At 41.0% G+C, this 57,671-nt stretch carries 55 protein-coding genes and 1 riboswitch (1 of these 56 cut by a window edge); of the genes, 36 read left to right on the plus strand and 19 right to left on the minus strand.

Going from position 1 to position 57,671, the window contains the following annotated elements; all coding sequences use genetic code 11:
* Positions 1–209: 209 nt before the first annotated feature.
* Complete coding sequence (locus SY85_RS19645; RefSeq protein ID WP_066406741.1) at positions 210–683, plus strand: hypothetical protein; 474 nt, start codon at positions 210–212, stop codon at positions 681–683.
* 21 nt (positions 684–704) lie between these two features.
* On the opposite strand, the gene SY85_RS19650 is transcribed toward SY85_RS19645, so the two are convergent.
* Entirely contained in the window at positions 705–1,505 is an 801-nt protein-coding gene (locus SY85_RS19650; protein ID WP_066406742.1) for an MBL fold metallo-hydrolase, read from the minus strand.
* Between the two features lie 152 nt (positions 1,506–1,657).
* On the opposite strand from SY85_RS19650, the gene SY85_RS19655 reads away from it, so the two are divergent.
* Complete coding sequence (locus SY85_RS19655) at positions 1,658–2,182, plus strand: DinB family protein (RefSeq protein WP_066406744.1); 525 nt, start codon at positions 1,658–1,660, stop codon at positions 2,180–2,182.
* A gap of 113 nt (positions 2,183–2,295) precedes the next feature.
* Here the strand turns inward: SY85_RS19655 and SY85_RS19660 are convergent, their stop codons facing one another.
* Complete coding sequence (locus SY85_RS19660; protein ID WP_066406745.1) at positions 2,296–3,255, minus strand: lytic transglycosylase domain-containing protein; 960 nt, start codon at positions 3,253–3,255, stop codon at positions 2,296–2,298.
* Positions 3,256–3,921: 666 nt separating this feature from the next.
* Complete coding sequence (locus SY85_RS19665) at positions 3,922–4,353, minus strand: VOC family protein (protein WP_066406747.1); 432 nt, start codon at positions 4,351–4,353, stop codon at positions 3,922–3,924.
* Between the two features lie 192 nt (positions 4,354–4,545).
* On the opposite strand from SY85_RS19665, the gene SY85_RS19670 reads away from it, so the two are divergent.
* Complete coding sequence (locus tag SY85_RS19670; protein WP_066406749.1) at positions 4,546–5,976, plus strand: TlpA family protein disulfide reductase; 1,431 nt, start codon at positions 4,546–4,548, stop codon at positions 5,974–5,976.
* A gap of 112 nt (positions 5,977–6,088) precedes the next feature.
* On the opposite strand, the gene SY85_RS19675 is transcribed toward SY85_RS19670, so the two are convergent.
* Positions 6,089–6,523 carry a hypothetical protein gene (locus tag SY85_RS19675; protein WP_066406750.1) on the minus strand — a complete coding sequence of 145 codons (435 nt, stop codon included), beginning with the start codon at positions 6,521–6,523 and terminating at the stop codon, positions 6,089–6,091.
* Positions 6,524–6,752: 229 nt separating this feature from the next.
* Positions 6,753–7,202, minus strand: a complete 450-nt coding sequence (locus tag SY85_RS19680; RefSeq protein WP_066406751.1) for a response regulator — start codon at positions 7,200–7,202, stop codon at positions 6,753–6,755.
* A gap of 250 nt (positions 7,203–7,452) precedes the next feature.
* Between SY85_RS19680 and SY85_RS19685 the strand changes: the two genes are divergently transcribed.
* From SY85_RS19685 to SY85_RS19695, 3 genes are all read left to right on the plus strand, one after another.
* Positions 7,453–7,890 carry a response regulator gene (locus SY85_RS19685; RefSeq protein WP_082886620.1) on the plus strand — a complete coding sequence of 146 codons (438 nt, stop codon included), beginning with the start codon at positions 7,453–7,455 and terminating at the stop codon, positions 7,888–7,890.
* A 51-nt stretch (positions 7,891–7,941) separates the two neighbouring features.
* A complete protein-coding gene (locus SY85_RS19690) occupies positions 7,942–8,133 on the plus strand; it encodes a hypothetical protein (RefSeq protein ID WP_066406755.1) in 192 nt (63 codons plus the stop codon).
* Positions 8,134–8,216: 83 nt separating this feature from the next.
* Complete coding sequence (locus SY85_RS19695) at positions 8,217–8,975, plus strand: acyl-CoA desaturase (RefSeq protein ID WP_066406756.1); 759 nt, start codon at positions 8,217–8,219, stop codon at positions 8,973–8,975.
* 200 nt (positions 8,976–9,175) lie between these two features.
* On the opposite strand, the gene SY85_RS19700 is transcribed toward SY85_RS19695, so the two are convergent.
* The gene (locus SY85_RS19700) at positions 9,176–9,505 is read right to left on the minus strand and encodes a DMT family transporter (protein ID WP_066406759.1); all 330 of its coding nucleotides are present in this window, start codon (positions 9,503–9,505) and stop codon (positions 9,176–9,178) included.
* 209 nt (positions 9,506–9,714) lie between these two features.
* Here SY85_RS19700 and SY85_RS19705 point away from each other — a divergent pair, with 209 nt between their 5' ends.
* Positions 9,715–9,954: a hypothetical protein gene (locus SY85_RS19705; RefSeq protein WP_066406762.1), complete on the plus strand. Its 240-nt coding sequence runs from the start codon at positions 9,715–9,717 to the stop codon at positions 9,952–9,954.
* 111 nt (positions 9,955–10,065) lie between these two features.
* Here the strand turns inward: SY85_RS19705 and SY85_RS19710 are convergent, their stop codons facing one another.
* Together SY85_RS19710 and SY85_RS19715 are read right to left on the minus strand one after the other, a co-directional pair.
* A complete protein-coding gene (locus tag SY85_RS19710; RefSeq protein WP_148661245.1) occupies positions 10,066–10,332 on the minus strand; it encodes a hypothetical protein in 267 nt (88 codons plus the stop codon).
* Positions 10,333–10,582: 250 nt separating this feature from the next.
* Positions 10,583–11,746, minus strand: a complete 1,164-nt coding sequence (locus tag SY85_RS19715; protein ID WP_066406766.1) for a S1 family peptidase — start codon at positions 11,744–11,746, stop codon at positions 10,583–10,585.
* A gap of 316 nt (positions 11,747–12,062) precedes the next feature.
* Here SY85_RS19715 and SY85_RS19720 point away from each other — a divergent pair, with 316 nt between their 5' ends.
* On the plus strand, positions 12,063–12,470 hold the full coding sequence (locus SY85_RS19720) for a response regulator (protein WP_066406767.1): 408 nt from the start codon (positions 12,063–12,065) through the stop codon (positions 12,468–12,470).
* A 179-nt stretch (positions 12,471–12,649) separates the two neighbouring features.
* Here the strand turns inward: SY85_RS19720 and SY85_RS19725 are convergent, their stop codons facing one another.
* The 3 genes from SY85_RS19725 to SY85_RS19735 form a co-directional block, all read right to left on the minus strand.
* Entirely contained in the window at positions 12,650–13,072 is a 423-nt protein-coding gene (locus SY85_RS19725; RefSeq protein ID WP_066406768.1) for a response regulator, read from the minus strand.
* Between the two features lie 13 nt (positions 13,073–13,085).
* The gene (locus SY85_RS19730; protein WP_082886621.1) at positions 13,086–13,577 is read right to left on the minus strand and encodes a response regulator; all 492 of its coding nucleotides are present in this window, start codon (positions 13,575–13,577) and stop codon (positions 13,086–13,088) included.
* A 571-nt stretch (positions 13,578–14,148) separates the two neighbouring features.
* Positions 14,149–15,027 (minus strand): alpha/beta fold hydrolase, encoded by an 879-nt coding sequence (locus tag SY85_RS19735; protein WP_066406769.1) that lies wholly within the window; start codon positions 15,025–15,027, stop codon positions 14,149–14,151.
* A gap of 920 nt (positions 15,028–15,947) precedes the next feature.
* Between SY85_RS19735 and SY85_RS19740 the strand changes: the two genes are divergently transcribed.
* Positions 15,948–17,426, plus strand: coding sequence for a sensor histidine kinase (locus SY85_RS19740; protein ID WP_066406770.1), 1,479 nt, complete (start codon positions 15,948–15,950; stop codon positions 17,424–17,426).
* A 1-nt stretch (position 17,427) separates the two neighbouring features.
* Complete coding sequence (locus tag SY85_RS19745) at positions 17,428–17,841, plus strand: response regulator (protein ID WP_066406771.1); 414 nt, start codon at positions 17,428–17,430, stop codon at positions 17,839–17,841.
* A gap of 52 nt (positions 17,842–17,893) precedes the next feature.
* On the opposite strand, the gene SY85_RS19750 is transcribed toward SY85_RS19745, so the two are convergent.
* Positions 17,894–18,193, minus strand: a complete 300-nt coding sequence (locus tag SY85_RS19750) for an ArsR/SmtB family transcription factor (protein ID WP_066406772.1) — start codon at positions 18,191–18,193, stop codon at positions 17,894–17,896.
* Positions 18,194–18,470: 277 nt separating this feature from the next.
* Here SY85_RS19750 and SY85_RS19755 point away from each other — a divergent pair, with 277 nt between their 5' ends.
* The 6 genes from SY85_RS19755 to SY85_RS19780 all read left to right on the plus strand — a co-directional run bounded on the left by SY85_RS19755 (position 18,471) and on the right by SY85_RS19780 (position 27,901).
* Positions 18,471–19,802, plus strand: coding sequence for an OmpA family protein (locus SY85_RS19755; RefSeq protein WP_066406774.1), 1,332 nt, complete (start codon positions 18,471–18,473; stop codon positions 19,800–19,802).
* A gap of 18 nt (positions 19,803–19,820) precedes the next feature.
* A complete protein-coding gene (locus SY85_RS19760) occupies positions 19,821–20,819 on the plus strand; it encodes a hypothetical protein (protein ID WP_066406775.1) in 999 nt (332 codons plus the stop codon).
* A 558-nt stretch (positions 20,820–21,377) separates the two neighbouring features.
* Positions 21,378–23,291, plus strand: coding sequence for a sensor histidine kinase (locus tag SY85_RS19765; RefSeq protein ID WP_158513009.1), 1,914 nt, complete (start codon positions 21,378–21,380; stop codon positions 23,289–23,291).
* A 28-nt stretch (positions 23,292–23,319) separates the two neighbouring features.
* Positions 23,320–25,263 carry a tetratricopeptide repeat-containing sensor histidine kinase gene (locus SY85_RS19770; RefSeq protein WP_082886623.1) on the plus strand — a complete coding sequence of 648 codons (1,944 nt, stop codon included), beginning with the start codon at positions 23,320–23,322 and terminating at the stop codon, positions 25,261–25,263.
* A gap of 40 nt (positions 25,264–25,303) precedes the next feature.
* Positions 25,304–27,256: an ATP-binding protein gene (locus tag SY85_RS19775; protein ID WP_066406780.1), complete on the plus strand. Its 1,953-nt coding sequence runs from the start codon at positions 25,304–25,306 to the stop codon at positions 27,254–27,256.
* Positions 27,257–27,259: 3 nt separating this feature from the next.
* Positions 27,260–27,901, plus strand: coding sequence for a response regulator (locus tag SY85_RS19780; RefSeq protein WP_066406782.1), 642 nt, complete (start codon positions 27,260–27,262; stop codon positions 27,899–27,901).
* A 79-nt stretch (positions 27,902–27,980) separates the two neighbouring features.
* Here SY85_RS19780 and SY85_RS19785 read toward each other — a convergent pair whose 3' ends face one another.
* Positions 27,981–29,183, minus strand: coding sequence for a hypothetical protein (locus SY85_RS19785; protein WP_066406788.1), 1,203 nt, complete (start codon positions 29,181–29,183; stop codon positions 27,981–27,983).
* 714 nt (positions 29,184–29,897) lie between these two features.
* Between SY85_RS19785 and SY85_RS19790 the strand changes: the two genes are divergently transcribed.
* Positions 29,898–30,095, plus strand: a complete 198-nt coding sequence (locus SY85_RS19790) for a hypothetical protein (RefSeq protein ID WP_066406790.1) — start codon at positions 29,898–29,900, stop codon at positions 30,093–30,095.
* 25 nt (positions 30,096–30,120) lie between these two features.
* Here the strand turns inward: SY85_RS19790 and SY85_RS19795 are convergent, their stop codons facing one another.
* Entirely contained in the window at positions 30,121–32,130 is a 2,010-nt protein-coding gene (locus SY85_RS19795; protein WP_082886624.1) for a T9SS type B sorting domain-containing protein, read from the minus strand.
* Positions 32,131–32,360: 230 nt separating this feature from the next.
* Here SY85_RS19795 and SY85_RS19800 point away from each other — a divergent pair, with 230 nt between their 5' ends.
* The gene (locus tag SY85_RS19800; protein ID WP_066406795.1) at positions 32,361–33,113 is read left to right on the plus strand and encodes a Bax inhibitor-1/YccA family protein; all 753 of its coding nucleotides are present in this window, start codon (positions 32,361–32,363) and stop codon (positions 33,111–33,113) included.
* 152 nt (positions 33,114–33,265) lie between these two features.
* Positions 33,266–33,550, plus strand: coding sequence for a hypothetical protein (locus SY85_RS19805; RefSeq protein ID WP_066406796.1), 285 nt, complete (start codon positions 33,266–33,268; stop codon positions 33,548–33,550).
* An 11-nt stretch (positions 33,551–33,561) separates the two neighbouring features.
* On the opposite strand, the gene SY85_RS19810 is transcribed toward SY85_RS19805, so the two are convergent.
* Positions 33,562–33,822 carry a hypothetical protein gene (locus tag SY85_RS19810; protein WP_148661246.1) on the minus strand — a complete coding sequence of 87 codons (261 nt, stop codon included), beginning with the start codon at positions 33,820–33,822 and terminating at the stop codon, positions 33,562–33,564.
* Between the two features lie 75 nt (positions 33,823–33,897).
* Complete coding sequence (locus SY85_RS19815; RefSeq protein ID WP_066406798.1) at positions 33,898–34,395, minus strand: DUF4382 domain-containing protein; 498 nt, start codon at positions 34,393–34,395, stop codon at positions 33,898–33,900.
* A gap of 280 nt (positions 34,396–34,675) precedes the next feature.
* Positions 34,676–34,788: riboswitch (SAM riboswitch) on the plus strand.
* A gap of 134 nt (positions 34,789–34,922) precedes the next feature.
* Here SY85_RS19815 and SY85_RS19820 point away from each other — a divergent pair.
* Both SY85_RS19820 and SY85_RS19825 read left to right on the plus strand, forming a co-directional pair.
* A complete protein-coding gene (locus tag SY85_RS19820) occupies positions 34,923–36,086 on the plus strand; it encodes a trans-sulfuration enzyme family protein (protein WP_066406799.1) in 1,164 nt (387 codons plus the stop codon).
* 12 nt (positions 36,087–36,098) lie between these two features.
* The gene (locus SY85_RS19825; protein ID WP_066406801.1) at positions 36,099–37,355 is read left to right on the plus strand and encodes a homoserine dehydrogenase; all 1,257 of its coding nucleotides are present in this window, start codon (positions 36,099–36,101) and stop codon (positions 37,353–37,355) included.
* Between the two features lie 215 nt (positions 37,356–37,570).
* Here the strand turns inward: SY85_RS19825 and SY85_RS19830 are convergent, their stop codons facing one another.
* Positions 37,571–39,013: a sensor histidine kinase gene (locus SY85_RS19830; protein ID WP_066406803.1), complete on the minus strand. Its 1,443-nt coding sequence runs from the start codon at positions 39,011–39,013 to the stop codon at positions 37,571–37,573.
* 288 nt (positions 39,014–39,301) lie between these two features.
* Here SY85_RS19830 and SY85_RS19835 point away from each other — a divergent pair, with 288 nt between their 5' ends.
* The 6 genes from SY85_RS19835 (at position 39,302) to SY85_RS19860 (ending at position 45,176) form a co-directional block, all read left to right on the plus strand.
* Positions 39,302–40,087, plus strand: coding sequence for a hypothetical protein (locus SY85_RS19835; RefSeq protein WP_066406806.1), 786 nt, complete (start codon positions 39,302–39,304; stop codon positions 40,085–40,087).
* A 34-nt stretch (positions 40,088–40,121) separates the two neighbouring features.
* On the plus strand, positions 40,122–40,424 hold the full coding sequence (locus tag SY85_RS19840; RefSeq protein WP_066406807.1) for a hypothetical protein: 303 nt from the start codon (positions 40,122–40,124) through the stop codon (positions 40,422–40,424).
* A gap of 113 nt (positions 40,425–40,537) precedes the next feature.
* Positions 40,538–41,776: a hypothetical protein gene (locus SY85_RS19845; protein ID WP_066406810.1), complete on the plus strand. Its 1,239-nt coding sequence runs from the start codon at positions 40,538–40,540 to the stop codon at positions 41,774–41,776.
* Positions 41,777–42,504: 728 nt separating this feature from the next.
* Positions 42,505–43,584: a homoserine O-acetyltransferase MetX gene (gene metX, locus SY85_RS19850; RefSeq protein ID WP_066406812.1), complete on the plus strand. Its 1,080-nt coding sequence runs from the start codon at positions 42,505–42,507 to the stop codon at positions 43,582–43,584.
* 4 nt (positions 43,585–43,588) lie between these two features.
* Entirely contained in the window at positions 43,589–44,755 is a 1,167-nt protein-coding gene (locus SY85_RS19855; protein WP_066406813.1) for a trans-sulfuration enzyme family protein, read from the plus strand.
* A 25-nt stretch (positions 44,756–44,780) separates the two neighbouring features.
* On the plus strand, positions 44,781–45,176 hold the full coding sequence (locus tag SY85_RS19860; RefSeq protein WP_066406816.1) for an OsmC family protein: 396 nt from the start codon (positions 44,781–44,783) through the stop codon (positions 45,174–45,176).
* 133 nt (positions 45,177–45,309) lie between these two features.
* Here SY85_RS19860 and SY85_RS19865 read toward each other — a convergent pair whose 3' ends face one another.
* Positions 45,310–45,966, minus strand: coding sequence for a methylmalonyl-CoA mutase family protein (locus SY85_RS19865; RefSeq protein ID WP_226998908.1), 657 nt, complete (start codon positions 45,964–45,966; stop codon positions 45,310–45,312).
* A 38-nt stretch (positions 45,967–46,004) separates the two neighbouring features.
* Between SY85_RS19865 and SY85_RS19870 the strand changes: the two genes are divergently transcribed.
* The 3 genes from SY85_RS19870 to SY85_RS19880 all read left to right on the plus strand — a co-directional run bounded on the left by SY85_RS19870 (position 46,005) and on the right by SY85_RS19880 (position 48,701).
* A complete protein-coding gene (locus SY85_RS19870) occupies positions 46,005–47,120 on the plus strand; it encodes a hypothetical protein (RefSeq protein ID WP_066406818.1) in 1,116 nt (371 codons plus the stop codon).
* Positions 47,121–47,310: 190 nt separating this feature from the next.
* The gene (locus tag SY85_RS19875; protein WP_066406820.1) at positions 47,311–47,994 is read left to right on the plus strand and encodes a M24 family metallopeptidase; all 684 of its coding nucleotides are present in this window, start codon (positions 47,311–47,313) and stop codon (positions 47,992–47,994) included.
* 134 nt (positions 47,995–48,128) lie between these two features.
* Positions 48,129–48,701: a cysteine hydrolase family protein gene (locus tag SY85_RS19880; RefSeq protein ID WP_066406821.1), complete on the plus strand. Its 573-nt coding sequence runs from the start codon at positions 48,129–48,131 to the stop codon at positions 48,699–48,701.
* Between the two features lie 408 nt (positions 48,702–49,109).
* Here SY85_RS19880 and SY85_RS19885 read toward each other — a convergent pair whose 3' ends face one another.
* The gene (locus SY85_RS19885; RefSeq protein ID WP_066406822.1) at positions 49,110–52,463 is read right to left on the minus strand and encodes a methylmalonyl-CoA mutase family protein; all 3,354 of its coding nucleotides are present in this window, start codon (positions 52,461–52,463) and stop codon (positions 49,110–49,112) included.
* 202 nt (positions 52,464–52,665) lie between these two features.
* On the opposite strand from SY85_RS19885, the gene SY85_RS19890 reads away from it, so the two are divergent.
* The 6 genes from SY85_RS19890 to SY85_RS19915 all read left to right on the plus strand — a co-directional run.
* The gene (locus SY85_RS19890; protein ID WP_066406823.1) at positions 52,666–53,304 is read left to right on the plus strand and encodes a hypothetical protein; all 639 of its coding nucleotides are present in this window, start codon (positions 52,666–52,668) and stop codon (positions 53,302–53,304) included.
* Positions 53,305–53,324: 20 nt separating this feature from the next.
* Positions 53,325–53,963, plus strand: a complete 639-nt coding sequence (locus SY85_RS19895; protein ID WP_066406825.1) for a hypothetical protein — start codon at positions 53,325–53,327, stop codon at positions 53,961–53,963.
* Positions 53,964–54,119: 156 nt separating this feature from the next.
* Positions 54,120–55,097: a DUF2157 domain-containing protein gene (locus tag SY85_RS19900; RefSeq protein ID WP_066406826.1), complete on the plus strand. Its 978-nt coding sequence runs from the start codon at positions 54,120–54,122 to the stop codon at positions 55,095–55,097.
* Positions 55,094–56,257 carry a hypothetical protein gene (locus SY85_RS19905; protein WP_066406827.1) on the plus strand — a complete coding sequence of 388 codons (1,164 nt, stop codon included), beginning with the start codon at positions 55,094–55,096 and terminating at the stop codon, positions 56,255–56,257. The genes SY85_RS19900 and SY85_RS19905 overlap by 4 nt, the downstream gene beginning before the upstream one ends.
* Positions 56,258–56,584: 327 nt before the next feature.
* The gene (locus SY85_RS19910; RefSeq protein WP_226998911.1) at positions 56,585–57,181 is read left to right on the plus strand and encodes a dihydrofolate reductase family protein; all 597 of its coding nucleotides are present in this window, start codon (positions 56,585–56,587) and stop codon (positions 57,179–57,181) included.
* 169 nt (positions 57,182–57,350) lie between these two features.
* Positions 57,351–57,671 carry the 5' portion of a hypothetical protein gene (locus tag SY85_RS19915; RefSeq protein WP_066406830.1) on the plus strand. 309 nt of this gene lie beyond the right edge of the window, so 321 of the gene's 630 nt are visible here — the first part of the coding sequence; it begins with the start codon at positions 57,351–57,353; the stop codon falls past the right edge of the window.

The following is a 57,671-nucleotide window of genomic DNA, read 5'->3' on the forward strand; positions in this document are numbered from 1 at the left end:
TAGCCTGGGTGAAGTTTTTAATGCCGGCTTGTGCCGGCATTTCCTTTGGACCGCGGATTACCTTGGATTAATAGGATTAACGGGATTGCAGCACTAAACAGTATGCCCTCTTTTCACGTTTCACTTGGGGCTGTTTGGCTTGCAGCTTGTAGCGTGCAGCTTGCAGCTCTCTTTCACCTCTCACATCTCTTTTGGCTTACTTTAGCAGTATGAAAGCTGCTAGTATAGCCGATATTAAAAAAGAGTTGAAAGAAAAGACCGCATCAGAGCTGATAGAGCTTAGCCTGCGCCTGGCCCGGTTTAAGAAAGATAACAAAGAGCTGCTAAGTTACTTACTGTTTGAGCAGCACGATTGGCCAGCCTATGTGCAAAGCATTAAAGAAGAAATGGATGAGGCTTTTGAAGAAATAAATACAGGTAGCTTGTTCTGGATTAAGAAAAGTCTGCGTAAGATACTTCGACTAACGAATAAGCATATACGTTATATGGGCGAAAAGGAAGGTGAAGTAGAACTGTTGCTATACTTCGTTACTCAAATAAAAGAGTTTAAAATTCCTATTAAGAAAAGTACGCAGCTGCAAAACCTGTATCAATCACAGGTAAAGAAGATAGAGGCTGCTATTGCTACGCTACATGAAGATCTGCAACATGATTATTACCGCCAGTTGGAAGCTGTTCAATAAATTATAGTATTGCCCTTTGCTTTAGTCAAAGATTTCTAAATAGCGCTTCACTGATCGTTCCATAGCCGCTTGTGCATTGGTACGTATATATTGACCAAAGGCACCATACATGGCATCATATGTTAACGGTGCTGCTGTAGCTTGTATGCTAAGAATTTCTCGCTTAGGTAGCGGTATCATGTTGGGGTAACTATACATGAACGACACCGTCTTTCGGTTAGGCGCCACTTGTATCGTATCGCCTACAAACAACGCACCTTTACCAGCTGGCCAGTAAAGAATAGAAGCGCCTGGAAAGTGGCCGCCGCAACGTACCAGTTGAATGCCATCCCATAGATCCAAAACTGGCTCACTCCATAGCTGTATACATTTATCCGTTCTACCCAGCCACTCTGCATCCAATGCATTAATATAAACAGGTGCGTTCCCAAAAGCTTCGCTCCATTCTATGATGGTAGAGAAATAGTGTGGGTGCGACAAAGCAATGGCGCTGATACCGCCCAACTCATTGATCCGAGTAATCGTAGCCGCATCCAGGTTAGCAATACAATCCCATAGAATATTACCACCAGGTGTTTGTATCAAATGCGCTCGTTGGCCAATAGCAAATGATGGTGTTGTGTAAATAGCATAAACACGATCTGCTATCTGGTCTATTGTGTTTGTAAAGCTGGCATTTAATTCTTCTAAGGTAGTCCACTGTTGCCCTTCTTCTTTTACATACTGCCTGTCGTCTTCACATATAGGGCAATGTGTAGGTGTATTAACAGAAGCATTGTATTGTACACCACATGTTTTGCAGATGTAATAGGTGGGCTGCATAGTAATACAGGTTTACGTAAATCTAAGTTATTGGAATTTGCTGCCATCGTAAAGAATAGTATCAACTATAGCAAGAATATTTCCAGAAAACGACTACAAAATCTCTTGAAGTAACTGACAAGAAGCTATTACCTTTCCGTATAATTTCAATTATGGACACCATCGCTTCTATTCAGAAAGATTTGCAGGCAGTCACTGAAAAATTGATCCAACTGTTACAGTCTTTTACACCGGATGCTTTTACGAAAAGACCTGCGGAACAAAACTGGTCAGCGGCCGAAGTGGCAGAGCATTTACTCATTGTGAATAAGAACCTATCGTATGTATTGAAGTTGGATGGCGCTACGCCTGATAGAGATCCTGATAAAAAGCTGGCTGTAATAAAAGAGGCATTATCCGATCGAACAATGAAGATCGTTGCGCCTGAGAGCGTAAAGCCAACAGGCACGGTGCAAAATCAACAAGAGTTGGTTGATGGCTTACAATATTGTATGCAGCAGATCAGTCGGGTAGTGGGCGAAAAAGATCTATATGAACTATGTGAGCAATACCCGCATCCTCGACTGGGCCGCTTAACTCGTTTCGAATGGCTCTACTTCATTATTTATCATACGGAGAGACATTGCAGTCAGTTAGCCGATATCTATAGTGAAGTTGAGGCTAGTGCTAGCATATAGAATCAGGAAGAAGTTAAGTTTGATTATCTAACGGTGAGGAGTACTATTTTATATTGCTGTAAAGACTAAAAGAAAACAGGCGCCATGATCATCATGTGCGCCTGTTGTATTACTTACCTCCCAACTGCTTGTTTAGGGGTGTTTGATAGGTCATTTTTTACAATAGGTATCGGAATGGGTTTGCCCTCCATACCCATAAGACGTATTAGTTCTTCATTCTCTTGCTTACGGGCCAGCATAAACGAAGACAACGCTTGCTGGTATTCTTCCCACTCATCGGGCGTATGTGTAGTTACGCCGCCTTGTTGTTCAAAATAGTAGTGAGCTCCAATATAGCGTTTTACATGGGCCCGGCTTTCGCCAGGCAAAAAGTTTTGTAGTTGCCAAAAATTATGGCTGCCGCTTTTCTTAATGGCTTTGTTTACATTGCCAGGACCTCCATTATAGGCTGCTAGTACCAATAACCAGTCGCCATAAATATTGTACAGTGTTTTAAGGTATTTAGCAGCGGCCACAGTGCTTTTATAAAGGTGTCGGCGTTCATCTACTTTGCCTCCTACTTTCAATCCTAGTAAGCGGGCAGTGCTAGGCATAAGCTGCCAGAGTCCTGCCGCACCAGCATGTGAGGTAGCCTTAGGGTTTAATTTAGATTCAATTACAGCCAGGTACTTTAATTCTGTTGGTAAGCCATATTGGCTGAAAATGGCAGCAATAGTACTAAAGCAGCTGCTGCTGCGTCGCTCTGCTAGTTGCAGATCTTCTTGATTGTCTTTTAGAAAGTTTTTAACAAAGCTTGTCGCTTTTGTGTTTAGGTTGGCCTTGGGGGCATTGGACATTTCACTGTTGAAGAGTTCGTCCAATAAGCTGCCCGACTTAGCCGAATCGGGGTTGACTAAAGAGCTGTCAGTTAAGACGGCCGTAACAGCTGCTTTGGTAAGAACCTGGGCAGCAACGGTTGTTTTTTGTTGGGCGTCTGTTGGCAGCTGCTGTTTACCACTTTTAGCATAAGCTACTGAAGAAGCTAATACAAATAGGTGTAACAGGCTCGCTTTAACGCGTTTCCTTTTTGTCATTGTTTTTGTTTAGGTAAAACAATACCGACCTGAAATTGGATTTCAGCTCAACGTTTTCTGGTATATTGGCGTCTATTATTATCAGCACGAAATCCGGTGGTCAGACGACTTGGTTTTTCAATTACCGGTTGCTGTTCAATTGCATATTTAGGTCGAAAGCTCTACAGCAAAGATAACACCAAAAAACGACCGATGCAACCCCTGCAGTAGGTAGGATATATGTAAACTACTGTGTTTCATATAAGTTAGATGCTGAAAAAAAACTTGTTAAAACCTTTTGATAACGTGGAGCCTAATTCGCTTTTTTCTGATTTGCTGTGTAAACTGTTAATGAAGTGTTTAAGAAATCAGTTTTGTGTAAGTGTGATATGCAAGAAATAAAACAGAAAGTATAATAATAAACCCAGCCTACCTCCATCTCAATTAGGAGTCTGGCTGGGCTTGAGTATATTCTTTACTTATGAATATAGTTTGCCAAGTTGGCAGATTATATAACGCTTAAGCTGTATTATAAATTTCGGTTATATAGTACAGATAGTATTTAATTTGAATGCCTGTATATATTAGTAGATGATTTGCTTGCATGGTGTTGCTTTAGCAATTACTAATTCATCGTTTATTGATCTGGTTTTTTTAATAAAAAATGAATGCTAAATGGTACGCTATTTAGGCTTCTTGTAATGTGGCAATGTCAAGCTTATTCATTTTTAGAATCGCTTGCATAACGCGCTCTCCTTTTGCAGGATCCCTCATTAATTGTCCAATAATACTTGGTATGATCTGCCAGGATAAACCATAGCGATCTTTTAGCCAGCCACAGCGACTTTCCTGTCCGCCTTCTGAAAGTTTGTTCCAGTAATAATCAATTTCTTCCTGGGTTTCACATTCCACTACCAATGATACTGCTTCGTTAAAGGTAAACATTGGCCCTCCATTCAAACCCATAAATTTCCTTCCATTCAATTCAAAGGTGACAACCATAGGTGTGTCGGTAGTGATCTTTGCGTTTTTAAATACAGAGCAGTAAAAGGTAGCGGCTTCTTTGGCTTTTCCATCAAACCATAAGCATACTGTAATGGGATTGTTTGTAGTAATCATGATGTAAGTATATGTTGTGTTTGTATCTGCAAGTTCGCATAACAATTAGATATTGTACAGGGGTAAAAGCGACATTTTTGAGAGTGAATGCGGCAAGTAAAGGAAAAGGTTTGTTTAGATAATGCTACACAAATATTTAATTATCTTCCCATGAACTTACTACCAAACTCTAACTGAAATGTTTTCATTACTATGAAACTAACTTGGCTCTTCTTGCTACTGTTTTTATTTGCCTCTTGTCGATCTTCAAAACTTCTGGAAACCCCCTCCTTACCTGTTACTTTTGAAGGAGATAGTTTGTTCTTTGATGGTTTAGATAGAGAGTGGATAGGATATAGTGCACTGTCGAATGTAGTACGTTTGTCAGTTGAATTAAGGCCAAATCAAAAGCTGTCGGTACCAATCAGTCGGCCTACACGTTTCGCTAGATATGCTACCTCGTACACGGTTTATCCGGGAGAAAACATAACTATTACAATTGATGAAAATGGCAACCCTTTTTTTGTAAGTAAGGGAAATGAGGAACGCAGCCGAGAGATGCGCTTCGAGGCAGCATTTCAGCAATTGAATTATAGACTTATACCTAAATTCCCACCCCGTACAAAAGAGTATTCTATCGATAGCATTTTACTCTTTGAACAACAAATAATAGGCGAAGTGCCTGCGTATATCAATCGCTCTAAAGCGTTGCTGGATTCATTAGCTACTGCTTATACAATCAGTGAAAATCTTAAGTCAATAACGAGAATTAAGCTGGAGAATGAGCACCGATCGATGCTGTATGGCTTTTATTTCGATTACCAGCAGGAGTTAAAGGCGCACAGTCTATATGTACAAAAGCTAAGAACATTGTTGTCAACTTTTAATTCCATTAAGGAAAAACAACAAATTTATTATGGAGGCTCACTGTTGATTGAACGGGTTATGCCAGAATTAATGCCGGTAAAAGATAGGGTAAGAGAAGATAGGCAGCTAAGGGACGTTATGGATACGGTCAATAAAAACCTTAAGGCACTTTCCCGTGACTTTTATCTTACCCAGGTAATGTACCATGCGCTTTATAGGCGTGTACCTGTTTCAAAAAGAAGTCTGCGTACTTATTACCGCTCTTGTAAAGATGTATCGTATGAATCTATTGTTAGAAACTTAGTTGCACAACAAAAAATGTATGCAGCACAGTCCAAGCAAAAAAAGGATAATCGCCTCATTGCTTTCGCAGATTCTAAAGTTTATACACTGGGAGAAGTGTTAGCTCAACACAAAGGTAAATTGGTTCTTGTGGATATCTGGGCAAGTTGGTGTGTACCATGTCAAGAGCAACAACCATATATGGAAAAACTGCATAAAAGACTGGCGGAAGAAAACATTAGTTTTCTGTATTTGTCAATGGATAGAGATCTTTTAAAATGGCAGTTGCGTAGTGGTGAGTTGAACTTGGATCCATCTCTTTCTTTTGTCTTTGAAAATTTTGAAAACCAATCTTTTCTTAAAAAATATAAGATTGAAACTATTCCACGCTACTTGCTACTTGATGAAAATGGTAATATAATTAATGCTGACGCCCCAACACCTGACACTGGTGAGCTTGAGAAACTGATTCAAAAACACTTGATAAAAGAATGACAGTACAAAATAGCTATTTCATTTCTCTCAGAAGTGAGATAGTTAAAATGGAGTAGATACTAAAAGACTAAATGTGCAGCAATAGTTAATTGTCCTCGGTGCTAGGTTTCATTTACCGGTTATTCAATCGAATCACCAGGCTGGCTGCCGGGAAGGCTCGTGCATTTCTTATGATATTATCAGGTAGCAGTATTCTTTCTTGATTCAGGCTTATATTCCCTGCTATTCTTCGGTTACGCCCTGATGCTACAAAAAAAGCGATGCTGCTGACTAAAGCTCCGGCACTAATAATCGCACATACCTTTGTTATTTCATGATAACCCTGTTCGTCTCCAGCGCCTGCCGGTGAAGTAATACCCATATTAAAAGTAGCAGCCGAAATAATCGCGGAAGTAACGCCAGCAGTCATTAAAATCCATGCAGTCGTTTTTTGTGATTTGCTTTTTCTCAGTAAATCTTCTTTTGCAGATAATCGAAACGTTGAGTCTTGCGAAATGGTTTTGGTAAATAACAGTAATAATGTGAGTGAAAAAATGACCTTTTTCATAATGATGGTTTATGCCTACTCTTTCAACATGCAGTTTTCGGCATCCCTGAGTCTTATCAGGATATGATAGTAAAAGGTCAAACAGTTAGTGGGGGCTGATAGTTTCCCTTCTAATTTACAAAATGAGTTTTAGGAATGCAATGTTTGCCGCATCTGCGCGAAACTTCTGAAGGCATTTTCCCTTGTCAACTTGTAACCCTTTCAACTTGTCAACCTCCCTTTTCACTTCTCACGTCTGACTAAGCGCTACATGCTTTGAAACCAAGTTTGCCAGGTCTTCAATTTTTACTGGCTTTGTTAGCACATCATCTGCACTGCAACCATCCAGTACAGCACGGGCATTGGAGGTATGGCTTACTAATAACAATACAGGTATGCCAATCGATTTCTTTAAATACTTACAAGTATCATAGGCATTAAAGCCCGGCAACTCGGGATTCACAATTACCACACCTACATGGTGTTGCTCAGCTTTTTCCACCAGCTCATTGGGGCTGTTCAATACTTGCACTTCAAAATCATGTTCTGTCAGGCCTGATTGTATACTAGACAGTACTTTTTCGTCATTATCACACACTAACACGGTTCTATTAGGATCTGCCATAATACCTGGTTTATAGTATTTACCATGTACAATGGTTGTGCCGGCAGGTGCCTGCGACTGGGTATTTTCTGCCACGGAAAGGCGGCGTCAATCATATTTTCTATTGGATTGGCCTCTGCCGGCAAGGTAGGGATAGGGGCTAGCTCTATATTGAAATAAAGCGTCTAATGCTTTCCGGCAGGTGTGCATTTCTTTTATTGTTGGGGCTTGACTGGCTGCAGAAGATTCAATAGTTTTAATGTGCTAATGTCTATGGAATTCGTCACTAGACATCCAAGTATATGAAAGCCCTTGGCATTTAAATTGACAAAAAAAGGGTGTGAACATGAATGATACGACGATGAAACCATCTGTACTTTTGATAGATGATGATCCTGACGACCTGTTCTTTTTAACGGAAGCTTTTCAGCAGGTAGACGACAACTACTCATATGTGGAAGCTTATGATGGCGAGGCTGCCTTGACACTATTAAAGGATATGAAAAGCAGAAATGAGCAGCCGGCCTTAATAGTACTGGACATCAATATGCCCATATTATCGGGTACAGAACTCCTCACAATTTTTAAAGACAACCCCGATTATTATAACATCCCCGTAGTGGTATTCACTACTTCTTCAAGTGCGCTCGACCGGCAATATTGCAGGCAATACCAGGTAGAGCTGATTACGAAACCCCAGAGCCATAAAGGGCTTTATGCGGTAGCTAAATATATGTTGCGTTACTGTCAGCCAGGGGTGGTTCCCTCTAAAGCGGCCAGTTGAAAATGCAGGGGCATAAAAGTTGTAATATTCTGGTTCGATAGTTTATTTCTTATGCAGCACGAATTTGAGCACCTGAATTATTTTGAGCTACATGCCCTACTTATTGATAAGAACAAAGAATTTACTAACGGAATTAAAGCTGGTAAAAACCATAGTGAGCTTCAGACTATCTACAATAGCATTAATGAAGTATATCGGGAACTTCGCGACCGGAAGGCTCAGCCAATAGCTATTAACAGTTAAATAGTTTGTTTTCCCCCGCTTAAGCCGTTTATTGGCGGCTAATACCTACTTTTGGAACTTTTCAGAAATTTAAAACGAGAGCTGTGCTTGCGATCATCCTATTTTTTGTATTGCATTGGTATTTATCGCTATTTGCCCAGTCCTTTTTTCATCACCGGTATGCCGCGCATAAGGCATTTACGATGGGTAAAGGTTGGGAGCGCTTTTTCTTTATCTATTCTTACATCACGCAGGGCTCTTCTTACATGAGTCCCCGCGTGTACGGCATTATGCACCGTATCCATCATGCGTATACGGATACGGAAGACGATCCGCATTCTCCGGCATATGATAAGAATATCATGGCCATGATGTGGCGTACCAGCATTACCTATGTAAATATTATGTATGGACGAATGGAGGTAGAAGAGCGTTTTACGAAAAATGTACCTAATTGGGGTTGGTTTGACCGCTGGGGCAATACCTGGTACTCGCGTATTTTATGGTCGGCTGTGTATATATGGTTTTATGTGGTGTTTGCTCCTTCGGCCTGGTGGTACCTGCTTATTCCTGTCCATATTGTTATGGGGCCTGTTCATGGGGTGATCATCAATTGGTTTGCACACAAGTACGGCCATGTAAACTTTGAAACGGATAATACTTCCAAAAACCTGTTCAAAGTAGATTGGTTAATGTTGGGCGAAGGGTATCACAACAATCATCACAAGTTTCCCTCCCGTACCAACTTTGCTGCTAAGAGGGGAGAGTTTGATCCTATCTATCCAGTTATTGTGTTATTGCTTAAGCTAAAGGTCATACGCGTGACGACAGTACCCGTAAAAGCACAATCGGTACATTCCTAATAAAAAAAGCGGCTCCCGAAACAGGAGCCGCTTTTTTTATTGTCTGAGAAAAGATTCGTGTCAATAGTAGCTTATTAACAAGCGAGCTCTATTATTCACCATTCACTACCGACTCCATACTCATCACTCATTACTCACCACTCACCATTGCCTTTCCTACTGTGGACTGTCGTCTGTCGACTTAACCCATCACTCATCTCCTAATGGTTAGAAACATACTTTAAACCAATGATAGAGCCAATCAATGTCGTTAGGAAGAAGATGCGCCATAATTGCGCTGGTTCCTTGAAGAAAAGGATACCAATAATAGCCGTTCCCGCAGCACCAATGCCTGTCCATACAGCATAGGCTGTTCCCATAGGCAATGTAAGTGTAGCTCTATATAGTAGATACATACTTAAGGTCAGGGAAATAAAAAAGCCTGATAACCATACGATATAAGCCGTGCCGGTTGCTTCTTTTGCTTTACTTAAACAAGTGGTGAATCCTACTTCAAAAAATCCGGCAATAATCAATATAAGCCAAGCCATAACAATGTGTTTGGGTTAAACCGGTAAAGATATCAGCTCTTCCATATGTTGGGCTGTTAATTTTAAAAAGATGTCATACTCATTCGCTTAGGACAGGGGCTTGCTCACACCCTTAAACTTGCTCTAATTATTTGCGCCTAACGTTTAACTGGCATCATTCCTGTGCGATTTTTTAGGTAACCCGATTTGTTGTTTTAAAACATATGCTTATGAAAGATGCTGACAACCATCCTGGCGAACGTGGCGTGGATGCCGGGAGCTCCGGCCGGCAAAAAAAGACAAACGGTAAGCGTGGAAATGCTGCTCCCCATACGCTGGTGAGTAATGAACCAAAAGCAGTCCGTTCTCAAGAAGAAGATTCAAAGAGGCACCAGGTAGTAAAAGAGAATAAGAGAAGTTCGAGACCTTCCACGGGGCCTGAGGATTGGGGCGGATATAATGGATATTAGCGTAATTCGAAAACGTATTGAATGATCTTGGTTTTGAGTAAGTTAACGCCTGATCGTTTGAAATCATAAGGCCCCACATCAGCGGAGCCTTTTTTGTGGGGGATGTGTGTATCAAGTAGCTTTTAGGTGTAAATACTCTGAAATGGCTTTGTTAGTACAGTTTATCAGCTCATCGGTAAGTGGCGATGAAAAATGCTGAGCTGTGGCCAACGGTTTAGCCAGGTTGAAAACAAGTTTCCCATCCGGCAAAAGAGACTGTAAATCCTTATCTGTATAACGTACCTGGCAATATGAGTCTCGACCTTCTTGCCATATACTCACTAATGCCGTATACAGTTGTTGGTGGAATGTGATATTGATCGAAAACAGTCTTGTCACCGGCCTTCCATTTATCAGTTCAGGAAAGTTATAAAACAAGGCAGGGTTTTAGGGAAGAGGTTATTAACATCCAATAATGGACGGTAATAATACAGCGAATAAAAGGGGTGTGAATAAATAGTGGCCATAAAAATAATGATTGAGTTAAGCGAATGCATTATCTGTAGAGAATCATACTACTCATAAAACAATAAACCCCAGCAATTGCTGGGGTTTATTGTTTTATGAGTGTAGCGAGTAGAGCTTCGCCTTATTGATCCTTAAATAACTCAAGTGCGTGTTTAGCCACAATGCCAAAGTTAAATCCTTGTGCTTCGTCAAAACCCGCATAGTTTACGGCAATCAACTGGCCACAATCATTAATGACAGGAGAGCCGCTAGCACCGTGTGTAGAAGTAATGTTGTATTGAAGCGAAGTGCCGTCAGATTCTTTATTGATCTGGCCTTCATAGATCTGTACACGAATACCTTTTTTAGTAGAAGCCAGAGTGGTTCCCATAGGATAGCCTAGCATATATGCTTTTGTGCCTGGTTTAATATTCTGGTCTGCAGTGCTGGCACTGTCTAAATGGATAAAGTCTGTTACCTGCTTAGGTAGCTTTTTGTCCTTGGTTTGTACCAGGGCTACATCAATAGCATTATCGGAAGACAGGTTGATTACTTTACACGGAATGATACTGGAAGGAGATATTTCAGTGCCGTGCATGGCTATGTAAACCCGTACACGCTTTGGCGTGATCTTGATGTCAGATTGTGTGATATAGGCAACGTCATCAGATGGTTCTGCTGGTTCATGGCTTTCCTGCGTAGCTTGGGTCACCATGTCAGAGACTGATTCCCCGTCAGTTGTGCCTTGCGTAGTGTCCGTTACTTCTGTTGAGGCTGCATCCGTAGCTTCCTCTTCGCCATCGCCTTCATAATCCTGGTAACGGCTTTCCCAGTTGTTTATTAAAAACGATTTGATAGCGTTTGGAGCAATTTCAGCTTTTACAAAATAAGTAAGGGAGTTGGCTAAAGAGGTAGATTCTTCATTATAACTCCAAGGTTCTACTACGTGTTTGTTTGTAATTAACTGCCCATTATTTGATACGAAAAAGGAGGTGCCGCTTACTGAAATTGGAGAGTTGTATTCATTGTATAAGGCCCAGTCGCCATTTATGTTCAAGGTGAAAGCAACTGGTGCCGAACCTTTTATGGATGCTTCATAAACATACTCTGTGAAAATAATGGGAACGGCAAACTTGTATTTATCATAAATAGATGTCTGATTAAGATTGCAGGTCATGGCTGGTGCATCTCCTTTGAACCAGTTGCTTTTCGCATACCAACCCATGCTAGCTACTGCTATAGCCAGTACGCTTGCAATGATGATGATTTTGGATCTGTTAGGGTTTGTTTTGGTTTGTGTTTCCATATAAGGATAAATGTTTTGACCTAATAGTTACTACTGCTGAGTTTTCTTTTTCATAACCCAGTAGTGTTACAAAGATTAGATGCGGGTACTACAAATTGACTTGAAAATGGTATGAATTGGAGAATATGCTGTACGTGTTACCAAAATACTTTGATCAGTGACCAGGTATTGCTGGTTTAGCAAATAGTGTGTTCCTGCACCCTGAAAATTGTTGTACCGAAATGTTGGCAATTCTACTTGGTAGCAAGGAATTTAGGGCATAGTCAGCTGTTGTAATGGCTATTGAAAATAGGTAAATTAGCAGTCAACTGCTGTTATGACAACCAATTCTAAAAAAGTGCTTTGTGTGGATGATGATGAGGATGACCAGTTGATCGTTTCAGAAACCATACTGGAAATCGATGACTCGATAGAAGTAGCTACTGCTTTGAATGGTCATGAGGCCTTGGCATTTCTTGATCAGGCTAAAGCCAATGACGACTTACCCTGCCTGATCATCATGGATATTAATATGCCCTTAATGGATGGTAAACAGGCACTTGTTGAAATTAAAAAGGATAAAGAGTTGGACCAGGTTCCAATAGTAATGTTTACCACTTCGTCTAGCCAGTTGGATATGGCCTTTTGCGAAAAGTATGGCGTGGAGTTTATTACTAAGCCAATCAATATGCAAGACTTTCGCAGTACGGTACAAAAACTACTAAGCCTACGCGCTGCGCCATAGAGTCAATAAGTAGTTGACAGCCTCAGAATAGCTAAAGTATAAGTGCGTTTGAACAAATTCGTTATGTAGTAGCCCAACAGTTTTTTGTTTTAAAGATCTACAGCTCATTGGGCTGTTGTACCCACTCGGATTTCCTATTTGGAATTTGTGATTTTGATTTTCTTATTTTGGCTTTATTCCTACTGATTATTTGGGTAAAAGCTGGATAACCAGTAACCCACAACCTGGTTCAGCAGTTGTTGCATTTCGTTAATTGTGCCTGGTTTTTGAAAGAAACCTTGCACGGCCATATGATATGCTTTTTCTACAGCATGCTTTTCGGCGTGAGTAGTATAGTAGATAAAAGGAATGCACTTTTGTGCCAGGGATTCATTTTTATTGATTTCATCCTTCAGTTCCAGACCATTCATCACGGGCATGTTGATGTCGCAAATGATCAAAAAAGGATGGTCAATGGTTTCTGTCAGATAATCAAGAGCTTCTTTGCCATTACTGAAGAATTTCAATTCATTGGTTACACCATTTAGCTGTAATACATCGGCTATTACCTCTTGATCTTCCAGATCATCTTCAACAATAATAATGGGTCCTGTCTTTGCCATAAATAATGAGGTATTATTCTTCGGTTTTATTTACAGTAAAAGGAAGGTAAGTACCATTTACACAGTATTGTTTTGTAATGGCTGCTGGGTTGCTCCAGTCAAAAGATAGAATGGTTTGCATAGCCAGTTTCAAATCGTCATAGCTATTGGGCTTTGATAAGAAAAGGTGTGCGCCCATTTCATAGGCAACGTCAATATTGTACTCGCGATTGGTACTGCTGAATACAACAATGGGAAGCTCTTTGGTAGTAGGGTTGTTACGAATTTCTTTTAAGCATTCAAGCCCATTCTTACGTGGCATCTCCAGGTCAAGAAAAAGAAAGTCAGGGACAAAGTGATTAAATAGAGATAAAAGCTCCTGTCCATCCTTTACAGAGGTCACACTTTTAGATGGTGCCACCTCGTGTAAAACATCTTCCAGAAAGAGACGGTCATCACTGTCATCGTCAGCTACAATGATGGATTGAATGTACATATCATTCTTCACAGCACTGTCAACACTCATGGTTAAGAATTTCGTTAGGGCCTAAGGTTTACAAATATAATAGAAAATGAGTTGGTGTTGCTGGCTAGACTTCCAAGTCTGAAGGTAACGCACCCGTCTGTCGTTTGCAATAGTAAGCAAAAGCTCAGCCACTCTTTTACTGTTAAGACAATAGCTATTTCAGGTGAAAAGGCACTTACATGGGTAAATAGTATAGAATTAGTTACCCATTTCAAAAGTTGAGAAAGAAGATGCAATAGTGTTGTAGTGGATAGTTCAATCCTGATCTGATTGCATGAAAAGAAGCCAGCTAACTGGATATAGCTGCTATACTGGAATAGCGAGTGTTTGATAAACAAGTTATAGAAACTAGCAAAGTGCGCATACACAAAGACGTATTGGTGAGCTCACCTGCCTTAAATATTCTATTCGTACAATAAACTAGGGCATACAACGGCCTGTTCAATAAGTGCTGGGAAACCTATCAAGCCTTCTGGCCAGCCTTAATAGCGACTCTAATTCATACAGCTACTAATAAATTCAATTGCTGTAGAACAAATGGCTATTGGGTTTATTAATGGATAATAACGAATCAATAATGCGACCGTTGCGCTGGCGTAGCTATTTTCTTAGCGCCAGCTGAACAGAAATCGACCAAGTCCTGGTTCAGCCGGGTTCGGTGCGTATAGAACAGGCCGTGCGGGGCGCCGCTATATACAATGAATTGGCTTTCTGGTATCATGCGGGCCGTACGTTCACTACTCACCTCTATGGGTACTGTTTTATCATCGTCGCCATGGATAATTAGTGTCGGTACGCTTATAGCTTCTACATCGCTACGGAAATCAGTTTGTGCAAAGGCCATCGCACACTGTTGGGTAGATCTTGGCGATGCTACAGCTGCCAGCATGTGGTAGTATTGTAATAAAGCGGAACTTACAGGATGGTTTACTAAACTTACGCTAAAGAACTTTTTGCCAAAATCTTCTAAGAAAGCCATCCGGTCATCTTTCATTTTGGTAAGCATGTCAGCAAAAACAGACTCGTCAACACCATCTGGATTATCAGCTGTTTTCAGCAGGTAAGGTGTTACGGCGCTAACCAGAACAAGCCGGGAAACACGGCTGTTGCCATAACGGTTTAAATAACGCACGGCTTCTCCGCCACCCATGGAAAATCCTACAAGTACCGCATCTCTAAGATCCAGTTGTTCTATAACTGCATTCAGGTCTTCAGTCAAAGTATCGTAATCGTAGCCATCCCATGGTTTGCTAGATTTACCAAAGCCTCGTCGGTCGTATTTGATCACACGCAGACCGGCATTCACCAGGTCGTCGAGTTGGTATTCCCACATATCCTTGCTCAGTGGCCAGCCATGTATCAACACCACAGGGCGGCCTTTTCCATAATCCTTATACGAAAGTTGAATTTCCTCGCCTGTGTTAGAATCGTTTCTAGTAATGTACTTCATTATATATGGTTTAAGGGTTAAAAGGAAAACAATACAGGGCAGGAATGGTTGCACTCAACGGCTAATCAAGGAAAAGAAAATGCTTCAAAACGCACACCAGAAATCTTTTATATCAAGCGAAGTGACTGAGTTTGGGATGGCAGATTTCTGATTTAAAGATTTTATAATAAGCGACTTCTAAAAGCTGCTAGCGGTGAGCTGTGAGCTACGAGAAGAGTCCACGGTCGACAGACGACAGTCCACAGGAGGGAAAAGTCAGTCAGAAGTCAATAGTCAGTAAGTCAATAGCGAGTGGTGAGTAATGAGTTGTTAAAGCCTCAGCAGTGAAGGTTTAGTGAAGTAGTATAGGAGGAGTAGAGAAGGAATATACTCTATAACTCCCCGGTAAGTGAGACTCATATAACTGGAATTTGGAATTTGTCCTTTGGGATTTAAAGAAGAGTTCCTGTGCGTAGGTACTCCCCTTTAGGGGCGGCTACTCACCACTCACCATTCACGAGCCAGGCTTCTGCCGCGCTGCCCTGCCTAGTCTCTTGTGCCTCTCCTGTACCTAGTCTGTACCTCTCCTGTACCTCTTCTGTAGGTAAGTCCGTACCAACTGCACAGATAAAGCCCTCTACCTGCCTTCCACATTCACTACTCCTCCCACAACCCTCCTATACTACTCCTATACACATTCACTCCTGACTCATCACTCATCATTCACCACTCACCACTCACCATTGACTTTCCTCCCGCGGACTGTCGTCTGTCGACCGTGGACTCTCCTCACGGCTGTTTGGCTTGCAGCGTGCAGCTTGTAGCGTGCAGCTTTCCCTCTTTCCCTTCTAATCAAATTCTAATCCCATCTTAACGTTTCCGGGACGGGTAGTTTTTAAAAAGTGTTTTCTTTTGTAATTCGACCATTAGACCCTTAACCCATGAAGATATCGCATCTTATCTTCCTTGCTTTCTTTTTCATTATTATACTGTTCTCCGCAACTACTGTCATCAACTTTAAGCAGTGGGAGCGGGTACAGGAGCATACTGAATATGTATCTACCTCTGGTGCTGTGGTTCGTAACGGAACCCGCTTTCAGCGCAATATCCTTAACATGGTGAGTGGTTTGCGGGGCTACTTGCTAACAGGGGAAACTTATTTCTTGCAGGTATACGATTCAGCCACCTTAGAAAACAGTGCAATACTGGATGAGCTTTCTCACTTAATCGCAGCAGACTCACCTCAACAGTTACGGTTAAAGAAAATAGAAGAGCTCCATGAAAAGTGGATCAATGAATTTGCCAATCCTTTAAAAAATGCCCGTGCTGTTGCTGCAAAAACGGATAATGGAGTAGTTGCCTTTAACCGGTTTTACCGCGGCAAACTAGTAGAGGTAGATGAAGAAGGTATTCATAAGCAGTTGCAATCTATGTTTCGGGAGTTTACCAATTATGAGTACGATATACGTGAAGACCGAAAGGTTGAATTGGCCGCATCGGTGAAACGTACGCGTCGTATTTCTTTGATCCTGACCATTGTATCTGTATTGATTGGTTTGGCTATTGTAGGGTTTTTGATCCAGCGGATTCGCAGGCGTATCCATACAATGGTAAACATGTCCAATACCATAGCTGCTGGCAATTACAGTATCCAGATTGAAGACTCCAATAAAGATGAACTCAGTGAGTTGGCGCATTCACTCAACCACATGGCGCAAGTGCTGGCAGAAAACTTCTCCCTGCTAAAGCAGAAAAATAATGAGCTGGACCAGTTTGCCCATATCGTTTCGCATGATCTGAAAGCTCCTCTACGCGGCATTGATAATGTTATATCCTGGATCGATGAAGATCATAGCGAAGAACTGCCGCCTAAGGTAAAAGATTACCTGCAGCTGATCAAGGGACGGGTAACACGATCGGAAAATCTGATTCAAGGTATTCTCTCTTATGCCCGTGTAGATAAAGAAACGGCCACAATGGAAGAAGTTGATATCAGTAAAATGATTGAAGAGATCAAGGGTAACATGGAAGTGAAACCCGGTGTTGAAGTGGTCACCCAAGGTTCGCTACCGGTGCTGCGAACGGAGGCGGTGCCGCTAATGCAAGTTTTCTCTAACCTGATTAGCAATGCTATTAAGTACCACAATCAAGCAACAGGGCAAGTGAAGATCTATTGTCAAGATGAAGGAGCACGCTTTCGCTTTTTTGTAGAAGACGATGGACCTGGTATTGCGCAAAACCATTTCAATAAAATATTTGTCATTTTCCAAACCCTGCACGAGCGCGATAGTTTTGAAAGCACAGGGGTGGGACTGGCGATTGTAAAAAAAATATTGGACGCCAGGAAAGAAACGATACAGGTTTCCTCAGAATTAGGCAAGGGATCGGTATTCTCCTTTACCTGGGCAAAAAATAAATGATATGAAGGTTGTAGACATTTTGATGGTAGAGGATGATTCGCTAGACACAATGGACATTCAGCGAACATTGGATAAAATGAAGATCATGTATAAGCTGCAGGTTGTGAAAAATGGCGAAGAAGCCATTCTCTCCTTGCAGGAGCGTGAGCAGGAATCGGCACTGCCGGACATTGTTTTGATCGATTTAAATATGCCTAAGATGAATGGACTGGAGTTTTTACAGGTGGTGCGTAGTACACCTGCATGGAAGGCGTTGAAATGTTTTGTAATTACCACTTCTGAAGAAAAAGTAGATCGGGAAACGGCTAATCGACTGGGTGTTTCGGGCTACATTGTAAAGCCCTTTAAGCTTAATAATCCGTCCTCTATGGATTCCTTTAACCTGATGATCGATTTAATGAACCTGCAAAACTAGTGAGCGTTGAAGCTGGAAAAGCAAGGTAGTCTTCCAGCTTTTGCGGAAATGATTATAAAAGCAGAGATGCTACATTGTTGTGTACCAGTTCCAGCTTTTCGTAATTAATAGAATAGTGAATTTGTTTTCCATCACGGCGTGTATTTACAAAACCGGCTTTGCGTAAGATGGACAAGTGTTGTGAAACAACAGTTTGTTCTAATTTAAGACGCACGTAAATCTCTGTAACATTGACCTCGCCGTACTCGTGTATCAGGCTAATAATATCTTGGCGTAGCTTGTGATTAAGCGCACGCAGTACTAATTCTCCTTTCTTTAATAAGATTGGTTTTATTTCCAGAGTAGTTACCATGTGTATTCTACGTTTAGGTTTCTCGTAAGATTTTCTAAATAATTAAAAAGACAAAACTACTATTGAATATAAAATAGTGCATACAAAAAACCACTGAATTAACAGATTAGTGAGCACTACGTAGTAAAAAAAGCACAGAGATAGGTGATTAAAGCTGCCTATGTGCGCTTACGTAGTAGTACGTAATTATTAATATACCATTTCTTTCTAATAAATTCCTTCGGCGTATCCAGTTCCTTTGCAATCAGTTAGTACCAAAACTAACACTGGATACACCATGAAAAATATCTTCTTACTACTACTGATTTTAATTCTTGTACCGGCTCTAGGCTCTGCACAGGGTGGCGTGTTGAGAAAATTAAAGGATAAAGTGAAAGAGCGTGTAGATCAACGCACAGAAGAAGGCATGGATAAAGGGCTTGATAAGGCTGAAGATAAGGTCAAAGGCAAGGGTAAAGCGAAGGGTGATGATACTGAAGACGAACCGAAAACAGAACCTGTAGCTAAAACCAGTACCGCTAAAGCTGATACGGCTCCAGCAAGCCAAGGGCTGAAAAGCTATTCCCGTTACGACTTTGTTCCTGGTGATCAGATCGTATACGCTGAAGATTTTGAACAAGATGTTATAGGAGAGTTCCCGCTGAAATGGTTTACGAACAACCGCGGCGAAACCGTTACCATAGAAGGCCAATCCAATAAATGGATGCGTATGTATCACGGTAGTCGCTTTGTGTCTCCGGCATTGAAAAAACTACCCGACAACTTTACCTTGGAGTTTGATGCTATCATTCACTTCAATCTCAAAGAAGAGGAAAAAGGGTATGTGAACCCTACGTTGAACTTTCACTTATTGGACCTGCGGCCCACTGATGCAAATGGGCGATCTTATATGCAAAACCAGGATGCATTAGCAGATGCACAGTTTAAGGTCTATCCGGGTGAAGTGGGTGAATCGCAACTGGAGTTTCAAAGTGAAGAGAAAGGCGCTATTTATCTTAATGGTTCGCAAAAGGCTGTTCCCAAGCTGGATAGCTATAATGGTAAGGTTTTCCATGTTGCCATATGGGTGCAGAAAGAGCGCATTCGCTGCTGGATCAATAGTGAAAAGATTTATGACCTGCCTAAAGGCATACCGGCTAGTGCCAAGTTTAACCGCCTTTCTTTTGATATCAACACTTCTGTCATCAATGAAGAAAAGATTGGTATGTATGTGACCAATATTAAGGTGGCACAGGGCGCTCCGGATATGCGCAGTAAGTTGATCACTGAAGGAAAGTTAGTTACCAGCGGAATTCTGTTTGATGTGAACTCTGATAAGATCAAGCCGGAGAGCTATGGTGTAATTAAAGAGATCGCCTCCGTTTTAACTGAAAATTCTACTGTGAAAGTGAAAGTGGTGGGCCATACTGATAGTGATGGTGATGCCGCTAAGAATCTGGATCTTTCCAAGCGTCGCGCGGCTTCTGTAAAAGCCATGCTGGCAAGTGAGTTCAAGATCGACGCCTCTCGTATGGAAACCGATGGCCTTGGCGAAACCAAGCCGGTAGCAGATAATGCCACCAAAGAAGGCAAGCTTCAAAACCGACGTGTAGAATTCATCAAGCAATAATCGATACGACCAAACTATATGCGAAAAGGGCTATTCTATATTGTAATCCTGTTGACCGCTACAAAAGTTAATTGCGTGCAAGCACAGGATGTTGCTGCTATTCGATTTGCTGATTTTTTGGAACAGTTGCCTAAGCCGTTGGCCACCTATAAGGAAACGATTGAAGCTTATGGAACCTTTGACCAGATGGATAAAGTGATGGGCGCTGCAAGCAAGGAAATGGATGGCTCTTTGACAGTTTTATATACACCCTTGCTGGAGTTATTTAAAAAGCGACTGGATGATAAATCGCAGCTTGCTGGTTTAAGTAAGGAAGAACGTGACATGGTAGAAGCTTTTCGGCACGGTAGTATTGGATTTGACGAAAACAATATCATTTCGGCTTTGCGGTATGTAATGGATCAAAATCGACCGTTGATCAGCAGTGGTAAATTATCATGGACAAAGGTTAGCCCCTCTGCTCCAGCAACAGTGCAGAAGCTTTACCAGCAAATAAAAGAAGTGGAAGGGCAGTTTGACTGGGTTGCATTTACCAAGCAAGCGGAGAACTACCGACCTAAGTTTGGACCAAGCGATGGCCGGTTGAGTGAAATCAGTGACAAGTTTAGCGAAGACTTGAAAAAGCTGCCTAAGAAGAGGATTGAAATCATGGATGGTATATATGATGATGTTGAAGATCCTGAAAAAGCCATTGCACTTTTGGAGAAGTATAAAACTGATTGGCAACAGGCATTTGAGCGAATGTATACTACTCGCTACCAATGGTGGTCGCTGCAATATGCAAAGCTATCTGCCATGAGTAAACGTATTGATGCAATAGCTGCCCAAACAAATGCTACAGAAGGCACAATTCAACCCGTGCTTGCTGATCTGCAGGCGCGTACCTGGGAAGCCTGGCAACGACTTTACCTGGTAACACAAGGAATATTTATTGATGCTACTTTAGCCGCTTCAGCTGACATACAAGTAGAGGGTAGTCTTGCCATTTATAGAAAGTATAAAGAAAACAGCAAGTGATCGTGAATCGGCACCGGTTTACAGCCTGTAGCCTTAACATATTTCCATTTGAAAAACCAATACAAATCCGTCCTAGCGAAAACCATTTGTCCGGAAACAATCAGTTGTAAGGAAACGTGTTTTCCTTTTATACACCCTTTTCGCTTTTGGTTGAAGCTATAAAGTTTGCAATAGTTGATTGGCGGTCAACTACAGTTTGCAGGTACTAAAAGGAGAATAGTTGCGCACGGATCACCAGGCGCAAATACAATTCATAAATGTGTAGTGGCTGCTAAAAGGTATTCCGTAAAGAAGGGAAAAGAGAAGTAGTGCTTCCATTTAAAAAGACTGGCAGATGCTGGTATTAAAGGTAAATGGGGGTGAAGCAATTCACCCCCTAATTTTGACAGTTCGTACGCTATATGGCGATTAAAACATATATAAGATGTTAGCTTCACAATTTTATGTAATTAAGATAATTTGTGGGAACTGCTGGTACCCGTCAATATTATTTTAGTTGCTGCGCACCAATTTCAAGAATTATAAATGAGACTGCTGTTCTGTTTACTGATAATGCTGTTGTTTGTTACCAATGGACAAGCACAAACCAATAATAGTAAATCACAGCTCCCCAGTTCAGTTGACTCATTACGTGTAAATGCAATAATTCAGGATGCAGCAGAAGCATGGGCAAAGGGGCAGAACAAGGAGCATGCATTGACGTTATACACTAAGGCTTATGAACTGAGTTTACAACTGAACTATTATATCGGTTGTATTAACGCACTTAATCGACGTGCTAATTTAAAACGTAGTATTTCACTGGATTTAAGCGCAATTGTAGATTATAAAACTGCATTGGCATATGGTAAAAAGATTAATAGGATCGATCTTATTTCCGAGGATTACTTGGCCTTGATGCATACATATTTTGACTTGAACCATATTGATAGTGCGTTGCAGGTTCATGTACAGCTAATGAAACTTTTAGAGCATGGTGGTTCACGGAAAGTCTTGTTTCATTCTAATTATACACTTGCAAGTTATTTGGATAAACAAGACACTGCACTTGGTGTAAAATACCGTTTTGAAGCATTGGAGATAGCGCGGGAAGAAAATGATCCCATGCTATTAGTTGAAATTTTAACGGTTATAAGCAAATCATTTTATGGTTTAAAACCTAGCAAGGAAGACAATCAATATGCAAATGAGGCGTTATGGATTGCTAATAACTCAGGTGATGAGTATCTTCTTGGCTTGGCCTTTAATACCAAGGCAACTTTGAGTTATTATTCCAATCAGATTGATTCAACATTGTTTTATTGTAAAAAAGCGATTAGTGTTTCGAAAGGATTAAAAAGCATTAATAACCGAATTTTAGCGTTACAGCAAACTGCAGATGCCTTTGAGGCCATGAAAGACTTTAAGAGTCAGCTCTATTATCTCAGGCAAGCTTATGTGTTCGCTAGGAAATACAACAATTTTAAATTCCAGATAGCCATTTGTGAGAAATTGGCTCAAACATATAAAATTCTAAATCAACCAAATAAGGCGTTTGAGTACATGGCCAAATTTGCTGCATTAAAGGATTCGTTTTTTACTGAACAAAATATTAGAGCGAGTGAAGAATTTGGTATAAAATACAAAGTGGCTGAAAGCGAAAAACTTGCAGTTGAGAACAAATTGAAAATTAGTGAGAAAGAAAATCAGTTACAAAAAAGTAAGAAATATACATGGTATAGTATAGGCGTTGCATTAATAGCAATCCTTGTTGCAATCATATTCTTTTTGAATTATTGGCATAAAAATCAGCTGCATAAGCAGCAATTGCAAGGTTTAGAGCAGGAGAAAGAGTTGCAACTGTTGCACGCCTTGATGCAAGGAGAAGAAAAGGAACGCAGCCGCATAGCCAAGGACCTGCACGACGGCGTGGCCGGTATGCTGGCAGCAGCTAAGATGCAATTAAGTAGTTTATCCATCAAGAATCGGGAGATAGCTGAACGCAAAGAGTTTCAACAAGCCTTAAAGCTTTTAGATGATTCCACTCATGAAGTGCGTATGACCTCGCACAACCTGATGCCAGAGGTACTATTACGTCATGGCGTAGATGAAGCTATTAGACGCTTTTGCCAAAATATAAGTAATGATAGCTTGCTGGATGTACGTTATGAGTCTTTAGGTGAGCCTAAACGGTACATCGATACCTTTGAATTATCTGTTTACCGTATTGTACAGGAGTTGTTAAACAATGTTGTCAAACATTCAAAAGCAACAGAAGCAGTTGTGCAGCTAAGCGAAAGCAAGGACGCCATGTTCATATTTATTGAAGATAATGGTATTGGGTTTCAACAGCCTGCTCAGAAAGAGGGTATGGGATTGCAAAGTTTGCAATCACGTATTAAAGCCATGAATGGAAGGTTTGAAGTTGGAACCTCGGGAAAAAGTGGTGTGAATGCTTACTTGGAGTTTAACACCTCAGAATTGGATGCATAAATTAAAATTCTGTAATACGCAGTAAAAAATGAGACAATCAGTAGGTTTTCTATTCATGCTTCTTCTCTCGATTCAGGCATTATCACAGAATACCGAATTAGAAAAGATACTGGCTAAGCCAGATGATACTTTAAAAGTAAGGGAGTTGCTAAACCTTGGCCGGAAGATAAGAAGTAACAGTTATGAGGACGCCGGAAAAGTATTTCAGAGAGCATTAGATCTTAGTAAGAAGATAGATTATGAGTGGGGTAAGGGTGCGTCCTTTTTAAATTTAGGCGGTGTAATGACATACCTTGGCGATATTGATAACGGCATTAGTTATGTGCAAAGGGCATATGATATCTATACCAGACTAAATAATAGTAAGGGTGTTGCAACTTGCCATAGTAGCTTGGGTGGAATGTATGCTACTAAGGGGAAGTTTGATAGTGCGATAATACATTTAATGTCGGCCTTGCAATTAATGGGCGACATTAAGCCGGGGCATGAGCATAAACAGTTATATCATAATATCGGTACACTTTATAATAGTTTAAAGGATTATTCTAATGCAATTACTTATCATGAAAAAGCCTTAGCTGTCTCTACCAGCCTTCAGGATACAACTTATATAGTGATCAGTCTGGGTAGTTTGCAAATGGCATATCGTAATATGGGTAATAATGAAAAATCGTATGATTACGCATTGCGGGCATTGCAATTAGCTAAGCAAAAGAATGATAGTAAGTCGCTTTATAATGCTTATCAGTCTTATGCAGAAATGTGTATTAAGCTGGATAAACATGACGAGGCCATTAATGCAGGCAAAAAGGCTTTGCATTATGCCTTATCCTTAAAAGACGTGGTATATCAAATTTTAGTATCAACAACGCTTGCTGAAGCTTATGAAAAGTTGGGGCAGCTTGAGAAGGCTGCAGATATATTGGAACATGCAAAAGCGATAGGTGAAAAGGCAGGATTAAAGTCGCATTTACGTAATGTTTATGCCGGATTAGCCAATATAAACAATAAGCTGGGTAATTATAAGACAGCGCTTGATGAATATGAGAAGTTTAATGCAACAAAGGATTCATTAGGCAATGAGAAAAATAAAAAGACAATTGCTGAGTTGGAAATTAAATACCAAACAGCACAAAAAGAAAGGATTCTTTCTCTGCAGCATCTTCAGATTAGTCAAAAGGAAGTACAATTACAACGGTCAAGGCAGGTTACTATCTACAGCATTGCAGCTACGCTGGTTGCTATGTTAGGTGCTGCCTTGGTGTATTTGCATTACAGAAACAAGCAACGTTTACATCAGCAGCAACTGCAGGCGATTCAGCGAGAAAAAGAGCTGCAGTTATTGCAGGCAGTTATAGAGGGGGAGGAGAAAGAACGTGGTCGTATTGCCAAAGACCTTCACGACGAGGTGGCCGGAATGTTGGCGGCGGCTAAAATGCACTTCAGCAGTTTAAGCATTCAGAACGCGCACTTGTCGGAAGCCAAAGAATACAACCAGGGTATAGAGCTGCTAAATGAAGTTACGATCCAAGTGCGTAAAACTTCACACAACCTAATGCCTGAAGTGCTGATTAAGTATGGCTTAGAAACTGCTTTGGCCAAGTATTGTGCTAATATCAGCAACGACCAAGTTCTGGTAGTGAGGTATAATTGCTGTGGCGAGGTAAAGCGATATGATTCAAGCTTTGAGTTGGCTCTATACCGTATAGTACAAGAGTTGTTAAATAATGTTATTAAACATTCCCGGGCAAAAGAAGCGTATGTCCAATTGAGCGCTTTTGACGACAGGCTTTGTATTATGATAGAAGACAATGGTGTTGGATTAAAAGGAAATGTAAAGAATGAAGGAATGGGATTGCAGAGTCTAGAAACCCGTGTTAAGGCTATGAATGGACGTTTTGAAATTCAAACGGCTAGTAGTACAGGGCTAAGCGCTTTTCTGGAATTTAATATCGAGGGGTTGGAAAAGTAACCTCATTGGTCATTTGTATTAATATTATAAGACACCTTACATGAAGTTTAAGTTTATCTGTTTTTGGATCTGTTTAAACTTTTTTAGCAGCTCGACTTTTTGCCAGGATACTGCCTGGCAAAGTATTCAAGCGGCAAATGATGATTCCGCCAAAGTAATTCGGTTGGCTGACTATGCTTATTCCTTATCATTAAAAGATGAAGAAAGAGCTTTAAAAATCTATGATGATTTAATGCGATTGAGTAAGAAGTTGAATTATCCTTACTGGATCGGCATGACTTGGTTCAATATTGCTTGTATAGATGCCAATCGGGCAAATGATAAAAAAGCAATCGATCATTTTCAGCTGGCACTTCATTACTTGAACCAAACCAATAGGATAGATCAAATTGCTTCCTGCTATCTGAATATTGGATCAATGGCGGAAAGGTTAGGTAATGTTGATTTAAAACTAAGCAGTCTGAATCAAGCTATACACCTGCTAGAGGGATCTAAGTATAGGAAATTACTGAACCATGCCTATAATAACATGGGTGCAATGTTGTTTAATCAAAATCAGTATACTAAAGGGTTCTCTTATTTCGAGAAGGCAATGTCGGCTGCTAAGGAAATTAAAGACACAAATGCTTTAGTTACAGCTTTTTTTGGAATGAGTAATTGTTCCGGTAGTGCCAAAAAATATGTAGAAGCAGAGAGATACAGTAAGGAATCGCTCCGGATAGCAACATTGTCTGGAAATAACCATCACTTGTGTGTGGCCAATACCAGCTTTTCAGAATTGTATTTGAAATGGAAGAAAGCCCCGCCTGCTATACAGTATTCAAAAGAGATTATACGATATGCAAAGGCTGATAATGATGTACAATATGAATTAATTGGACTAATGAATTTGGGGCAGGCTTATAGTCTGGCTAATGAAACATCAAAGGCGATCTATTATCTAAACAGTGCGTTGGAGTTAGGTAAAGAAAAGGAAGTTGTTATTCAGCTAGATGATGTTTATAAGTCGTTATCTGATGCATATGCTCAACAAGGTGATTATGAAAAGTCCCTAGCCAGTTATAAAAAGTATATACTGTATAGGGATAGTTCAATTAACGAAAGAAATAACAAAAACATTTCTGAACTTGAAATCAAATACCAGACTTCACAAAAAGAGAAAGCCCTTTCCCAGCAACAATTACAAATAAGTAAGAAAGAAGTGCAATTACAGCAATCCAAGCAGGTTACAACCTATAGTATTGCGGCAACACTGATAGCTATGTTAGGCGTTTCTTTGGTGTATTTGCATTACAGAAACAATCGGCGTTTACATAAACAACAACTCCAATCTATTCAACAGGAAAAAGAACTGCAACTTTTGCAAGCCGCTATGGAAGGTGAGGAGAAAGAACGTAGTCGCATAGCTAAAGATCTGCACGACGGAGTAGCAGGTATGCTGGCAGCGGCTAAGATGCAATTAAGTAGCTTGTCTTTAAAGAACAGTACATTGGCAGAAACAAAGGAGTTTTCTCAAGCTGTAAAGCTATTAGATGATTCTTGCCACGAAGTACGTATCACTTCACACAACCTGATGCCGGAAATATTAATGCAATACGGTTTGGATGAAGCCATACGCCGTTTTTGTAACAATATCTCAAATGACCATGTATTGCAAGTGCAATATGCTAGCTATGGCGAGATAGGCCGGTTTGTTATCAGCTTTGAGCTAACAGTGTATCGTATCGTTCAGGAGTTACTGAATAATATTGTTAAGCATTCTAAAGCTACAACAGCATCTGTACAACTAAGTTTGCAGAATGATTTTTTATCAATAACCATAGAAGATAATGGAGTAGGCTTTGATAAAAATGGTACACATCAAAATGGAACAGGCTTGAATAGTCTGAAGCGCCGCTTGCAGGTTATGAATGGCACACTGGAAATTGATGCTCAACAAGAACAAGGTGTTACTGCATTTATTGGAATAGAAATCAATAATTATAAATTATAAGCCATGCAAAAGATACGGATAGGGATTGTGGACGACCATCAGGTTGTGATTAATGGATTGACCACTATGCTTTCCAACTTTGATACGTTAGAAGTTGTTTATACTTCAACACAAAGTACGGATGTATTAAAACAACTCGAAGAGATAGAAATAGATGTATTGTTGCTGGATATACAGATGCCTCAGCTGGATGGAATAGAGCTGACCAAATTGATCACTAAGAATTTCCCTGCTATTAAAACCATGGTGTTTAGCAGCTTTGAGAATTCGCATTATGTAAAGCAAGCTATACGAAATGGAGCTGCAGGTTATTTGCTTAAAAATGCAGATCACCAAACCATTTCAGAAGCTATTGCTCAAGTAATGAAGGGTGAAACCTATATAGATAGAGTGGTAGAGAAAATGATGGTTAAGGAAAGTATTACAGGGCACAAGCAGTCTTCCTTTGAAGCGGTGTTAACCAGTCGCGAGGGTGAGATATTAAAACTGATTGCAGAGGAGTACACGAATCAGCAGATTGCAGATAAGCTATTTGTAAGCTTACGCACTGTAGAAGCGCATCGTTTTAATCTTACGCAAAAGCTGGGAATTAAAAACATTGCAGGCTTAACGAAGGAAGCCCAACGCAGAGGGCTTTTAGAATAGTTTCAATAAAGAAAGAAGCTGTCACATTTACGTGACAGCTTCGTTCTTTATTGAAATCGGTTACTGTTCTACAACTCACTTAGTATCCGCTGGTGCCACTTGAGCTGCTTTTATTCTTCTTGTTCTTTTTGGTTTTCTTGCTTGTGTTCATGTTGTTGTTCATATCTGTGCTAGTAGTCGAGTTAACATTGCCAGATTCATTTTGAATCTGTGTACTATTAGTATTCATATTGTTTGTTGGATTTACACCACTTGAGCTAGATGTAGTATCTACTATTGTTCCAGATGAAGTATCAGGTTTAATAGAAGAAGTAGTATCTACAGTGGCTCTTGATGTCGTATCTGTAATAATAGGAGCAGCTGCACTTGTATCCATTCTGGCTGAACTATCTGTATTCATGTTCATATTAGCTGCGCTATCCTTCGCTGGATAAGCATTGGTGCTAACATTGGTACTAACGCCTGTAGTGCCGGAACCATAATAAGCGCTATAGGTTGGAGGATTTGTCGTCATATTGACATTGGTCGTTGTAAGATTCTGATCCATGTTATTATTCATGTTCATATTGCTTTGCATAGGAGAGGCCATGGTAGTGCCATAACTTAAATCGGGTGTACCATCGGCGTTCATGCGCTGCGCACGCAATAGGCCATTATCAATAATGCGTACCAGGTAAAGATCTATTGTGCGTGGCATAGCTGCTCTACCCGTTGTATCTACACCCCAATAAGTGTGGGTCATAGTCATACTAGAGTCGCCTGTTGTGTTAGCCATAGCTGATGAGTCTGTTCCTGTTACACCAACGTTATTTGGAGGATTTGCAACGGCTGCAGCCATCATGCTATCCATAGCCGCAAGCTGAGGGTTAGGCAGTTTTACTAAAGAAATATCATACACATTGCCACCATATAGATCCATGGCTTTGCTTACTATTTCTGATGGAACGCTGCTTTGTAATACAGGTAGTGATACCATATAGCTTTCGCCCCTGGGTGAATAGTTAACGTTCATCCATTGTCCATTTTGCATGTAAGAGGCGCGCCAAAAGCCGTTGTAGGTAGGTTGCCATTGTGCGTTAGTAGCACCGGGGTATTGAGCTTGGAAGTTTTTTTGAATCGTGGGTGGCATATTAGCATATGCGTTATAATTACCAGTACTGGTTTGGTTTCCAGATACGTTGTGTGCACTGTCCATTCTGTTGTTATTCATATTGGTAGTATCCTGTGCACATATTGCCGCACTACTTCCTGCTAATATCATTGCAAGAATTGTCTTTTTCATAACTCTCTATTTTGGTTTTGATTTTTGATAACATCCTTGTTATATCAAGGATAGTGCCCGGTAAAACTGAACAATGAAAAAAAGACCGCGTATTCTTTTGGATGAATAGGATTGACAGGATTGAAGTTTGGTAGTTGAAGAGTGAAGGTGTATGTCAGCTAACGCAGCTGTGCATTTGCAACTCATTGGATTTTAAATAAAATAGGTTCGTATTTAAAAACTTGAATAGTTGAAACAGAGTGTAAATGTTGAGGTAAAGTGTTTTCTAAGTTATTATTAATTGCATAGCTGCTACACTTACATGCTCTTATATTTTTCTAACTCTACACTTGATCTGTGTCGGTAATAGTACTATAGGCATCGGTACGGTTAAGTACATTTTTTATCCCCAGAGGTTGGGCTTCCTGAGCTTTACACTCATTAAATTCAGATTGTTTACGGCCTTGCACATGACCTTCATTATTCGACAGGAAAAGACAGCTATTTTTTAAAAGGAGTGCGTTAATAGAGTTGTGCAGAGTAAGGCGGTGTGCCTACAGAGAAGGTAATTGTGCAATTTTTTATAAAATTGATTCTTATCTATTGTACGGATGAGATGGAAGTATTAACTTCAATACAACTCCTTTATTCAATGGAATGACCTTGGTCCAATCGTCTTATTGAATAATCCAAGACGTACACGTGAACATTTTACCACCACCACAAGCCACTAAAATGAACACTGCAAAACTTGATCTGCACGCGGACTCCGCTTCCGGCAATTTGAAATTGAAAGAAATTTTAAAGCGCCACAACATGCCCTACGAAGAGCGTAGGGAAGGAAATGCAACTATTATTGGTATAAAGGCCAGGGCCTTTACACAAAAAGCAGCACAACTATTTACCCGCCCTTGTGCTGATACAGCCGGTTAATAGTTTAAGCTGCATAATTTAGTGTTTACCGTATAAGAACAAAGGTTCCTTTATTCTGTACCTTTTGTTTGGTATCGCGGTTGACATAGCTAAGTGTCCATATATAAACCGATGCCGGTTGTAGCTTCCCATTCAGTTTTCCGTCCCACCCGTTTTTCCAATTTTGTGTTTTGTAAACCAACTGGCCCCAACGGTTGTAAACAGCAAATTCTACCTGTTCAGCCTTTATTGCATTTAATGGGCCGATCGTTTCATTTTTTCCATCACCATTAGGTGTAAAGGCATTTGGTACAGCTATATAGCAGCTTGTATAAATCTTTATGGGCTTTTGGACTGACTGTTGACAACCCCAAAGATCGGTGATGGTGTAATTCACATTGTAAACAGTTTCCCGACCCGGTATAGCATAGGTATGTTTGGGGTTTTCGGTAGTTGCCTGATTACCATCGTCAAAGTTCCAGTTATAGGTAAGCTGATGGCCAATAGATTGACTGGTGAACTGAATGGGTTCGTTAGGACAATTCTCATCGATCACAGTGAAGTCGGCTTTTAGTGCATTTAACAGCTGGATCTTTTGTGTGGTTGTGTCATTACAAACTCCGTTACTAACAACTAATTGTACCTGCTTTTCGTTAAAGATGGTATAGTTAGCCTGCGTGTTTTGGCTATTGCTTTCCTGGCCTTCGTCCAATTTCCATTCCCAATAATTCACACCGTCTTTTCCATGGTGAGAGTAAGATACCTTGTCTTCCGTACATCCATAATTAATGATGTAGGTGAAATCAGCATTGACAGTATCCGTTACAGAAAAGGGTAAAGAGCCTGGTAGCGTTTCCACCAAACATTCATTGATAACGGAGTTGCCATCAGAACCTTTACGCAAATTGAGCTGGAAGTTGCCAGCTGCTTGCAGTGGGGTAGCAAGTGTAACAACGATCTCTTTGGTTAAACCATTCGTACAGGTTCCGCCAGTAGCGCCAGTTACCGTGACTGGATAAGGGCCGGTTATAAAAAAGTCGCTTCCATTTGACGCTATGCTGGAGCATAACATTTCTCTTTTAAAGGAGACTTTTATTTGTTTGGGCGCACAGGCCAATGCCCCAAGCTGGTCCATTGGCGTTGGCGTTTTTGGAATAATGGTTACAGGTTGAACGTCTCCTTCTGGTACGGGATTGCCACAGTTGTCTAACAAGGTATTATTGTCTGTACCTTTTTTAGCGCTTACGGTATACACTCCAGGAGCTAGAGGAGCTGATAATTGCAATTGAATGGAATCAGTATCAAACTGCTGGCTGCAACCAATGCCAGTAGCCTTGGTGACAGTAATACCTGGAATGTTTAATATAAAGTCGGAGCCGTCTGCTGCAATACTATTACAACGGATGGGTTTGTTCAGTTTTACCCGGATTACATCTCCGTCGCAGTTGGCGTCAAGAGCTTTCAGTTTTGGGATATTAGGGTCGGTAATAACTGCTGTACCGCCTCCAAAAGAAAGGCTATAGCCGCTTTGGGTATTATCGAAATGGCTAATCAATAACAGGTAAACGTGATCTTTTTTTAGCTGTGGCTTTTTTGTGAAAGTAGGCTTGTTTGCTGCTGGATCAGAACCACATTGGATATAACTAACACCTGCATCTGATGCACCCGTATTACCTGGTGTGCCAGCCCAGTTGGCTATTACCAACAGCGAGGCATCTCTAAAAACATCATTAGGGTCACGGTTGGTAATGTCAAATAGCTGCCAATCGTAGTCGTCGCCCGGATTACTTGGAACAATCAAAAAGCCTAAGTCGCCATCCTGGTAACAGGTAAACTTGTACCAGAAAGGGTTTTTAGCGGGAAGAAAATCACACTCGCCTGGCTTCACCGGCACATTCGCATTTGTACAAAGCGGAACAGTGTTTTGTACAAAAGTGGTAGTTCCACAAACAGGAAAAGCTGTAGATGGATTTTGTCCAATAGTAGTACAGTTCTGAGCTGAAGATGAAAAACAGATCAGAAAGAATATAAAAAATAAAAAGGGCAGTCTGGTCATAATAAAGCAGCCGGAAAGCTATTGGTTATACTGTCAGTGCAAATATCAGAATCGCTGCACGGTAGAGTCCTAATGTAATGCTAAAACGCGTTCTAACCTAAGGCAAGCCGGATAAATAGTGGAAAACAGGGTGCAAACTACTAAAAGCTTCTTCTTAGTTTTTCATTTCTTTTCTTTTCAGGATTTGTTGGAGTAGGAATTCTCTCTATATTCACTTCAAACTATTGACAATGGGATTATTTAAGTCCGGTAATCCGGTTATTTCGGAAAAAGCATTTAATAAAAGTTTTGCTTTGCAAGGCGAAACAATGACGGTACGTGGTGCCATCAATAAGTTTGGTGTAATGTTTCTTATGCTCTTAGGTGCGGCCTCTTTTACCTGGAGCTTGTTCTATAAAGGGGTAGATGTAATGCCTTGGATGATGGGCTCTATGATTGGTGGCTTTGTTTTAGCGCTGGTTATCATCTTTAAGAAAGAATGGGCGCCTTACCTGGCCTTAGGCTATGCGCTTTGTGAAGGCCTGTTTTTGGGAGCTATATCAGCTTTCTTTGATTTTGCTTTTCGTGAAAGCTATCCGGGTATCATCATGCAGGCTGTACTGTTGACATTGGGTACCGCAGGTGCTATGTACGCTTTATATGCTTTTCGCATTATACAAGCTACCAATACGTTTAAGAAGATTGTTATTACAGCTACTATGGGTATTGCCATCTTCTACCTTATTGCTACTGTATTGCGTTTATTTGGTATAGAAATGCCCTACCTGCATGACAATGGTATGATTGGTATAGGCATTAGTGTATTTATTGTAGCTATTGCAGCCTTGAACCTTATTTTGGATTTTGATATGATAGAAAAGGGTGCTGCACATGGTGCCCCTAAGTATTACGAGTGGTATGGTGCCTTTGGCTTGATGGTGACTATCGTATGGCTATACCTGGAAATTTTACGACTATTATCTAAACTGGCCTCCAGAGACTAATACTGTATTGTGTTATTCAAACCTAAAAGCACCTGGCAACAGGTGCTTTTTCTATTAAGGAGGTTTCACTAATCCTTTTTTAATAGGTTTTGGCTATTCCCCACTCCATTTACGGCACCATCTTTGAAAAAAATGGGGGTAAAAGTAGTGTTATGGAAGTAACGGCAGCGGTGTTGTATGATGGTGCATTGGCACACTACGACGTAAACATAGAACGAGAAGGCGTATGCGTGGCACGCCTGGCATCTTATAAAGGCAGAAATGGGCAAAAGCCTCCGGAATTTTTAACTATACGAAAGGAAGGGCGTCATTGGATTAGTGATGAAGGTAGTCGCAACCTGGCGGAGGATATTGGGTATGCTGTAGAGATTAAAGTTCCCAAAGACGTAATGATCGAGACCGATCGCCGGAGAACAGGGGAACACCCTGCCGGTTAATTGCTATCAGACTATAAATATTTGTAGACATTGTTCTTGTAGGTAGTCAGGTCTCCTTCGGTAGAAAAGGAGTCAAACTTTTCGCGTTGGCCATTGGGATTTTGGCGGACCAGTATAACCGTGCCGCCGCCCACTACCACGCGTTGGGCTCTTTCAAAAATATTGTCCAGCGCATCTCTATCGTTTAAAGTTTGCAACTCTTCAATATGACTTACATTGATCACATAATCCTGCATAATACGCTTAATGGCCTTTTGCTTGAAAAGCAGCAAAGGTATTCATTGGCGAGATTGCCGCATAAAAAAACCACTTGTTGCCAAGTGGTTTTCTATGTTTTGGGTTAATCATTATTTCAATTTGATAACAGGGCGTAGCTTATAGCCGTCCGTTTCTTTTTTTATAGACAGCAGTGCATCAAAGTCAATCAGCAGATTCTCAATGGTCGCATTCAGCTTTTTGTTGACTTTGATCTTAAGGCCCGATTCGGAGCCGCTTGGAATAGTGAGTGGATAGGTTTGTCCAGCTTCTGTAATACTGTTGTTTTCTCCTAATACCAGGCGGATTTCTTTTACAACATCAGTAGGATAAGTACCTTGAGCAATTAATGTATCTACACCATTTTGAAGGTCGAGTAGATTGTAAATACCGGGCTTAGTGTCCATTGCTACCCAACTGGCGGTGTCTTTGTCAAACTTGATGTTTACTTGTTTGAGGTCAATATTTACTTCATCCAGTTCCGTAGGGGCATCTGTCATGCGTAATAGAACGGTGGATTCTTTTTCTTTCTTACAAGCAAATAAAGTGATAGCTAGCACTGAGGAAAGAACAATGTGTTTCATTTTCATAGAGTGGTTAGTTTATAAAACAAATAAAGCGGGTATTTTCCTATAGGTTAGCTTTTACTGTAATGGAAATACTCTTACTGCTTAAACATTGCGTATATGTACAACGGTGATTAGAGTGGATTTACGCATCCAGGTTTAAGCGGCCTATTAAAAATTTTTTTCTGCTTGTTAATGCTTGATTTTTAGTCGTTTATGCTACAAGGAAAGAGTCCTTTCAAAAAAATATTTGTTTTATATTTTTTCCTTCTTTTAAATTTGCATCAGTTCTTTTTTACGACATCACTTATCAAGAAAGGCTGAGGGATATGGCCCAATGAAGCCTTGACAACCTGTCTTGCGACAAGCAAGATAAGGTGCCAACTCCATCACGCGGATTAGCGTGACAGATAAATGAGATCAAGCTTTCAACATATTCCACAACATATTTGTAAGCTCTTCCCATTTATCGGAAGAGCTTTTTTTATGCCCTTCCGGTAAGTCTTTTTTGATAGGTGTTTTTTATTTCTAAAACCTTAAAATCAAAAGAGATGAGCAATACAAAAATTATTCACAGCATACCGATAGATGAACTAACAGGCGCTATTTCCGTTCCTATTTATCAAACATCCACATTCGTTCAGGAAGCACCAGGTGTAAACAAAGGATTCGATTATGCCCGTACAAACAATCCTACAAGAGCAACGTTAGAAAAAGTCATTGCGCAATTGGAAGAAGGTGCCGTAGGTGTAGCCTTTGGTAGTGGTCTTGCGGCTATTGATGCTGTGGTAAAACTGCTTCAGTCTGGTGATGAGATCTTGGCAGTCGATGATATCTATGGCGGTGCGTTTCGCTTATTCACCCAGGTGTATGAAAAGTTTGGTGTTACAGTCAACTATGTTGACAGCACAAATGCTGAGAATGTATTTAACGCCATTACGCCTAATACAAAATTGATCTGGATTGAATCGCCTACTAATCCAACATTAAAAGTATCTGACATTGCAGCCATCGCCAAGATCGCTAAGGCGTCAGGATGTTTACTTTGCGTGGATAATACTTTTGCATCCCCCGTATTACAAAAACCTCTTTCGCTGGGAGCTGATATTGTAATTCATTCAGCAACAAAATATTTGGGCGGTCATAGCGATTTAATTGCTGGCCTGGTGGTTACAAAAGAGCAGGCGTTAGGCGCAAAGATCAAGTTCTTGCAAAATGCCAGTGGTGCTATACTTGCTCCATTTGATAGCTGGCTGGTAATTCGAGGTATTGAGACATTAGGTCTTCGCGTAAAACAACATTGCCTTAATGCGCAACAGGTGGCGGAATATTTGCAAACGCTTCCGCAAGTGGACAACGTATTTTACCCTGGCTTACCTACACATCCGAATCATGAAATAGCTAAGCAGCAGGCGAAAGGGTTTGGTGGTATCATCTCCTTCACATTAAAAGACGACACAGAAGAAGCAGCTATTGCTTTTGTAACCAGCACACGCTTGTTCAAGCTGGCGGAAAGTTTGGGTGGTGTAAAAAGCTTGCTTTGCCATCCAGCAACCATGACGCATAAATCTATTCCTGTTGAAAAGCGCCAGGCTGCAGGTGTAGCTGATAGCTTGATCCGCCTATCTGTAGGACTGGAAGAAGCAGAAGACCTGATTGAAGACATCGCTTTTGCTATAAAACAAACTAAGGTGGCCTCTTTTCAAAACGCATAAAAAAAAGGAACGATGAGTAAACAGTTGACTGTAGGATTATTTGGCTTTGGAGTAGTGGGCGAAGGTATTTACCAGGTGTTATTACAAACACCGTCCTTGCAAGCCGCTATCAAAAGAATTTGTATCAAGCATCCGGATAAAGTAAGAAATGCTCCGGCAGATTTATTTACAACAGATTACAACGCCATATTGAATGATGATGCGATCAATGTTGTGGTAGAATTAATTGACGACGCCGACGAAGCGTATAAAATTGTAACAACAGCATTGCGAAAGGGTAAGCATGTGATCAGTGCCAATAAAAAACTGATTGCAGAACATCTGCAGGAGATCCTGGAGCTACAAGAGCAATCGAATGCTTCATTCCTTTATGAAGCGGCTGTATGTGGTAGTGTGCCTATTATCCGCAACCTGGAAGAGTATTATGATAACGACTTGTTGCAAAGTGTTTATGGTATTGTAAATGGATCAACCAATTATATACTAAGTCGCATTGCCTCAGATGGGTTGACGTACCAGGAGGCGCTGCTACAAGCGCAGCAATTGGGTTTTGCTGAAAGCAATCCGTATCTGGATGTTAGCGGCCGCGATGCTGTAAACAAACTTAGTATACTATTGACACATGCTTATGGTGTATTAGCCAAGCCCGATAAACTTCTATATAAAGGCATTGATCATTTGCAAGCTGCCGATATTCATTATGCAAAAGAGAAAGGGTATAAGATAAAGCTGGTAGCGCAAGCAGTGAAAGTAGGTGCGAATAAAATTGCAGCTTTTGTATTGCCGCAATTTGTAACTACCGACAATCAACTCTATAATGTAAATAATGAGTTCAATGGCGTAACACTGGAAAGTAAGTTGGCTGACCGTCAATTCTTATATGGCAAAGGTGCGGGGCGCTTCCCCACATCATCTGCAGTGATCAGCGATCTTTCGGCTTTGCGTTATCAATACCGTTATGAATATAAAAAGCTTAACAGCCCTGTTGAACATACTTTAACAACCGACTACTTTCTGAAAGTATATGTTGGTTTTGAAAGTTGGGCAGATATTAATAAATGGGACTTTGAGTCGATAGAAGCTCTCTATAGCACTGAACATCGACAGCATCTGATTGGTCTTATCCATGCTGAAAAATTAGCAGAGGCTGAATGGGCAAATGCTGAAAATGTATCTGTTATTGCCTGCCCTGAAGCTATCGTACAGAAAGAAGCCCTGGTGAAAAAATCACTGAAAAAGATAAGCCTGCAACTGGCAGGAGTTAATTAGTGATCACTAAAGATCGGGAATCGGCTATCGGGAGTCGGCAAACAGCAATTGAGAATGGGGAGATGCTTTTCGAAGTAAATCCTTTCAAGGGCCTGTTTAGGAAGATTCTCTTCCGATTACCGATTGCCGGTGCACCTTGTTTAATTTTGCACTCTCTATAATTTAAGGTTTAAAAGAAAGCCCCGCTAAGCGGGGCCTCTTTTTCTTAAGTTGAATTAGTTAAGAGACGGCGTATTTATTATACAGTCTTCCTGTGATAAGGGCAAGGTGAAAGAAATGGTACTGCCATTTCCAATTTTACTTTCAATAAAAAGTTGTCCACCATTGCGGTTCAGAAAGTCCTTGCAAAGCATAAGACCTAAACCAGTACCAGTTTCGTTGGCTGTGCCTTTAGTGGTAAAGTAGTTATTGGTATTGATTTTCTTTAAATCTTCTGAACTGATGCCGGTTCCTGTATCTTCCACATATACTTCTATAAAGTCGTCGCAATGATTCACGCCTACTTCAATACGCCCGCTTTCAGGTGTGAATTTGATGGCATTGGAGATCAGGTTGCGAAGTACAAGGCTGATCATTTCTCTGTCAGCAAATGCGTATACGGCTCCTTTGTTATAATGTTCCAGGTGAATATTTTTAGACACGGCCTGTGAGTGCAAAAGTTGGATGACCTCTTTGATAAGTAGTTGCACATCTACTTCTTTACTTTGAATAGAGTAAGAGGTCATTTGTGTTTTAGCCCATTGCAGCAGATTCTCCATTAATCCCACCGTGTAATTCAGGTCTGCCACTACTTGAGGCACAAATGCTTTCACTTCTTCTGCAGGTATATTCTGTTTTTCAATCTGGGTGAATAAACTGCGCAACGCATAAATAGGCGTTTTTAAATCATGTGCGATTACTGAGAAGAGTTTTGTCTTTAACGCATTCAGTTCAGCAAATTCATTTTTCTGTTGCTGTATATCACGATTAATATGGTGTAGGGTTCTGTTGCGGCGCAGTAAGCGAAACTGGTAGCTATTATTTTCACGTTTAATCAAGAATAAGCCATGATAGATAAATATTACAGCTAAAGCTTGATTGAAGCGATACATACCCAGGTTGGCAGTAGCCAGTCCATATTGGCGTTGGTGCCATATTACGGTGAGCATGTAATAGCTGACCATTGAAAAACCGATGGTAAACAGTATATGTCCAATATCCCGTAAGAAGAAAACAGATAATATGCCGTACAGCACAAAGAACAATTCATTGCCAATGTTCATACCATTAAGGTATACTACACAGGTTAGAAAGGGGTAGAGTGCGAAGTACATGATCAAGGCAATTTCATGTAACTGCCGGTGGTTCAGATATAAAACCAACACGCTAGCCATTGCTGGTAAGCACGCAACGATAAGCGCGGAGTAAGGAAGATATTGATTGCCTATCAAGCCTATGGCTGGAACAAGGATACCCGTTACTAATTGGAGGAAGTTAAGCAGGTTGAAAATGCCAAGCTTCCGTTTCTCGTAATCATCCATACCAGCTGTGTACCCAATCAGCTTAACGCGATGGATAAATTGAGACGTAATGGGCATGATACGCTCCAGGTGAAAGGCAATGTCAATCGTTCGAAGCTTTCCCTGCAAGGAATGCAGGCGATGCAAAATAAATTCCATAGGCAAACGCAGTTAGCGTCGCGACAAGATAAGTAAACTTTAATGATTACTTAAATGTATTGTAGGCGGGTTAAGGGTTTGTAGTTAAATCGTGGTAGTTAGGCTTTGTAAAACGGTCTTATATTACCGGGGCCTGCCTGCGGTTATTACTTAGAGGAGCTATTTGGCAGTGGCCACAAAAATGATGGAATAGTACTTGTAACCTATTAATCGACTGGGAAATATTCTAGTTTTGACCGCCGCTTCCTGCTTAGGCGGTTTGTACTTCCACTAAACGCTATATAAATTATGAATCACCAACGCTGCTTACACTATGTTTTAGGTCTTTTACTGTTAGTAATCACCTCTTTTTCGCCAGTATGTGCACAGGATTTCAGAGTCTTAACACCGGTTGAGTCTGCTTATTTTAAAAAAGTAAATGACATCATACGCAAGACCATGCCTACACAGATCGGTACGATGAAACTTGTTCAAATGGACTTGGTGGATGCCAGCACCACTGAAAAAACAATGCTTGCTGAACATCCGAAAAATAAGGGGCCCTATAGATTGGGTTGTTCTATTGAATATGGTAAAACAATTGACCAAGTAAAAACAGACTCCAAGCTGGAAGAAGCCATTAACAAGGCCTTGAACGATGGTAATGAAGCAAAAGAAAGAGAACTGAATGATAAGATGTCACAAGTGGTATCCGAGCAGCGCTGCCGTGTAGACATCATGATAAATTACGATTTACTCAATTTCAATTATGTAAAGGGCAAGGTGATACCTATGCCGATAAAGGATGCTGTAGCCTATCGTAGCCTGTTTACGGAGGATGTAGGGGAAGGCGTTACCTATTTGATAGGCACCTATGTAGGTGTAGGCGAATTTAAAGCAGCTAAAAATCAACCCTTCGAAGGAACTGATGGAGGTGTTTTTGAAGCAGAAGCAAAAAAAGAGGCTACTGAGGAAATGACCATTGAAAACGTTGTATTTCGGATTTATGCCGCTCCAGCTATTGCCGACCAGCTAATTAAACAAATGGATATTGCTGGTTTGAAGGCTATCTTGGGTAAAAAGCTAACTCCCTAATAACTGACAAGAAAGAGATAAAAGGCGCATGATCATGCGCCTTTTATTATTGGGATCATTGCCATTTATAGGATACTCTTTTCCCAGACGAGTCTCACTTCCTGGCTTTTGTGTTGCAGGTGTGGACTTGGCGGCCATGCACCAGCAGTCTGCTACTTCTTATGGGGCAAACCCACATCCTTACGCCGTTCTTGGTGTTGAGGCGAAGGGTATGAGTCTGGCTTACCAACAACTTTTACTGTCAGGCATAGTTTTCCAAAAGAATTGGAGCTTATTAAGTTCAGTTGTTGGTGCAACATCCGAACAAGGGCTAGGAGGAACACCAACAATGGCGTAAAAGGCCTGTGCTTCTGATGAAAAGCGCCTAATCAGTGATGAAAAATATTTGCCCAACAAGGACTCTTTAGAAATCTTTCTTATATTAATGTGATATAACCGAAACCTCCATTTATGCTAATGCTAGCCCGGAAAAATGATAAAGCCAGTTCAGTCCCTCTTTTTAAAAAAAATCATCTCACTGGAAAGTTGATTTTTAATTTGCTCTTCCTCTTCATTTTTTCATTTTTATCTTCAGCACAAACCATAGGTTCTAAAGTTTCGTTTAAGGGTACCGATGGAAGAACTTATACCGGTATCATTAAGGAAATAAAAGGTAACCAGTACAAAATAAAATACGATAGTTACGATTACGAAGCCTGGGCTCAGCAGAGTCAGTTCACCCTTTTAAATAATACCAATGCAAATATCATCAGCATCGGTACGAGGATTTCATTTCCCGGAACAGATGGAAAAACATATACAGGTATTATAAAAGAGATACAGGGCAACCAATATAAAGTAAAATATGATGGTTACGACTTTGAAGCTTGGTTACAGCGAAATCAATTCACGGTGATCGGGGAAAATACTATAGCCACACCTGAAATTAAGCAACCTGCAAAAAATGGTGATTGGAAAGTAGGCGATAAAGTAGAAGCGTATGATATGTATAAGGACAAGTGGTATAATGGAACAATTACTATTGTTTTAACTGATTATAATCCGCAGCAGTGGCGGGTAACGTTTGATAACCCGAAGGAACACACGTTTGAATACTTGTCATTAACAGCTCAGCAAATAAGACCTAGAGGAATAAGGGGCGCCGCTTTTACATTGAATACCCGTGTTGATGCCTATTATGCTTCCGGTACACCCAAAGGAAGAGCCACGATTATTGAGATAAAAGATAACGGAAGGTATAAAGTGCACTACGACGGATGCGGTGCATACCGCGACGAAGAAGTGGACTGGAGCCAGGTTAAACCGGAGTCTACTGTTTCATCAAACCACACTGACATCACAGCCCTGTATGGCAAATGGGCTATGTTTGTGTATGGTTACCCAAACACCGTAATTCATGGAGACAATGTTTACAGGGAGTATAGTATGGGTGCGAAAGCACCTCCGCTGCAAATAAATGCTGACGGTACTTATGTGTGGTATGATGAATACAATAAACCTCCGGTAAAAGGAAATTGGGCAACACATGCAAAGATTGAAGGATTAACAATGGGTACAGAAGCTGAAAATGGAATTGTGCTTAAGGATTCACATGGTGTTCTCTGGAAAATTCATAAAGACAGGCAGGACCACATTGAGGCTAGAACCATGTGCAGTGGAACAACACAAGGAGGAACGAGAATTAGATAAAAATTAATTTAATTAAGAGTAGACAGCTTCTTTTCCCCGACGAGTCTCACTTCCTGGCTTCTGTGTAGCAGGTGTGGACTTGGCGGCCATGCACTAGCAGTCTGCTACTTCTTATGGGGCAAACCCACATCCTTACGCTGTTCTTGGTGTTCCATCGGGCTTTGTGCTGTGGCTGCATCAACAGCAAAACGTACATAAATCTTATGGACAAGATGTAATTAAATATATACCTACGGAAAAGCCCCTTTTTGAAGGGGCTTTCTATTTTAAAGAATAAAGTATTACATACTTCCTTTTTCCGGACATATATCCGCTGCGTTGCTTTGTTCAGTTGCACAGACCCAGCGTAGAAGACGGATACAAGAAAGCTTGCAATCTAGTCCTAATGACCACCGCCGTGTCCCTTGTCAGGCGCAGGGCTGGGAAAAGGAGACACGGCGGGGACCCAAGATGAAAAAGTTAACACTTACTGAGTAATTGAATATTATAAATGCTGTAACTAGCGAACTTATTTATGAGGGTGCGTTGCATCCAAGGGTTAAAATGTGTTTCATATACCTATAGATAATATAAATGTAATGGTCAAGGAAAGCAGGCTCCTTCCAATTTTACGATTTAGACAATCTAAGGATTTCGTAAAAGCTTCACTTGAAAGCATACAGGAGAGAAACAAGTTATTTATGCTATCATTACAAAAGTTCTAATTGGAATTAGAGGAGACGTTATAAATGGATAAGCGTGTTTTAAATTATGATCATAAGTTAGTATTAGAGAATGGTAGCGTTCTGGAAGGTTTAACAATTACCTATCATACTGCTGGTGAACTAAATGAGAAAAGGGATAATGTTATATGGGTATGCCATGCCTTAACTGCCAATAGTGATGTAAGTTCTTGGTGGCCAGGTATGGTAGGAAAGGGATGTGTACTAGATACCGATAATTATTTTATCGTTTGCGTTAACATTTTGGGCTCTCATTATGGTACCACCGGGCCACTTCATACATGTCCGAACACTAAAAGTCCTTATTATCATAGTTTCCCACTTATCACTATTCGTGATATGGTACAAGTGCAGGAAATTGTGCGTCAACATGAACAGATATCAAAGATTCAATTATTAATTGGAGGTAGTATGGGGGGGTATCAAGCACTTGAATGGAGTGTTATGTATCCTCAGGTAATTCAGAAAATGGTACTGTTAGCTACTTCAGCTCATGAGTCATCTTGGGGGATAGCCATTCATACAGCCCAGCGTATGGCTATTGAAACAGATACGACTTGGCTTGAAAAAACGGATACGGCCGGTAGTAAAGGGTTGGCAGTTGCCAGGGCAATTGGGATGCTAACATACAGAACGTATGAAGCCTTTGAGAGTACCCAGCGAGATGAAGATATTCATATGACTGATGGTTTTAAAGCCGCGAGTTATATGAGATATCAAGGCGAAAAATTAGTAAAACGATTTAATGCTTTTAGTTATTACATTTTAACGAAAGCAATGGATACGCATAATTTGGCCAGAAATAGGGCTGAAAGTATTGAAGTTGTTCTGCAAAACATTAGTATACCGACATTAGTTATTAGTATACACGAAGATTTGCTCTGCCCACCACAAGAACAGAAATATTTATATGAAAACTTACAAAGTGCTTCATTAATTAGTATAAAATCTAGCTTTGGTCATGATGGCTTTCTCATTGAGACCCATCAAATAAGTAAGCATATAAAAGATTGGTTAAACAACTATTCCTTACATCAACCACCTATAGAAAAGAATACTGACGAGGTGGTGAAAATAAAAAATTGAATCTATGGAGCTTCATCCGGTTACACAACTTATTCGCACCCAAATCGAGCAAACGGGTGAAAAGGAGCATTCATCACCACTCTTCTTAACGAGTTCTTTTTGCTTTGATAATGCAGAAAGCATGCGTGCTACTTTTGCTGACGAAACAGATGAAAACATTTACAGCCGTTTCTCGAATCCAAACGTCGATGAGTTTGTGCAGAGGATTTGCATTCTAGAGCAAGCTGAAGATGGGTTTGCTACCGCATCTGGCATGAGCGCAGTATTTGCTTCTTTCATGGCATTGCTAAAAAGTGGAGATCATTTGCTTATTTGCCGTTCTGTTTTTGGTAGTACACATACTGTGGTGGCAAAATATCTTCCAAAGTACGGGATTGAATACACCTATGTTGAAGCGGATCGTATTGAAAGTTGGGAGGCTGAAATAAAATCGAATACGAAGATGATTTATCTGGAAACGCCTACCAATCCTGGCCTTGATATTATCGATCTGGAAGCTGTATCGAAATTAAAAGAGAAATACAACTTGATTTTAAATGTAGATAATTGCTTTGCCACACCCGTTTCTCAAAAGCCAATTTGTTTGGGTGCTGATTTGGTAGTGCACTCTGCTACAAAATGGATAGACGGCCAGGGCCGTGTATTAGGTGGAGTAGTAGTAGGGAAGAAGGAACTGATTAACGAGATCTATTTGTTTTGCCGTGCTACGGGACCTTCCTTATCGCCTTTTAATGCATGGTTACTAAGCAGGAGTTTAGAAACATTAGATGTTAGAATGGAACGGCATGCGGCGAATGCATTATTTATTGCTTCAGAACTAGAGGGGCACAAAGAGTTAGCATGGGTAAAATATCCTTTTCTACCAAGCCATCCGCAGTATGAAATAGCGCGCAAACAGATGCGCGATGGTGGCGGGATATTGTGCTTTGAATTAAAGGGAGGTTTAGAGAAGGGGCGTCAATTTCTGAATCGGCTTCGACTCTTATCATTAACGGCTAATCTTGGCGATACGCGCAGTATTGCTTCTCATCCTGCTAGCACAACACATGCGAAACTAACAGAAGAAGAAAGAGCAGCCGTAGGTATTACTCCAGGACTCATACGCATTTCAATTGGTCTGGAACATCGGGATGACATTTTATTTGATATTACTCAAGCACTTGATAATTGAACATGATAAAAAAGGGCCACAATTTATGAAAACAACTACTATTTGGAAAGGTGGGAAATCCTACGAAAGCATACATCCCAATAAGTCAACTATCCATATTGATGCTGCTGGCGGATTTAATCCCAAAGCACTTTTGTTAAGTGGGCTGGCAAGTTGTTCGGGCGTTGATATTGTTGATATTTTAGAAAAGATGCGGGTACCTTTCGCTGATCTAAAGATAGAAGTAGAGGCCGATCAGACAGAAGAGTATCCACGTGTATTTAAAGATATCAATATTGTGTATTCAATCGCAACCGATGAAGAGAACAGGGATAAGGTAATTAAAGCGATAGATCTTTCTTTAGAAAAGTATTGTGGTGTAGCAGCTATGTTGAAAAAGAATTCAAAAATTAATTATACCCTTACGATCCAAGCGGTTTAAGGATATGATGTTCTAACGGCCGCCGCCGTGTCCGTTGCCACGCGCAGGGCTGGGCAAAGGAGACACGGCGGGGACCGAAAAAACAGAAAAGCCCCTTCTTGAAGGGGCTTTTCTTTTATCAAGACTATAGATGTTACATACTTCTTCTGTACTGACCACCCACTTCATACAACGCATTAGTGATCTGACCCAGCGAGCAATACTTCACCGTCTCCATCAATTCAGCAAACAAGTTGCTGTTGTTGATCGCTGCTTCTTTTAATCGCTTTAGACTCATTTCGCTCTTCGCCTCATTACGCTTCCAGAAGGCCTGCAGGTTTTGGATCTGCTGCTCTTTTTCTTCCTTGGTAGAGCGGATCACTTCGGCTGGTAATACCGTTGGTGAGCCATTCTTATTCAGGAAGGTATTTACACCAATCAGCGGCAATTCACCCGTATGTTTTTGGTGCTCGTAATACAAGCTTTCTTCCTGGATCTTGTTACGCTGGTACATGCGCTCCATAGCGCCCAATACACCGCCGCGTTCAGTAATACGATCAAACTCAGCGAGTACTGCTTCTTCTACCAGGTCAGTTAATTCTTCGATGGCAAAAGAACCTTGGATGAAGTTTTCTGTTTTGGCAGAACCCAACTCGCGGTTGATGATCAACTGGATGGCCATGGCTCTACGTACACTCTCTTCTGTAGGTGTAGTAATAGCCTCATCGTATGCATTTGTGTGTAGCGAGTTACAGTTGTCGTAAATCGCATATTTGAAGGCTAACGTGTCCATTTTGCCAACTGATGTCAAAGAATTGACGGTTTATCCATTCTGCTTTAGCGCCCGCAATGAACCTCTGTATTTTTCGGAAAAAGCCTGTGATACTCCGATTCTACATTCTATTAATAGTACTGGTTGGAAGCACTGGCATTCAGGCCCAAAAGGATTATAAATGGGAGCGGGAGCATCCAGGGGCACTACTAAAGCCCAAGGCAGACCCTGTTGCCGGCTTTAGGGCTACATCCATCTTTGATGTTCTTAATCAAATTCCATTGTTGAATAAACCCCGAGGGTTTGAAGTACGGGAAGGCGCTTCAGCGCGCTTGCATGGAAAGATTTATAAAGGTTACTTAATGGTAGGCCTGCCTTTATACTACCGTTGGGGCAATGGTCCCTTGGAGAAACAAGGCGAGTACTACATGGCCAATATTTATATCAACGACCGGGAAGAGCTGCGGAATATTTATAGTTTTTTACTTAGTGAAGAAACAGACAAGTTGAACCTACCACCAATATTTACGGATACGTTTGCGGTATCTTATCAAACTATCAATGGTTACTCTGTGGGAGTTTCCAGAAGCCGGGTCAACCAGAACTTATATATTCTAAACCCGCGTAAGCGTCCTTGCTTTATACCAACCACTAAGGAACAATTCATTAAGCTTTGGATAGGTAAACTAGGCCTTGATATAGCAAAGGAAAAGGGAAATATGGAAGAGACAAAAGGCTTTCTTAAAGACGTAAAGGGCAATGCCGAGGCGGAAGCCAACATGCGGCAGACAATTAAGTTATCAGAACTGTGGTTAGATTTTTTAGTAGAGAAGAAAAAAAGGTATGAACAAAAGCTAGCCTCTTTAACCGCAGCAGAAAAGCAAGCGCCGGCTTATTGTGCCATGCCAAAAGATATGGCTGTTTTGCAAAAGAAAGGGTTTTATGTAAATAAGGTTACGGGAGACCTGCCTAATGAACTGGCAGATGGAATTGAGGCTGAAAGTACTTCTCCCGTATTTCAATTCAATCCAGACTTCTTTGATCCTAAGCTGCCTAAAACAGCCTTTCAGTTAATTGTAATTAAAGACGGTTTTCGGCAAGGCTGGAACGAGGGACCCTTAATGCCATTAGTGCAGGAGGACTTCTTTCCAAAAATAGATTTTAAGCTGCTGGAAGCATTGATGTATAAGTGATGGTATTGATTTGTATTTATCTATTAGAATCAATAGAAGCTAGGTTCGCATTGCTGCTACAAATTTGTTTCGATTTTGATTAATTATCAATCGCAAATGGAACAAGGAGTTGCGTGTATTAGATAGTTGTGCGTCATTGTATTGAACCATCCTACATATAAGAGACAAATAGAAATTTTGATAAAAAAATATGGACCAAACAACTCAAAAACTTTTCCTTTCAGAGCAAAAAGCAAAAGAATTATTTAAAGCTATTGAAGACAGAAGATTAATAATTCCTGGAAAATCAGAAAAGCAACTTTGCGATGAAATTATGCAAATTGCCAAAGAAGATTTTGGGGTAGAAAATCATTGGGGCAAAAAAATTGTAAGAACAGGTATTAATACTTTGCAACCCTATGTGGCAGATCCTGCCGATTTGGTTATTCAAGATGATGATATACTGTTTTTTGATTTTCATCCCATTTTTGAAGGTTGGGAAGCAGACCTTGGCAGAACATATGTTTTAGGCAGCGATCCTTTAAAACAAAAGATAAAGAAAGATGTAGAAGCAGCTTGGTACGAAGGGAACAGTTGGTATTTTAAACAAGATAAACTTACAGGGGCAGATTTTTTTAACTACGCTACAGACTTGGCAAAACGCTACGGGTACGAATTTGGAAACGCCATTGCAGGACACATTATAGGTAAGTTTCCGCATGAACAACCAGATGACCCCAATGATTTGTGTCTAGACGTACATCCCGACAATCATAATGACATACTCCAGTTAGATAAACATGGAAACAAAAGGCATTGGATTCTAGAGCTACATTTTGTAGATAGGAAAAATAACATAGGTGCTTTTTTTGAGCAGTTACTAACAGCAGAATAAAACCGCTGCTAACATGGTATTGGCAAAAGCTGGGTAGACGGAAGTCTATTTACCAGCCTTCGTCAATACCTGTTCATTGTGTGTCACTTAAGGCTAGCACTATATCGACAGAATAATTATAAAAAAAATATAAAATGAGCATTTCAAAATCGGAAAGACCCGCACTAATTTTAATTGATATTCAAAAGGGGTTCGACAATGTAGAATATTGGGGCGGACAAAGAAACAATTTTGATGCTGAAAAGCATGCGGCAGAGCTTTTGGAACTTTGGAGAAAAAATCAACTTCCAATTTTTCACATTCAACATAATTCTTCAATACCAACTTCCCTACTAAACGAGACAAATGAAGGAAACGGATTTAAAGACATTGTAAAACCGATTAATGGAGAACCAATTATCAAAAAGAACGTGAATAGTGCCTTTATTGGGACGGACTTAAAAGAACAACTTGACAGGGAGAATATAACGAAACTTGTAATTGTAGGGTTGACAACAGATCATTGCGTTTCAACGACAACAAGGATGGCAGGAAATTTTGGGTTTGACACTTTCTTAGTTTCTGATGCGACTGCTACCTTTAATAAAAAAGGACTTGATGGACAAAATTTTTCAGCAGAATTAATTCACGAAACTGCTTTAGCAAGTTTAAATGGTGAGTTTGCAACCATTGTAACAACTGACTTTTTAAAAAAAATATTTAGATAATTAGAGAAGAAAAGCGAACGCACAACATCGGTTTTGCAATATGGTGGCTGATGAATAAGTGCTATGCGGTTGTCCTACTATTGAACTTTAGTAATAAATTTAAACTGACGGAACACGGAACGCGTCCACATCGCAAAGCCATGAAACGTTAGGCGAAATCGAAATGCACATTCATATAATTAAGTATCTTTTGCGCCGTTGTTGGTACTGAGACAGTGCATATCAACAACTTTGAATAAGCTAGAAAACTGATAACATTACTCTGCCTTCTTGGTTGTTGGTGCAGCAGCCGCACCAAAGCTTGAATGAACACAAACAACGGTGCTAATGTATAAATAAGATTATACCTGATTGATAAAAGAAAAGCCCCTTCTTGAAGGGGCTTTTCTTTTATCAAGACTATAGACGTTACATACTTCTTCTGTACTGACCACCCACTTCATACAACGCATTAGTGATCTGACCCAGCGAGCAATACTTCACCGTCTCCATCAATTCAGCAAACAAGTTGCTGTTGTTGATAGCTGCTTCTTTTAATCGCTTTAGACTCATTTCGCTCTTCGCCTCATTACGCTTCCAGAAGGCCTGCAGGTTTTGAATCTGCTGCTCTTTTTCTTCCTTGGTAGATCGGATCACTTCGGCTGGTAATACCGTTGGTGAGCCATTCTTATTCAGGAAGGTATTTACACCAATCAGCGGTAATTCACCCGTATGTTTTTGGTGCTCGTAATACAAGCTTTCTTCCTGGATCTTGTTACGCTGGTACATGCGCTCCATAGCGCCCAATACACCGCCGCGTTCAGTAATACGATCAAACTCAGCGAGTACTGCTTCTTCTACCAGGTCAGTTAATTCTTCGATGGCAAAAGAACCTTGAATGAAGTTTTCTGTTTTGGCAGAACCCAGCTCGCGGTTGATGATCAACTGGATGGCCATGGCTCTACGTACACTTTCTTCTGTAGGTGTAGTAATAGCCTCATCGTATGCATTTGTGTGCAGCGAGTTACAGTTGTCGTAAATCGCATATAGCGCCTGCAATGTGGTACGGATATCATTGAAGTCGATCTCCTGCGCGTGCAGTGAGCGACCGGACGTTTGAATATGATACTTCAACTTCTGTGAGCGGTCGTTACCATTGTACTTCTGCTTGATGGCCTTAGCCCAGATGCGGCGAGCTACACGCCCAATCACACTATACTCCGGATCCATACCATTAGAGAAGAAGAACGATAAGTTCGGTGCAAAATCATCGATATGCATACCGCGACTTAAATAGTATTCTACATAGGTAAAGCCATTGGCCAATGTAAATGCTAATTGCGTAATAGGATTAGCACCTGCTTCAGCAATATGGTAACCTGAAATAGATACGCTATAGAAGTTGCGCACCTTCTGTTCAATAAAATACTGTTGTACATCACCCATCAACTTCAAGGCAAACTCTGTAGAGAAGATACAGGTGTTTTGCGCCTGGTCTTCTTTTAAGATATCTGCCTGCACCGTACCGCGTACTTGTTGTAAGGCTTGTGCTTTCAGTTGTTCATAGATATCCTCGGGCAAAAACTCATCGCCACTTAAACCCAGTAGTTTCAAGCCTAGGCCATTGTTGCCATGAGGCAAGCGCTCAGGGGCAGAGGGGTTATAATAAGTAGGCTTGGGTAAATGGCCGTATTTGTTTTTAAACGCTTCTTCTACTAATGACCATTTACCGTTTTCTTCAATCCATTTTTCACACTGCTGGTCAATAGCGGCATTCATAAAGAAGGCTAATAGCATTGGCGCCGGACCATTGATGGTCATAGACACCGAGGTCTTGGGGTCGCAAAGGTCAAAACCGCTGTATAGCTTCTTAGCATCATCCACTGTGGCAATCGACACCCCGGAGTTCCCAACCTTTCCATAAATATCCGGACGGTGAGCAGGGTCTTCGCCATACAGGGTTACACTATCAAATGCGGTAGACAAACGCTTGGCCGGCTGACCTTCCGATACATAGTGGAAGCGTTTGTTGGTGCGCTCAGGGCCACCCTCACCGGCAAACATACGTGTGGGATCTTCGCCCTGGCGTTTCAATTCAAATACACCAGACGTGTATGGGAACTCACCAGGAATATTTTCCTGTAGCTGCCAGCGCAGAATATCACCCCAGTCTTTGTATTTAGGAAGAACTACTTTAGGAATGCGTGTGCCGCTTAAAGATGTAGTGGTCAATGGTTGTTTGATCACTTTGTCGCGCACCTGGTATTCAAAGAAGTCGGCTCCGTATTTTTTCACAACCTGGGGCCAATCCTGTATCAGTTTCTTGCATTCAGTATGCAGACTGTCTTCATAACGTTTTTGCAGCTGCTGCAATTCTGGTATGGCACTTACTTCTTTTTCACCGATGACACCATTGATCTGGTATAGCTTAGAAGCAATAGCACATTGCTCATTCACCCATTTATCATAACCGCGGTTGTTTTCTGATATTTCAGACAAGTAGCGTACGCGCTTGGGTGGAATGATCTGCGACTTGGTAGTGGTGTCTTTGGTATGTGCATGTATTTCAACATTGCCAAAGCTAACTTCCGTTTTGCGTTGAATAGCTTGTGTCAGCTTTTCAAACAGTTCGTTAACACCGCCGTCATTGAATTGGGCAGCAATCGTACCTACTATAGGAAGTTCATCATCCTTTGCTGTCCATAGCTGGTGGTTGCGTTTGTATTGCTTGCGTACATCGGCCAGGGCATCTAAGGCACCGGCTTTATCGAATTTGTTGATGGCTACTACGTCGGCATAGTCCAGCATGTTGATCTTCTCCAATTGAGAAGCCGCACCGTATTCCGGTGTCATAACATACAGACTTACATCGCAGTACTCCAGGATAGAGGCATCGCTTTGGCCCACCCCGGCAGATTCCAGTATGATAAAGTCGAAGCCTGCTGCCCGGCAGATATCCAGGGCATCCTGCACGTGCGCACTCAGTGCCACTTCGCTATCGCGGGTAGCCAGGGAGCGCATATACGCTCTGGGAGAGGAAATGCTGTTCATGCGGATCCGGTCGCCCAGTAAGGCACCACCCGTTTTCTTTTTGGAGGGGTCTACCGATACAACAGCAATGGTCTTATCATTAAATGCATTTAAATAACGGCGTACGATCTCGTCGGTTACAGATGATTTACCAGCACCGCCCGTACCTGTAATACCTAGTACAGGTATTTTTTTATCTGTGGATTGTTGACTGTTGTCTGTGGACTGCGCTCCATTTTCAGCATTGGTGATGTGGCGGGCAATCTGGCGCACGTCTTTCAGCTCGCCCAGCGTCATAGGAGTTTTGTAAACGCCATTGCCGTTTAATGTGAAGTCGCATTGCTTGATCACGTCTTCAATCATGCCTTCCAGGCCCATTTTGCGGCCATCGTCGGGCGAGTAAATGCGAGTGATTCCATATTTATGTAACTCGTCGATCTCCTGAAGTAATATAGTACCGCCACCGCCACCAAAGATCTTGATATGGCCACAGCCGTTCTCTTCCAACAGGTCTTTCATGTACTTGAAAAACTCTACGTGTCCACCCTGGTAAGAGGTAATGGCAATACCTTGTACATCTTCCTCAATAGCACATTCTACTATCTCTGCCACACTGCGGTTATGACCCAGGTGAATGATCTCTGCTCCCTTGCTCTGGAGAATGCGGCGCATAATATTGATCGCTGCATCGTGCCCGTCGAAAAGAGAGGCCGCCGTAACGATACGGACTTTGTTTTGTATCTGATAGCTCATATAGTTTCAAATCGTTGGGCAAAATTACGGTAATTAGCGCCAAGCTTAGCTATACAGCCAATTCGGGAGAAATGGAGTTTCATTACCATTTTTTGACACTATAACATTTTCATAAGAAGGTCTTATCGCGCTTACAATTATTTTAGACCTAAATAAAGCGGTGAGCTGCGCTGCGCACCGCCATCAAACCAACCAAAACTTTATGAGAAAAACACTTTATTCCTTACTGGTACTAGCTCTTGGATTTACGGCCTGTGATAAAGAGGAGATAAAAGATGTACCCGAACTGCCTGTGGAAGCAACAATGACCCGTACACTGGACTTTACTCTACTGGGTACTGAAAAAGACACTACTTACGCCCATAAAGAAAAGATCAAGGCCACCGCCCTGTTTGGCAATGATGCTATTATAATGGGCTCCGAAATGAATGTTTTCCTGGTAACAATTGATGCTGGGCCTGGCGTTACTACTGATGGCGCTGGCGACTTTGTTCAGTTTGTTATTGATCCCGCCAAATTAAAAGCTGATTATGTTGGTAAGTATGGGTTGGGTGTACAAGCAGACCTGCCGGTAAAGCATATCCATTACTCCTATATTACCAATAAGGTTTCAGGTGCGTATAGTGCCAGGCTGTATGGTACCAACTTTGGCAACACCATAACTGGCGAACTGAATATTACCCAGTACGATGCGGCGAGAAATACAATAAGCGGAACATATGCTATTGTTGGTAAACTTTATTCGGATCCCACTGATCCTTCCACGGCTTCTAGGATAGATGACGAATGCGACTTAGCTGTTGCTGGTACATTTACCAATGTGAAGATCAAAAAAAATTAATAACAACCAAACAAAACGCCATGAAAAAAATACTACTTTCCTTACTCACTGTTGCACTTGCCTTAGGTTTTACGGCTTGTACTAAACCTGTAATAGAGCCAGTAGAAGATCTGCCTGTTTCTGCTACATTGATCCGGCATGTTGATTACACGGTCCGGGGCACGAGCAGGGATACTACATATTCAACAGGTGGAGATAAAATAATAACAGGTGCCGGTTACGGTTTTAAGTCTGTGCAGGACAAGGACGCCAACACGTTTTATGTATCTATTGATGCTGGCCCTCATATTGCCAATACTTATGGTGAGAATGTAGTTTTTGTTATTGACAAGGCAAAGCTGAAGCCAGGTTTTGTAGGAGTATATAGTGCCGATCAACAGGCGGCTACTCCTCTTTATGATGCTACGTATGCCTACAGCTATAAGTCTGAAAATGGATCAAGTGCTAATCTGCATAATCTAAGAATGGGGCTACAAATGGTGGGCGAACTAAAAATTGAGAGCTATGATGCCCTACGCAAGGCAATCAGTGGTTCGTATCGTCTTTTTATGCGCCTTGATACCGATCCTTTAAAGTTTACGCGTATCATGGAGCCAGAGGATAAATGTGAATTAACCGTATCTGGAACCTTTTTGAATGTTAAGATAAAACAGAACTAATTGCTTACGGAACACTCGCAATGAATGCCGGAGTTTATTCCGGCATTTTTTATTTTTAGTAATATATAGACATTTCCTATGTGCTTCTCCTCAATTCATGCGGCTCTATTGATAGGGTGGCAAGCTTTGTATTACATTAGTGGCACATAGCCATTTATGAATACTTCGCTTTTTGAACGACTCCATGCCGAAGAACTGGTTTCCGATCCATCACTGGAAAGGGTGCGAGCACAGGCGCGCAATCCGCTCTTTTCGGTCCATTATGAGTTAAAGACCATTCTTTACCTGGGCGTTCTGTTACTGAGTTCTGGTTTGGGAATTTTGATTTATAAGAACATCGATACTATTGGCCACCTGGCGGTGATCCTGTTCATTATGCTGGTGAGCACCGGCTGTTTTACGTACTGCTTAAAACAAAAGCGGCCCTTCTCATTAGGGAAAGTAGAAGCTCCTAATCCTTTCTTTGATTATGTGCTGCTATTAGGCTGCTTAACGTTTATTACACTTATAGGATACACACAGGTGCAATACACCGTTTTTGGTGAGCGCTTTGGGCTGCTCTTTTTTATACCCATGGTGGTGCTGTTCTTTTCGGCCTATTATTTTGATCACCTGGGTGTGTTAACTATGGCCATTACCAACCTGGCGGCCTGGTGTGGAATTACAGTAACACCCGATAAGATTCTTCGTGAGAATGATTTTGAAAACGGTACTGTCATCATTACTGGATTATTATTAGGCGCATTCTTAGAAGCGGTAGCGTACTTCACTAAGCGATTTCGCATCAAGGCCCATTTTGGTTTTACCTATTTCAACTTTGCCGCTCACTTATTGTTTATCTCTTGCCTGGCGGCCATGTTTGAGTTTGGTGACATTTATGTTGTATGGTTCCTGGTGCTGATGGGCATTACATGGTATTTCTATCGCAAGGCTATACAGGAGCGTTCTTTTTATTTCATGCTGATTCTAACCTTGTATGCTTACATAGGGATTAGTTATATGGTCTTACGCTTCTTGCTAAATATTGACTTCTCAGACGCTGTCATATACATGGCTATTCTTTATTTCATTAGTTCGGCTATTGGATTGATTCTATTTCTTATTAACATGAACAGAAAAATTAAAGCCCTATGATAGCCTATTCTAAAACCTGGTTAGATAACCTTGATATACACAATGAAGCAGACAAAGCCTTTAGCCACCAGTGCATTTTGGAGGAGGAACAGGTAGCTATAAAGCAGCATTTTCCGGTAGGCTTTTACAGTCCAAACTTTTTTATCAGAATAGGTTTGTTCATCCTGACGGCAGTAATAGCCAGCTTTAGTTTGGGATTGTTTTTTATGATCACGCTTTCCAGTACAGGCGATCATTCCTTTGGCTTATTCACCTTCTTTACATTTTTATCCTATGGGGCATTAGAGTTTTTTGTTCGGGAAAACCGTCATTATCGTTCTGGAGTTGATGATGCTTTATTATGGGCAACAGTGAGCAGTTTTATTGCTGCATTGAACTGTATCAATGGATTGCATATAGTAGCATATACCTTGTTGGTGTTTTTATTATCAGGCTACCTGGCACTACGCTTTGCCGATGCTTTGGTGAGTGCGCTAGCTTGTATTTCATGGTTAGGGCTTCTATTCTATGCTTATTTAGAACTGGGTGCCATAGCCAAGCTTACCATGCCCTTTGTAATGATGGCAGCAGCGGCGATGCTCTACTTTTTTTCGCTACGGATTGCTAGAGCAGCAGAAGCCAAATACTACAAGCTTTGTTTACTGGTAGTAAAGGTGGTGGCCTTACTTAGCTTTTATGTGGCGGGTAATTATTTTGTAGTACGTGAGTTGGGCAATTCTATGTTTGATCTTCATTTGAAAGAAGGCGAGAGTATTCCTCTGGATTGGTTGTTCTGGGCCTTGACAGTAAGCGTTCCCCTGCTGTACTTATGGCGAGGTGTGCAGAAGAAAGATGCTGTGTTCTTGCGAGTGGGATTGTTGCTGATAGCTGCTATAGTTTTTACAATCCGTTACTACTATAATGTCATGCCATTAGAGATTGTAATGATACTGGGCGGCATGGTGATGATTACCCTTGCGTATGTGCTGATCCGCTACCTGCAACAGCCACGTAATGGATTTACGTATAAGGAAGAAAAAGACGCATCGCCTATCAATAAGCTTCAGATAGAGGCACTGATTATTAATCAAACATTCAGTACGCCGCAGGTGGCGGAAACTACGGGTACCGAATTTGGTGGCGGTAGTGGAGGCGGCGCGGGAGCTGGAGGGGAGTATTGATGGAGCGCTGGTCTATTTTAATTTTGGTTGCTGTACTTAAGTTATCCTTATGGAAATCTATGATTTTCTCTTCCCCGACGAGTCTCACTTCCTGGCTTTTGTGTAGCAGGCGTGGACTCGGCGGCTGTGCAATCTTCCTCTTTTAACGGTTATGCTATACCGAGAAACCCACCAGTCTATGTAGGGCTATAAATAGGTGCCGCAGTCAACCACTTAGATTGTCGCATTTCCACCGCAATACAGCAAGCATTGTCAGCGAGATTTGTATCTTAACAGAACCAATTAAAAGAAGCTTTTTAAAGAATAGATTATAACAGGAGGTGAAATATGATGAGAAAAATAATTGTTTTATCATTTATTACGTTAGACGGCGTTATGCAAGCGCCGGGTGGGCCTGAGGAAGATCCATCTGGAGGTTTTGAATATGGCGGTTGGACAGCACCTTATGCTGATGAAGTTTCTGGTAAGGTTATGGAAAAGCTGATGACACCTGCAGATCTTCTGTTGGGCAGAAAAACATTTGATATTTGGGAGAACTTCTGGCCAGAGCATGCTGACAGTTGGCCAGGTATCAATGATGTTACGAAATACGTTTTGTCCACAACCCGGAAAAACTCCGATTGGAATGCCTGCGTTTTTCTCAATAGCCTGGCAGCTATTGAAAAGCTAAAAAACGCTGAAGGCCCTGACCTTAAAGTTTGGGGCAGTAGTAAGCTTGTTCAATTGCTTTTGAAGAATGACTTGGTGGATGAACTATGGCTCATGATTCACCCTGTGACGCTGGGCAAAGGGAAGAAGTTGTTCGATGGTGACGCCATTCCAGCAGCATTTACATTAGAAGAAAGTACCGTTACACCAAGTGGTGTTATAATAGTCAATTATAAGCGCGCAGGAAAAGTGGAGACAGGTACTGTGGGAGCTTAAGGAGAAAAAGTTATTCTATTCTGCTGTGTCTTCTTTGCCTCGCCATTGTGTATAGAGAGGGATAAGGATTTATTATTCAGGATACCATCGCAAGCGCCGTGCCCCTTCTGGCGCGCGATAGCTAAGCTGAGGAGATAAGCTTAGCCTTTAATCTAATATCGGTACTTGTATGTTTACAATCAGGCATATTCTTATTTTATTTATATTTCTTACTATTGGGTGTAATGAAGACAAGCAGATTTATACGGTAAAAGATCACAGCAACTTAAAAGCAGATATTCCTTTTAACTACCAAAATAATCAAGACGTATTTCAAGCACTTGCCAAAGAAGTTTCTTCATTTAAACTTATCCGGTCAATGGAGTTCTTGGGTGGTAAAGGAATGATTGGACCAATCAGGGTTTACTGTGCGACCATTGGTCGTGACTCAGGTTATACCATTGGCGTTAACCAAATTAAAGATCCGCTAAGTGATTCAGGCTTACAGGCT

Source organism: Flavisolibacter tropicus, from assembly GCF_001644645.1.
GTDB classification, from domain to species: Bacteria; Bacteroidota; Bacteroidia; order Chitinophagales; family Chitinophagaceae; genus Flavisolibacter; species Flavisolibacter tropicus.

Coding starts and splice junctions, on each gene's coding strand:
- SY85_RS19645 (WP_066406741.1), top strand. CDS start 210: ATGAAAGCTGCTAGTATAGCCGATATTAAAAAAGAGTTGAAAGAAAAG.
- SY85_RS19650 (WP_066406742.1), bottom strand. CDS start 1,505: ATGCAGCCCACCTATTACATCTGCAAAACATGTGGTGTACAATACAAT.
- SY85_RS19655 (WP_066406744.1), top strand. CDS start 1,658: ATGGACACCATCGCTTCTATTCAGAAAGATTTGCAGGCAGTCACTGAA.
- SY85_RS19660 (WP_066406745.1), bottom strand. CDS start 3,255: ATGACAAAAAGGAAACGCGTTAAAGCGAGCCTGTTACACCTATTTGTA.
- SY85_RS19665 (WP_066406747.1), bottom strand. CDS start 4,353: ATGATTACTACAAACAATCCCATTACAGTATGCTTATGGTTTGATGGA.
- SY85_RS19670 (WP_066406749.1), top strand. CDS start 4,546: ATGAAACTAACTTGGCTCTTCTTGCTACTGTTTTTATTTGCCTCTTGT.
- SY85_RS19675 (WP_066406750.1), bottom strand. CDS start 6,523: ATGAAAAAGGTCATTTTTTCACTCACATTATTACTGTTATTTACCAAA.
- SY85_RS19685 (WP_082886620.1), top strand. CDS start 7,453: ATGAATGATACGACGATGAAACCATCTGTACTTTTGATAGATGATGAT.
- SY85_RS19690 (WP_066406755.1), top strand. CDS start 7,942: ATGCAGCACGAATTTGAGCACCTGAATTATTTTGAGCTACATGCCCTA.
- SY85_RS19700 (WP_066406759.1), bottom strand. CDS start 9,505: ATGGCTTGGCTTATATTGATTATTGCCGGATTTTTTGAAGTAGGATTC.
- SY85_RS19705 (WP_066406762.1), top strand. CDS start 9,715: ATGAAAGATGCTGACAACCATCCTGGCGAACGTGGCGTGGATGCCGGG.
- SY85_RS19715 (WP_066406766.1), bottom strand. CDS start 11,746: ATGGAAACACAAACCAAAACAAACCCTAACAGATCCAAAATCATCATC.
- SY85_RS19720 (WP_066406767.1), top strand. CDS start 12,063: ATGACAACCAATTCTAAAAAAGTGCTTTGTGTGGATGATGATGAGGAT.
- SY85_RS19725 (WP_066406768.1), bottom strand. CDS start 13,072: ATGGCAAAGACAGGACCCATTATTATTGTTGAAGATGATCTGGAAGAT.
- SY85_RS19730 (WP_082886621.1), bottom strand. CDS start 13,577: ATGAGTGTTGACAGTGCTGTGAAGAATGATATGTACATTCAATCCATC.
- SY85_RS19735 (WP_066406769.1), bottom strand. CDS start 15,027: ATGAAGTACATTACTAGAAACGATTCTAACACAGGCGAGGAAATTCAA.
- SY85_RS19740 (WP_066406770.1), top strand. CDS start 15,948: ATGAAGATATCGCATCTTATCTTCCTTGCTTTCTTTTTCATTATTATA.
- SY85_RS19745 (WP_066406771.1), top strand. CDS start 17,428: ATGAAGGTTGTAGACATTTTGATGGTAGAGGATGATTCGCTAGACACA.
- SY85_RS19750 (WP_066406772.1), bottom strand. CDS start 18,193: ATGGTAACTACTCTGGAAATAAAACCAATCTTATTAAAGAAAGGAGAA.
- SY85_RS19755 (WP_066406774.1), top strand. CDS start 18,471: ATGAAAAATATCTTCTTACTACTACTGATTTTAATTCTTGTACCGGCT.
- SY85_RS19760 (WP_066406775.1), top strand. CDS start 19,821: ATGCGAAAAGGGCTATTCTATATTGTAATCCTGTTGACCGCTACAAAA.
- SY85_RS19770 (WP_082886623.1), top strand. CDS start 23,320: ATGAGACAATCAGTAGGTTTTCTATTCATGCTTCTTCTCTCGATTCAG.
- SY85_RS19775 (WP_066406780.1), top strand. CDS start 25,304: ATGAAGTTTAAGTTTATCTGTTTTTGGATCTGTTTAAACTTTTTTAGC.
- SY85_RS19780 (WP_066406782.1), top strand. CDS start 27,260: ATGCAAAAGATACGGATAGGGATTGTGGACGACCATCAGGTTGTGATT.
- SY85_RS19785 (WP_066406788.1), bottom strand. CDS start 29,183: ATGAAAAAGACAATTCTTGCAATGATATTAGCAGGAAGTAGTGCGGCA.
- SY85_RS19790 (WP_066406790.1), top strand. CDS start 29,898: ATGAACACTGCAAAACTTGATCTGCACGCGGACTCCGCTTCCGGCAAT.
- SY85_RS19795 (WP_082886624.1), bottom strand. CDS start 32,130: ATGACCAGACTGCCCTTTTTATTTTTTATATTCTTTCTGATCTGTTTT.
- SY85_RS19800 (WP_066406795.1), top strand. CDS start 32,361: ATGGGATTATTTAAGTCCGGTAATCCGGTTATTTCGGAAAAAGCATTT.
- SY85_RS19805 (WP_066406796.1), top strand. CDS start 33,266: ATGGAAGTAACGGCAGCGGTGTTGTATGATGGTGCATTGGCACACTAC.
- SY85_RS19815 (WP_066406798.1), bottom strand. CDS start 34,395: ATGAAAATGAAACACATTGTTCTTTCCTCAGTGCTAGCTATCACTTTA.
- SY85_RS19820 (WP_066406799.1), top strand. CDS start 34,923: ATGAGCAATACAAAAATTATTCACAGCATACCGATAGATGAACTAACA.
- SY85_RS19825 (WP_066406801.1), top strand. CDS start 36,099: ATGAGTAAACAGTTGACTGTAGGATTATTTGGCTTTGGAGTAGTGGGC.
- SY85_RS19830 (WP_066406803.1), bottom strand. CDS start 39,013: ATGGAATTTATTTTGCATCGCCTGCATTCCTTGCAGGGAAAGCTTCGA.
- SY85_RS19835 (WP_066406806.1), top strand. CDS start 39,302: ATGAATCACCAACGCTGCTTACACTATGTTTTAGGTCTTTTACTGTTA.
- SY85_RS19840 (WP_066406807.1), top strand. CDS start 40,122: ATGCGCCTTTTATTATTGGGATCATTGCCATTTATAGGATACTCTTTT.
- SY85_RS19845 (WP_066406810.1), top strand. CDS start 40,538: ATGCTAATGCTAGCCCGGAAAAATGATAAAGCCAGTTCAGTCCCTCTT.
- metX (WP_066406812.1), top strand. CDS start 42,505: ATGGATAAGCGTGTTTTAAATTATGATCATAAGTTAGTATTAGAGAAT.
- SY85_RS19855 (WP_066406813.1), top strand. CDS start 43,589: ATGGAGCTTCATCCGGTTACACAACTTATTCGCACCCAAATCGAGCAA.
- SY85_RS19860 (WP_066406816.1), top strand. CDS start 44,781: ATGAAAACAACTACTATTTGGAAAGGTGGGAAATCCTACGAAAGCATA.
- SY85_RS19870 (WP_066406818.1), top strand. CDS start 46,005: ATGAACCTCTGTATTTTTCGGAAAAAGCCTGTGATACTCCGATTCTAC.
- SY85_RS19875 (WP_066406820.1), top strand. CDS start 47,311: ATGGACCAAACAACTCAAAAACTTTTCCTTTCAGAGCAAAAAGCAAAA.
- SY85_RS19880 (WP_066406821.1), top strand. CDS start 48,129: ATGAGCATTTCAAAATCGGAAAGACCCGCACTAATTTTAATTGATATT.
- SY85_RS19885 (WP_066406822.1), bottom strand. CDS start 52,463: ATGAGCTATCAGATACAAAACAAAGTCCGTATCGTTACGGCGGCCTCT.
- SY85_RS19890 (WP_066406823.1), top strand. CDS start 52,666: ATGAGAAAAACACTTTATTCCTTACTGGTACTAGCTCTTGGATTTACG.
- SY85_RS19895 (WP_066406825.1), top strand. CDS start 53,325: ATGAAAAAAATACTACTTTCCTTACTCACTGTTGCACTTGCCTTAGGT.
- SY85_RS19900 (WP_066406826.1), top strand. CDS start 54,120: ATGAATACTTCGCTTTTTGAACGACTCCATGCCGAAGAACTGGTTTCC.
- SY85_RS19905 (WP_066406827.1), top strand. CDS start 55,094: ATGATAGCCTATTCTAAAACCTGGTTAGATAACCTTGATATACACAAT.
- SY85_RS19910 (WP_226998911.1), top strand. CDS start 56,585: ATGATGAGAAAAATAATTGTTTTATCATTTATTACGTTAGACGGCGTT.